The 56,587-nt window shown below is 73.9% G+C and carries 54 protein-coding genes and 3 pseudogenes (2 of these 57 only partly in view); 26 read left to right on the top strand and 31 right to left on the bottom strand.

All coding sequences use genetic code 11. The annotated features are described in order from the left end of the window. Both ACU610_RS26045 and clpS read right to left on the bottom strand, forming a co-directional pair. A protein-coding gene (locus ACU610_RS26045; RefSeq protein WP_446770583.1) for a DUF2017 family protein crosses the window boundary here: on the bottom strand, positions 1-360 show its 5' portion. It extends 138 nt beyond the left edge of the window; only the first 360 of its 498 coding nucleotides appear in the window; its start codon is at positions 358-360; its stop codon lies beyond the left edge, outside the window. Then, the gene (gene clpS, locus ACU610_RS26040; protein ID WP_446770582.1) at positions 357-653 is read right to left on the bottom strand and encodes an ATP-dependent Clp protease adapter ClpS; all 297 of its coding nucleotides are present in this window, start codon (positions 651-653) and stop codon (positions 357-359) included. Before clpS ends, ACU610_RS26045 begins: the two co-directional genes overlap by 4 nt. Before the next feature lie 64 nt (positions 654-717). Between clpS and ACU610_RS26035 the strand changes: the two genes are divergently transcribed. Both ACU610_RS26035 and ACU610_RS26030 read left to right on the top strand, forming a co-directional pair. Further along, positions 718-2,001, top strand: a complete 1,284-nt coding sequence (locus ACU610_RS26035; RefSeq protein WP_446770581.1) for a nicotinate phosphoribosyltransferase — start codon at positions 718-720, stop codon at positions 1,999-2,001. Positions 2,002-2,019: 18 nt separating this feature from the next. Beyond that, the gene (locus ACU610_RS26030) at positions 2,020-2,619 is read left to right on the top strand and encodes an isochorismatase family protein (protein ID WP_446770580.1); all 600 of its coding nucleotides are present in this window, start codon (positions 2,020-2,022) and stop codon (positions 2,617-2,619) included. Here ACU610_RS26030 and serB read toward each other — a convergent pair. From serB to ACU610_RS25995, 7 genes are all read right to left on the bottom strand, one after another. After that, positions 2,616-3,893, bottom strand: a complete 1,278-nt coding sequence (gene serB / locus ACU610_RS26025) for a phosphoserine phosphatase SerB (protein WP_446770579.1) — start codon at positions 3,891-3,893, stop codon at positions 2,616-2,618. The genes ACU610_RS26030 and serB overlap by 4 nt on opposite strands. Positions 3,894-4,119: 226 nt before the next feature. After that, positions 4,120-5,877, bottom strand: coding sequence for an aa3-type cytochrome oxidase subunit I (ctaD, locus tag ACU610_RS26020; protein WP_446770578.1), 1,758 nt, complete (start codon positions 5,875-5,877; stop codon positions 4,120-4,122). Positions 5,878-5,993: 116 nt separating this feature from the next. After that, on the bottom strand, positions 5,994-6,860 hold the full coding sequence (locus ACU610_RS26015) for a putative RNA methyltransferase (RefSeq protein ID WP_446770577.1): 867 nt from the start codon (positions 6,858-6,860) through the stop codon (positions 5,994-5,996). Beyond that, positions 6,857-8,101, bottom strand: coding sequence for an MFS transporter (locus ACU610_RS26010; protein WP_446770576.1), 1,245 nt, complete (start codon positions 8,099-8,101; stop codon positions 6,857-6,859). Before ACU610_RS26010 ends, ACU610_RS26015 begins: the two co-directional genes overlap by 4 nt. Continuing rightward, entirely contained in the window at positions 8,098-8,610 is a 513-nt protein-coding gene (locus tag ACU610_RS26005) for a metallophosphoesterase family protein (protein WP_446770575.1), read from the bottom strand. The genes ACU610_RS26010 and ACU610_RS26005 overlap by 4 nt, the downstream gene beginning before the upstream one ends. 182 nt (positions 8,611-8,792) lie before the next feature. Then, positions 8,793-9,752: a cytochrome c oxidase assembly protein gene (locus tag ACU610_RS26000; protein ID WP_446770574.1), complete on the bottom strand. Its 960-nt coding sequence runs from the start codon at positions 9,750-9,752 to the stop codon at positions 8,793-8,795. A gap of 215 nt (positions 9,753-9,967) precedes the next feature. Then, positions 9,968-10,924, bottom strand: a complete 957-nt coding sequence (locus ACU610_RS25995; protein ID WP_446770573.1) for a M23 family metallopeptidase — start codon at positions 10,922-10,924, stop codon at positions 9,968-9,970. A 291-nt stretch (positions 10,925-11,215) separates the two neighbouring features. Between ACU610_RS25995 and ACU610_RS25990 the strand changes: the two genes are divergently transcribed. The 4 genes and pseudogenes from ACU610_RS25990 to ACU610_RS25975 all read left to right on the top strand — a co-directional run bounded on the left by ACU610_RS25990 (position 11,216) and on the right by ACU610_RS25975 (position 14,793). Next, complete coding sequence (locus ACU610_RS25990; protein WP_446770572.1) at positions 11,216-12,397, top strand: alcohol dehydrogenase catalytic domain-containing protein; 1,182 nt, start codon at positions 11,216-11,218, stop codon at positions 12,395-12,397. A gap of 272 nt (positions 12,398-12,669) precedes the next feature. Beyond that, positions 12,670-13,872, top strand: coding sequence for an MFS transporter (locus ACU610_RS25985; protein WP_446770571.1), 1,203 nt, complete (start codon positions 12,670-12,672; stop codon positions 13,870-13,872). A gap of 29 nt (positions 13,873-13,901) precedes the next feature. Continuing rightward, positions 13,902-14,057, top strand: a pseudogene (locus ACU610_RS25980) (oxidoreductase); the annotation flags it as partial. A 73-nt stretch (positions 14,058-14,130) separates the two neighbouring features. Beyond that, a complete protein-coding gene (locus ACU610_RS25975) occupies positions 14,131-14,793 on the top strand; it encodes an oxidoreductase (protein WP_446770761.1) in 663 nt (220 codons plus the stop codon). A 132-nt stretch (positions 14,794-14,925) separates the two neighbouring features. Here the strand turns inward: ACU610_RS25975 and ACU610_RS25970 are convergent, their stop codons facing one another. Then, positions 14,926-15,324 (bottom strand): hypothetical protein, encoded by a 399-nt coding sequence (locus ACU610_RS25970; protein WP_446770570.1) that lies wholly within the window; start codon positions 15,322-15,324, stop codon positions 14,926-14,928. A gap of 176 nt (positions 15,325-15,500) precedes the next feature. Next, complete coding sequence (locus ACU610_RS25965; protein WP_446770569.1) at positions 15,501-17,120, bottom strand: ABC-F family ATP-binding cassette domain-containing protein; 1,620 nt, start codon at positions 17,118-17,120, stop codon at positions 15,501-15,503. A 134-nt stretch (positions 17,121-17,254) separates the two neighbouring features. On the opposite strand from ACU610_RS25965, the gene ACU610_RS25960 reads away from it, so the two are divergent. After that, complete coding sequence (locus ACU610_RS25960; RefSeq protein ID WP_446770568.1) at positions 17,255-17,722, top strand: hypothetical protein; 468 nt, start codon at positions 17,255-17,257, stop codon at positions 17,720-17,722. Between the two features lie 64 nt (positions 17,723-17,786). Here ACU610_RS25960 and ACU610_RS25955 read toward each other — a convergent pair whose 3' ends face one another. Continuing rightward, positions 17,787-17,981, bottom strand: coding sequence for a three-helix bundle dimerization domain-containing protein (locus ACU610_RS25955; protein ID WP_446770567.1), 195 nt, complete (start codon positions 17,979-17,981; stop codon positions 17,787-17,789). Positions 17,982-18,161: 180 nt separating this feature from the next. Between ACU610_RS25955 and ACU610_RS25950 the strand changes: the two genes are divergently transcribed. After that, on the top strand, positions 18,162-19,508 hold the full coding sequence (locus tag ACU610_RS25950) for a phosphoribosyltransferase family protein (RefSeq protein WP_446770566.1): 1,347 nt from the start codon (positions 18,162-18,164) through the stop codon (positions 19,506-19,508). A 59-nt stretch (positions 19,509-19,567) separates the two neighbouring features. Here ACU610_RS25950 and ACU610_RS25945 read toward each other — a convergent pair whose 3' ends face one another. From ACU610_RS25945 to ACU610_RS25935, 3 genes are read right to left on the bottom strand one after another with little or no spacing between them, the layout of a single operon-like run. Continuing rightward, entirely contained in the window at positions 19,568-19,693 is a 126-nt protein-coding gene (locus ACU610_RS25945) for a hypothetical protein (RefSeq protein ID WP_446770565.1), read from the bottom strand. A 10-nt stretch (positions 19,694-19,703) separates the two neighbouring features. Next, positions 19,704-20,303, bottom strand: coding sequence for a class I SAM-dependent methyltransferase (locus ACU610_RS25940; RefSeq protein ID WP_446770564.1), 600 nt, complete (start codon positions 20,301-20,303; stop codon positions 19,704-19,706). Between the two features lie 12 nt (positions 20,304-20,315). Further along, complete coding sequence (locus tag ACU610_RS25935; RefSeq protein ID WP_446770563.1) at positions 20,316-21,065, bottom strand: SDR family NAD(P)-dependent oxidoreductase; 750 nt, start codon at positions 21,063-21,065, stop codon at positions 20,316-20,318. A 266-nt stretch (positions 21,066-21,331) separates the two neighbouring features. Between ACU610_RS25935 and ACU610_RS25930 the strand changes: the two genes are divergently transcribed. Then, entirely contained in the window at positions 21,332-22,393 is a 1,062-nt protein-coding gene (locus ACU610_RS25930; protein WP_446770562.1) for a winged helix DNA-binding domain-containing protein, read from the top strand. Here the strand turns inward: ACU610_RS25930 and ACU610_RS25925 are convergent. Beyond that, a complete protein-coding gene (locus ACU610_RS25925; RefSeq protein WP_446770561.1) occupies positions 22,332-22,844 on the bottom strand; it encodes a DUF2127 domain-containing protein in 513 nt (170 codons plus the stop codon). The two genes, ACU610_RS25930 and ACU610_RS25925, sit on opposite strands and share 62 nt — an antisense overlap. A gap of 69 nt (positions 22,845-22,913) precedes the next feature. Here ACU610_RS25925 and ACU610_RS25920 point away from each other — a divergent pair, with 69 nt between their 5' ends. Continuing rightward, positions 22,914-24,437, top strand: a complete 1,524-nt coding sequence (locus tag ACU610_RS25920) for an FUSC family protein (RefSeq protein ID WP_446770560.1) — start codon at positions 22,914-22,916, stop codon at positions 24,435-24,437. 7 nt (positions 24,438-24,444) lie between these two features. On the opposite strand, the gene ACU610_RS25915 is transcribed toward ACU610_RS25920, so the two are convergent. From ACU610_RS25915 to ACU610_RS25900, 4 genes are all read right to left on the bottom strand, one after another. Further along, positions 24,445-25,407: an ABC transporter substrate-binding protein gene (locus ACU610_RS25915; protein ID WP_446770559.1), complete on the bottom strand. Its 963-nt coding sequence runs from the start codon at positions 25,405-25,407 to the stop codon at positions 24,445-24,447. A 60-nt stretch (positions 25,408-25,467) separates the two neighbouring features. Then, on the bottom strand, positions 25,468-25,929 hold the full coding sequence (locus ACU610_RS25910) for a nitroreductase family deazaflavin-dependent oxidoreductase (RefSeq protein ID WP_446770558.1): 462 nt from the start codon (positions 25,927-25,929) through the stop codon (positions 25,468-25,470). A gap of 18 nt (positions 25,930-25,947) precedes the next feature. Beyond that, positions 25,948-27,192, bottom strand: a complete 1,245-nt coding sequence (locus ACU610_RS25905; RefSeq protein WP_446770557.1) for a glutathionylspermidine synthase family protein — start codon at positions 27,190-27,192, stop codon at positions 25,948-25,950. 97 nt (positions 27,193-27,289) lie between these two features. Continuing rightward, the gene (locus ACU610_RS25900; protein WP_446770556.1) at positions 27,290-27,700 is read right to left on the bottom strand and encodes a hypothetical protein; all 411 of its coding nucleotides are present in this window, start codon (positions 27,698-27,700) and stop codon (positions 27,290-27,292) included. Between the two features lie 140 nt (positions 27,701-27,840). Here ACU610_RS25900 and ACU610_RS25895 point away from each other — a divergent pair, with 140 nt between their 5' ends. Further along, entirely contained in the window at positions 27,841-28,698 is an 858-nt protein-coding gene (locus tag ACU610_RS25895; RefSeq protein ID WP_446770555.1) for a formate/nitrite transporter family protein, read from the top strand. 76 nt (positions 28,699-28,774) lie between these two features. Continuing rightward, a complete protein-coding gene (gene ypfJ, locus ACU610_RS25890) occupies positions 28,775-29,704 on the top strand; it encodes a KPN_02809 family neutral zinc metallopeptidase (protein ID WP_446770554.1) in 930 nt (309 codons plus the stop codon). Positions 29,705-29,824: 120 nt separating this feature from the next. Here the strand turns inward: ypfJ and ACU610_RS25885 are convergent, their stop codons facing one another. Beyond that, a complete protein-coding gene (locus ACU610_RS25885) occupies positions 29,825-30,670 on the bottom strand; it encodes a siderophore-interacting protein (RefSeq protein WP_446770553.1) in 846 nt (281 codons plus the stop codon). Between the two features lie 363 nt (positions 30,671-31,033). Between ACU610_RS25885 and ACU610_RS25880 the strand changes: the two genes are divergently transcribed. The 5 genes from ACU610_RS25880 to ACU610_RS25860 all read left to right on the top strand — a co-directional run bounded on the left by ACU610_RS25880 (position 31,034) and on the right by ACU610_RS25860 (position 35,262). Further along, positions 31,034-31,747, top strand: a complete 714-nt coding sequence (locus ACU610_RS25880) for a hypothetical protein (RefSeq protein WP_446770552.1) — start codon at positions 31,034-31,036, stop codon at positions 31,745-31,747. A gap of 2 nt (positions 31,748-31,749) precedes the next feature. Next, complete coding sequence (locus tag ACU610_RS25875) at positions 31,750-32,286, top strand: phage holin family protein (protein WP_446770551.1); 537 nt, start codon at positions 31,750-31,752, stop codon at positions 32,284-32,286. Between the two features lie 40 nt (positions 32,287-32,326). Continuing rightward, a complete protein-coding gene (locus ACU610_RS25870; RefSeq protein ID WP_446770550.1) occupies positions 32,327-32,995 on the top strand; it encodes a DUF3618 domain-containing protein in 669 nt (222 codons plus the stop codon). 249 nt (positions 32,996-33,244) lie between these two features. Next, positions 33,245-34,471, top strand: coding sequence for a sensor histidine kinase (locus tag ACU610_RS25865; RefSeq protein ID WP_446770549.1), 1,227 nt, complete (start codon positions 33,245-33,247; stop codon positions 34,469-34,471). Between the two features lie 128 nt (positions 34,472-34,599). Further along, positions 34,600-35,262: a response regulator gene (locus tag ACU610_RS25860; protein WP_446770548.1), complete on the top strand. Its 663-nt coding sequence runs from the start codon at positions 34,600-34,602 to the stop codon at positions 35,260-35,262. Between the two features lie 20 nt (positions 35,263-35,282). Here ACU610_RS25860 and ACU610_RS25855 read toward each other — a convergent pair whose 3' ends face one another. Both ACU610_RS25855 and ACU610_RS25850 read right to left on the bottom strand, forming a co-directional pair. Then, the gene (locus ACU610_RS25855; RefSeq protein ID WP_446770547.1) at positions 35,283-35,981 is read right to left on the bottom strand and encodes a response regulator; all 699 of its coding nucleotides are present in this window, start codon (positions 35,979-35,981) and stop codon (positions 35,283-35,285) included. Positions 35,982-36,271: 290 nt separating this feature from the next. Then, positions 36,272-36,598: pseudogene (locus tag ACU610_RS25850) on the bottom strand (class I SAM-dependent methyltransferase); the annotation flags it as partial. A 180-nt stretch (positions 36,599-36,778) separates the two neighbouring features. Between ACU610_RS25850 and ACU610_RS25845 the strand changes: the two are divergent. Together ACU610_RS25845 and ACU610_RS25840 are read left to right on the top strand one after the other, a co-directional pair. Beyond that, positions 36,779-37,072 carry a flagellar FlbD family protein gene (locus tag ACU610_RS25845; RefSeq protein WP_446770546.1) on the top strand — a complete coding sequence of 98 codons (294 nt, stop codon included), beginning with the start codon at positions 36,779-36,781 and terminating at the stop codon, positions 37,070-37,072. Between the two features lie 126 nt (positions 37,073-37,198). Then, positions 37,199-37,525 carry a hypothetical protein gene (locus tag ACU610_RS25840; RefSeq protein WP_446770545.1) on the top strand — a complete coding sequence of 109 codons (327 nt, stop codon included), beginning with the start codon at positions 37,199-37,201 and terminating at the stop codon, positions 37,523-37,525. Positions 37,526-37,844: 319 nt separating this feature from the next. Here ACU610_RS25840 and ACU610_RS25835 read toward each other — a convergent pair whose 3' ends face one another. The 5 genes from ACU610_RS25835 to ACU610_RS25815 all read right to left on the bottom strand — a co-directional run bounded on the left by ACU610_RS25835 (position 37,845) and on the right by ACU610_RS25815 (position 43,471). Further along, the gene (locus tag ACU610_RS25835; protein ID WP_446770544.1) at positions 37,845-38,843 is read right to left on the bottom strand and encodes an ABC transporter permease subunit; all 999 of its coding nucleotides are present in this window, start codon (positions 38,841-38,843) and stop codon (positions 37,845-37,847) included. Beyond that, a complete protein-coding gene (locus ACU610_RS25830; RefSeq protein ID WP_446770543.1) occupies positions 38,840-40,399 on the bottom strand; it encodes a sugar ABC transporter ATP-binding protein in 1,560 nt (519 codons plus the stop codon). Before ACU610_RS25830 ends, ACU610_RS25835 begins: the two co-directional genes overlap by 4 nt. A gap of 33 nt (positions 40,400-40,432) precedes the next feature. Further along, entirely contained in the window at positions 40,433-41,398 is a 966-nt protein-coding gene (locus tag ACU610_RS25825; RefSeq protein WP_446770542.1) for an ABC transporter substrate-binding protein, read from the bottom strand. 474 nt (positions 41,399-41,872) lie between these two features. Continuing rightward, on the bottom strand, positions 41,873-42,367 hold the full coding sequence (locus tag ACU610_RS25820) for a hypothetical protein (protein WP_446770541.1): 495 nt from the start codon (positions 42,365-42,367) through the stop codon (positions 41,873-41,875). A 402-nt stretch (positions 42,368-42,769) separates the two neighbouring features. Next, positions 42,770-43,471 (bottom strand): acetate uptake transporter, encoded by a 702-nt coding sequence (locus ACU610_RS25815; protein ID WP_446770540.1) that lies wholly within the window; start codon positions 43,469-43,471, stop codon positions 42,770-42,772. An 861-nt stretch (positions 43,472-44,332) separates the two neighbouring features. Here ACU610_RS25815 and ACU610_RS25810 point away from each other — a divergent pair. Next, the gene (locus ACU610_RS25810) at positions 44,333-44,695 is read left to right on the top strand and encodes a cupin domain-containing protein (protein WP_446770539.1); all 363 of its coding nucleotides are present in this window, start codon (positions 44,333-44,335) and stop codon (positions 44,693-44,695) included. A gap of 21 nt (positions 44,696-44,716) precedes the next feature. Here the strand turns inward: ACU610_RS25810 and ACU610_RS25805 are convergent. Beyond that, a pseudogene (locus ACU610_RS25805) lies at positions 44,717-45,007 on the bottom strand (IS5/IS1182 family transposase); the annotation flags it as partial. A gap of 28 nt (positions 45,008-45,035) precedes the next feature. Here ACU610_RS25805 and katG point away from each other — a divergent pair. From katG to ACU610_RS25780, 5 genes are all read left to right on the top strand, one after another. Continuing rightward, the gene (gene katG, locus ACU610_RS25800; protein WP_446770538.1) at positions 45,036-47,375 is read left to right on the top strand and encodes a catalase/peroxidase HPI; all 2,340 of its coding nucleotides are present in this window, start codon (positions 45,036-45,038) and stop codon (positions 47,373-47,375) included. 134 nt (positions 47,376-47,509) lie between these two features. After that, the gene (locus ACU610_RS25795; protein ID WP_446770537.1) at positions 47,510-47,788 is read left to right on the top strand and encodes a hypothetical protein; all 279 of its coding nucleotides are present in this window, start codon (positions 47,510-47,512) and stop codon (positions 47,786-47,788) included. 509 nt (positions 47,789-48,297) lie between these two features. Beyond that, positions 48,298-48,663 (top strand): hypothetical protein, encoded by a 366-nt coding sequence (locus tag ACU610_RS25790; protein ID WP_446770536.1) that lies wholly within the window; start codon positions 48,298-48,300, stop codon positions 48,661-48,663. A gap of 362 nt (positions 48,664-49,025) precedes the next feature. Further along, a complete protein-coding gene (fxsT, locus tag ACU610_RS25785; protein WP_446770535.1) occupies positions 49,026-51,668 on the top strand; it encodes an FxSxx-COOH system tetratricopeptide repeat protein in 2,643 nt (880 codons plus the stop codon). A gap of 47 nt (positions 51,669-51,715) precedes the next feature. Continuing rightward, the gene (locus tag ACU610_RS25780; RefSeq protein WP_446770760.1) at positions 51,716-52,039 is read left to right on the top strand and encodes a tyrosine-type recombinase/integrase; all 324 of its coding nucleotides are present in this window, start codon (positions 51,716-51,718) and stop codon (positions 52,037-52,039) included. A gap of 1,953 nt (positions 52,040-53,992) precedes the next feature. On the opposite strand, the gene ACU610_RS25775 is transcribed toward ACU610_RS25780, so the two are convergent. Then, positions 53,993-54,505, bottom strand: coding sequence for a hypothetical protein (locus ACU610_RS25775; RefSeq protein ID WP_446770534.1), 513 nt, complete (start codon positions 54,503-54,505; stop codon positions 53,993-53,995). 570 nt (positions 54,506-55,075) lie between these two features. On the opposite strand from ACU610_RS25775, the gene ACU610_RS25770 reads away from it, so the two are divergent. Then, the gene (locus ACU610_RS25770; RefSeq protein ID WP_446770533.1) at positions 55,076-55,432 is read left to right on the top strand and encodes a VOC family protein; all 357 of its coding nucleotides are present in this window, start codon (positions 55,076-55,078) and stop codon (positions 55,430-55,432) included. Positions 55,433-55,506: 74 nt separating this feature from the next. Here the strand turns inward: ACU610_RS25770 and ACU610_RS25765 are convergent, their stop codons facing one another. Next, positions 55,507-56,587, bottom strand: the 3' portion of a protein-coding gene (locus ACU610_RS25765; RefSeq protein ID WP_446770532.1) for an alanine racemase. Its footprint extends 2 nt past the window's final position; only the last 1,081 of its 1,083 coding nucleotides appear in the window; the start codon is cut by the window's right edge — 1 of its three bases falls inside, at position 56,587; its stop codon occupies positions 55,507-55,509.

Genomic DNA, 56,587 nt, shown 5'->3' with positions numbered 1-56,587 from the left:
GAGCCGGGTGCCGAGCGCCAGGCGCAGGTCGTTGCTGGTGCGCAGCCACGCGGTCGCCTGCTCGGGGTCCAGTCGCACGGTCCCGCCGTCCGGCGGCAGGCTGGCGCGGACCGTGGCCAGGTCGTCGGCCTTGCCCGCGCGCAGCGAGGACTCGGTCAGCTCGCGGTAGTCGGCGGCCAGCTCCGGGTCGCTGCGGTGGCCGGCGGGCAGCAGCCGGTCGAGCACCGGGTCGCCGGCGACGTCCTCGGCGTCGGCGGTGAGCAGTTGCTCGAGCTGGTCGAGCAGGAGCGCGAGGATGTGGGCCTCGGCCGGCTCGAACCGGGCCACCAGCTCCTCCCCCTTGCGGCGGAACGGCCTCATGCGTCCTGCTGGTAGCTGGCCCACAGGCCGTAGGCGTGCAGCCGACTGGTGTCGTGCTCCATCTTCTCCCGCGGGCCGGAGCTCACGACCGCCCGGCCCTCCTCGTGCACCTGCAGCATGAGCGTGGTCGCCGTCGGCTCGTCGTAGCCGAACAGCTCCTGCAGCACGTAGGTCACGTAGGTCATGAGGTTGACCGGGTCGTTCCAGACGATGGTGACCCAGGGCCGGTCGAGGTCGCCGTGCTCCTCGACGGTCTCCTCCGGCGTCCGTGTCGGCGCGAGTGGTCCGGCCACGGCTCCACTGTAGGAGACCCGCTCGGGCGGTGGACCTGCGCGGCCCCGCCTAGGCTCCGGGACCATGCCGACGGGTCCCGCCCTGCTCACCGACCGGTACGAGCTGACCATGGTCGCCGCAGCCCTGGCCGACGGCACCGCCGACCGCGACTGCGTGTTCGAGGTCTTCGCCCGGCGGCTCCCGCACGGGCGGCGGTACGGCGTGCTGGCCGGCACCAACCGGCTGCTCCAGGCGCTGCCGGACTTCCGGTTCACCGACGAGGACCTCGCCGCGCTGCGCGACCAGGGGCTCACCGACTCCCGGCTCCTGGACTGGCTGGCCGGGTTCCGGTTCAGCGGGGACGTCGACGGCTACGCCGAGGGCGAGCTGTTCTTCCCCGGCTCCCCCGTGCTGACCGTCCGCGCGCCGTTCGCCGAGGGAGTGGTGCTGGAGACGCTGGTGCTCTCGGTGCTCAACCACGACAGCGCGATCGCCTCCGCCGCGGCCCGGATGGTCACCGCGGCCTGCGAGCGGCCGTGCATCGAGATGGGCTCGCGGCGCACGCACGAGCAGGCCGCGGTCGCCGCCGCCCGGGCCGCGTACCTCGTGGGCTTTAGCGCGACCTCCAACCTCGAGGCCGGCCACCGGTACGGGATCCCGACGACCGGCACCAGCGCGCACGCCTTCACGCTGCTGCACGACGACGAGGAGTCGGCCTTCCGCGCCCAGGTCGCCACGCTCGGCGCCGGCACGACGCTGCTGGTGGACACCTACGACGTCGACCAGGGCATCCGCACCGCGGTGAAGGTCGCCGGCCCGGAGCTCGGCGCCATCCGGCTGGACTCCGGCGACCTGCCCACGCTCGCCGCCCACGCCCGCGAGCTGCTCGACGAGCTCGGCGCGACCGGCACGAAGATCATCGTCACCAGCGACCTCGACGAGTACGCGATCGCCGGACTGATGGCCGCGCCGGTCGACGGCTACGGCGTCGGGACGGCCCTGGTCACCGGCTCCGGCGCACCGACGATGGGCATGGTCTACAAGCTGGTGGAGCGCGACGGCGTCCCGGTGGCCAAGCGGTCCCTGGGCAAGCCGTCGGTGGGCGGCCGGAAGTCCGCCGTCCGCCGGCACGACGCCTCGGGGACCGCGACGGCCGAGGTGGTGACCAGCGAACCGGTGCTGCCCCGGGAGGGTGACCGGTCGCTGATCGTGGAGCTGGTGCGCGGCGGGGAGCTGTGCGTGCCGACCACCCCGCGGGAGGCCCTGACCGCCGCCCGTGCGCACCACCAGCAGGCACGCGAGGCGATGCCCGCGGAGGCGTTCGCGCTGTCCCGTGGGGACTGCGCCATCGAGACAATGACGGCCTGAGCGACAGGAGGTCGAGCGATGAGCCGCGCGCTGCTGGTGGTCGACGTGCAGAACGACTTCACCGAGGGCGGGAGCCTGGCGGTCGACGGCGGCGCCGAGGTCGCCGCCAAGATCGGTGAGCACATGCGGGCGACGGCCGGGCGGTACGCGCACGTGGTCGCGACCCGGGACCACCACGTCGACCCGGGACGCCACTTCGCCGAGGAGCCCGACTACGTGGACACCTGGCCCCGGCACTGCGTCGTGGGCACCGGCGGTGAGGAACTGCACCCGAGCCTGGACCGGAGGCCGATCGAGGCGGTGTTCGACAAGGGCGAGTACGCCGCCGCCTACTCCGGGTTCGAGGGACGGGCCGGCGGCCTGCTCCTCGCCGACTGGCTGCGGGCCCGGGGGGTCGACAGCGTGGACATCGCGGGGCTGACCACCGACCACTGCGTGCAGGCCACCGCGCTGGACGCGCTCCGGGAGGGGTTCGGCGTGCGGGTGCTGCTCCACCTCACCGCGGGGGTGACCGAGGCCACCACCGAGGCGGCCCTGGAGCGGCTGCGGGCCGCCGGGGTGGAGCTGTCCGGCTCGGTGCACCGGCCGGTGCGCCACCTGGACCAGCAGAGCGGCTAGCGGACCAGCGCCTCCGGGGTCGCGTCGAGCACCTCGTCGCGGGTGAAGCCGAGCACCTGCAGGACGGCGTCGAGGTAGGGCTGGTTGAGCGAGGTGTGCGCCTGCTCGCGCACGTAGGGCTTGGCGTTGAACGCGATGCCGAGCCCGGCGGCGTTGAGCATGTCGAGGTCGTTGGCGCCGTCGCCGACGGCCACGGTCTGGTCCAGCGGGATGCCGTACCGGTCGGCGAAGCGGGCCAGCGCGCGGGCCTTGCCGGCGCGGTCGACGATCTCCCCCACCAGGCCGCCGGTCAGCCGCCCGTCGGCCACCTCGAGGGTGTTGGCGGCGGCGAAGTCCAGCCCGAGCTGCTCCGCGAGCGGATCGGTGATCTGGGTGAAGCCGCCGCTGACGATCCCGCAGCGGAACCCGAGTCGCTTGAGCGTGCGGATCAGCGTGCGTGCACCCGGGGTGAGCACCAGCGCCTCGCGGACCTCGTCGAGCACCTCGACCGGCAGGCCCTCGAGCACGGCCACACGGGCCCGCAGCGACTGGGCGAAGTCCAGCTCCCCGTTCATGGCGGCGGCGGTGATCCTCGCGACCTCGGCGGCCCGCCCCGCGCGCCTGGCGAGCTCGTCGATCACCTCGCCGCGGACCAGCGTGGAGTCGACGTCGAGCACGATCAGCCGCTTGCTGCGGCGGGCCAGGCCGACCTGCTCGACGGCGATGTCGGCGTCGCTGGTCGAGGCGACGGTGGCCAGGGCGGTGCGCAGCTCGGTGGCCTCCGCACCGGAGACGGTCAGCTCGAAGCTGGTCACCGGGTAGTCCGAGAGCCTTCGGATGGCCTCGATGTTGCCGCCGAGGCCCGCGATGGCCGCCGCGGCGCCGGCCACGGCCTCCGGCGGGACCGGGCGACCGAGGAGGATGACGTGGTGGGGGCGGCCCTCCGGGGCCGCGTCGAGGCCGGCGTCCGCGGCCGACTCCACCTGGATCCGCACCCCGGTGGCCTCCGCGACCTCGGCGGCGAGCCGTTCGAGTGCGGCGAGGAACCGGTCCCCCGCCACCGGCCCGCCCTCGGCGGGCAGCGCGCCGACGACGACGCCCAGCACGAGCTGCCCGTGGACGACGACCTGCTCGATGTCCACGACCTCGACCGGCGGGAGTTCTCCCCCCGGCGCGGCGAGGGCGGCGAACAGCCGTGCGGTGACCCCCCGCCGGTCGCCTCCCGAGACGGTCAGCAGCGCCCGCGGGGTGGAGACGGCGGTCGGTGACGTGCGAGGAGCGGGGTCGGGCGGCACGACCGCCATCCTCCCGCACCGCGCTCCGGCGTCCTGGCACCGGTCCGGGCCGGGACCCGCCCCCGGACGCAGCGACGCCCCGCCGGCCGGGGCCGACGGGGCGTCGCGAGGTGACGAACTGGAACGGCCACCCTCCAGGGCCCCGTCCCGGGTCCCACCCCGAGCGCGCGAGGGGTGGGGAGGACGGGGCCCTTCGACGAGGGGTGGGGAAGAGGGTGGTCCTCCCTCAGGTGGGGTCGGGGTCGTTCGGTCCCTGCCGGCGACCGCCGGTCCCACCGAGTTCGCTGACGCCGGCGTAGGGCTCGTGCCGCTTGCCGGAGTGTGCCTCCCGCTGCAGGCGCTCCATGAGGTGCGGGTAGTGCGCCTCGAACGCCGGCCGCTCGGAGCGGATCTTCGGGATCTCCACGAAGTTGTGCCGCGGCGGCGGGGACGACGTCGCCCACTCCAGCGAGTTCCCGTGGCCCCAGGGGTCGTCCCGCAGCGCCAGCCGGCCGTACCGCCACGACTTCGCCACGTTGTAGAAGAACGGGATCGTGGAGGCGCCGAGGATGAACGAGAAGATCGTCGACACCGTGTTCAGGGTGGTGAACCCGTCGCTGGCCAGGTAGTTGGCGTACCGGCGCGGCATGCCCTCGCCACCGAGCCAGTGCTGCACCAGGAAGGTGCCGTGGAACCCGATGAACGTCAGCCAGAAGTGCAGCTTGCCCAGCCGCTCGTCCATCATCCGGCCGCACATCTTCGGGAACCAGAAGTACACGCCGGCGTAGGCGGCGAACACGACGGTCCCGAAGACCACGTAGTGGAAGTGGGCGACCACGAAGTAGCTGTCGTTGACGTGCCAGTCCAGCGGCGGGCTGGCCAGCAGGACGCCGGTCAGGCCACCGAGCAGGAAGGTCACCAGGAAGCCGATCGAGAACAGCATCGGCGTCTCGAAGGTCAGCTGGCCGCGCCACATGGTGCCGATCCAGTTGAAGAATTTGATGCCGGTCGGCACGGCGATCAGGTAGGTCAGGAACGCGAAGAACGGCAGCAGCACCGCGCCGGTGGCGTACATGTGGTGTGCCCACACCGTCAGCGACAGACCACCGATGGCGATGGTCGCGAAGACCATGCCCTTGTAGCCGAACAGCGGCTTGCGGCTGAACACCGGGATGATCTCGGTGATGATCCCGAAGAACGGCAGCGCGATGATGTAGACCTCGGGGTGGCCGAAGAACCAGAACAGGTGCTGCCACAGCATGGGCCCACCGTTCTCCTCCGAGTACACCAGCGCGCCCACCTGCCGGTCCGCCAGGAGGGCGAAGAGGGCGGCGGTGAGGATCGGGAAGGCGAAGAGCACCAGCAGGCTGGTGACCAGCGTGTTCCAGGTGAAGATCGGCATCCGGAACAGCGTCATGCCCGGCGCCCGCAGGCAGGCGATCGTGGTGATGAAGTTGACCGCGCCGAGGATGGTGCCCAGACCGGACACCGCCAGCCCGGCGATCCACAGGTCTGCGCCGGCGCCGGGGCTGTGGGTCGCCAGCGACAGCGGCGTGTAGGCGTACCAGCCGAAGTCGGCGGCGCCGCCCGGCGTGAGGAAGCCCGACACCGCGATCGCCGCGCCGAAGAAGTACAGCCAGTAGGAGAAGGCGTTCAGCCGCGGGAACGCGACGTCGGGCGCCCCGATCTGCAGCGGCATGATCAGGTTCGAGAAGGCGAAGAACAGCGGCGTCGCGAAGAACAGCAGCATCACGGTGCCGTGCATCGTGACCAGCTGGTTGTACTGCTCCGGCGACAAGAACTGCAGCCCGGGCCGGGCCAGCTCCCCGCGCATCAGCAATGCCATCAGTCCGCCGATGACGAACCAGGCGAAGGAGGTGGCCAGGTACATGAGGCCGATGGTCTTGTGGTCGGTGGTCCGCAGCAGGTTCGAGAGCCGCGAGCCCTTCTCCGCCTGGTGAACCGGGCTCGGCCGGCTCACGATCGGCGCCGGTGCGATCGTCACGGCCGCAGCTTAGACGGTTCCTGCAGCGCGCCTCAGGGCGACGCCGGAGGCGCGCCGGTCCCTGCGGCCCGACGACCCCGAGACCGTTACCCAACCGTGACCTGGTGGGCGTCCGGTCAGCCGGCCCGGATCCAGGTCGTCACGTCGACCGACACGGTGACCGGCGTCCGCTCGGGCAGCCCGGCCACGGCCGCCGACAGTCTCTCGGGCGTCAGGTGCCGGGCGTGCGGCCCCATGCCGACCAGCGTCGTGACCGCCGCGCGGTCCAGCTCGAGCCGCTCCCGGTGCCCGGCCGCGGCGACCGGGCGCAGGTGCGGCTCGAGGGTCGCCGACAGCCGGCGGGCCTTGTCGGGATCGACCCGCAGCAACCCCAGCGGGTCGACCAGCTCGGCCAGGTGGTCGGCGGCCGGGGTGACGACGACCAGCCGCCCGCCCGGCCGCAGCACCCGCGCGGTCTCCGGGCCGTTGCGCGGGGCGAACACCACCAGCACCCGGTCGACGGCGGCGTCGCGCACCGGCAACCGGGCCCAGGCGTCCCCCACGACCGCCAGGGCCCGGGGGTGGGCACCGGCGGCGCGGCGAGCGGCGTACCGGGAGGAGTCGAGGACCACCCCGACCGCGCCGGGCGACCGGTCGAGGACGCCGGCCAGGTGGTGCCCGGTGCCCCCGCCGAGGTCGAGCAGCGCGCGAGGCGGGCCGTCGTCCCCGGCAGTGACGGCGTCCGCCAGCGCACGGGTCACACCGGCGTAGTGGCCGGCGGCGAGGAAGGCGACCCGGTCGGCGACCATCGCCGCGGAGTCGCCGGACGGTGGGACGTGCCCGGGCGGCAGCAGCGTGACGTGCCCGTGCCGCGCCCGGTCGAAGGAGTGTCCGGTCGGGCAGACCAGCCCGGCGTCGTCGGCCCGCACGGCCAGGGGCGCCCCGCAGACCGGACAGGCGAGCAGTTCGACCGTTCCCGGGGGCCACGGTCGGCGGGGGCTCACCGGCTGGTCGCCGGGTCGGCCACCCGTGGGGCGCCGCGCGCGGACGCCTCGGCCGCCCGGCCCGGCACCACACCGACCGCCAGGGCCGCCGCCACGGCGCCGGCCGCGAACGCCGCCGGGTAGCCGGGCCCGCTGTCGACGAGCAGCGCGACCAGCGGCACGGTCAGGGAGGCCGAGAGGTTCTGCACGGTGTTGTGCACGCCCAGCGCCCGCCCGGCCCAGGCGCTGCCGGCCTGCTCGGCCACCGAGGTGAACGCGATCCCGTTCGGGCTCACCGTGACGACGGCGGAGCAGACCACGCCCACGCCGACGGCGGCCGGGGCCAGGACGTCCGGGGTGAGGACGGCGACGGCGGCCAGCACCCCCACGGCGGCGGCCACCGCCACCGCGACCAGGCGCAGCGGCCCCACCCGGCTGCCGGCGCGGTCCGACCACGCGCCCGCACCGAGGCGCGCAGCCGCCCCGCCGAACTGGGTGACCGCGAGCAGCGTGCCCGCCCCGGCGGTCGACCAGCCGGCCTCCTGCACCAGGAAGTCGAAGCTGAAGGCCGCCACCACGAACTGCGGGACGACGAGCAGCGTGCTGGCCGCGTGCACCCGCCACAGCACCGGCGAGCGGTACGGCGAGGCCGCCCGGGGTGCACCCGGGCCCCGCTCGGGCCGCGCCGGGTCGCGCACCAGCACCCCGACGAGGACGGCGGTGACCGCGCAGGCCGCGGCGAGCGCGGCGAACGCCGTCCCCGGGCCGTCCTCGGCCAGCCGCGGCAGGGCGAAGGCAGCCATCCCCACACCGATCGGCTGCCCCGCCTGGCGCACCCCCATGGCCAGGCCCCGCTGCGAGGCGGGGAACCAGCCGAGCACCAGCCGCCCGCTGGCCGCGTGCACCGACGCGCTGCCGGCGCCGGCGAGCAGCAGCCACAGCCCCGTGGCCGCCGGGGTGCCGGCCACGGCGGCGCCGGTCATGGCGACCGCGGCGACGCCGAGCCCGGCGCTCAGCACCAGCCGCTCGCCGTACCGGTCGGCCGCCGCACCCCAGGCGAGCAGGCTGAGCACCAGGCCGGCCGTGGGCGCGCTGACCAGCAGGCCGATCGCGGCGAGGGAGAGCCCCTCCTCGCGCAGCGCGACGGTGAGGAACGGCAGCCCGTTCTGGACGGCGCACGCCGCGACCAGCCCGACCAGGCTGACCCCGAGGTGGCGCCAGCGCGCCGTGCCTCCCGTGCTGGCGCCGGTGGCCGCCGTCACCTCACGACCGGGTGGAAGACCACGTCGCGCAGCACGCCGTCGTCGGCCACCGCGGTGACGAAGGTGCCGTGCGGCTGCCGGCGCCGGTCGGTGGGCGAGCCGGGGTTGACCAGCCGCAGGCCGGTGTCGGCCGTGGTGTCCCACGGGATGTGGCTGTGCCCGAACACCAGCAGGTCGGCGTCGGGGAAGCGGGCGGCACAGCGGGCCTCGCGCCCCTTCTTGTCGCCGGTCTCGTGGACGACGGCCAGCCGGATGCCGCCGACCGCGGCGCGGGCCACCTCCGGCAGCCGCTCCCGCAGGGCGCCGTGGTCGTTGTTGCCGTGGACGGCGACCAGCCGGCGGGCGCGGTCCTCGAACCGGTCGAGCAGCGCGACGTCGACCCAGTCGCCGGCGTGCACGACGACGTCCGCCGCGTCGATCGCGGCCCACAGGGCACGAGGTAGGTCACGTGCCCGCTTCGGGACGTGCGTGTCCGCGGTGAACACGAGGGATACCGGCACGTGGGACATGGTTGCAGGCGGCCACCTTCCCCCGGGCCCCGCTGTGCAGCCGGTCCACGTGGGCTGACCCACGGCTCCCCCGCGTTCGATCATGGGGTCGTCGTCGGCGGCACCGGTGTGTCCTGCCGTGTCACCTGCGACAACGCCCTGACCACCGCGGAGGTCGGGCGAGGGGGCCAGGGACGACGGTGTCACCGCCCGCGCGCGGCGAGGGCCTTCAAGCGTTCGTTGTAGGCGACGAGCTCGGCGTCCTCGGTGCGCTCGGCGACCCGGTCGAGACGGCGGGCCGTCCGCTGCTCGGACCCCATCCAGGCGAACAGCACCAGCGCCATGACGAAGACCGTCGGGACCTCGCCGAAGGACCACGCGATGCTCCCGGCGGTCTTCTGGTCCGCCAGCGCGTCGACGCCCCAGCCCGCGGGGGGGCTGGCGAACGTCTCCACGACCAGCGAGCCGGCCATGAGGATCGCGACGCCGAAGAAGGCGTGGAACGGCATCGGGATGAGCAGCTCGAGCATCCGGGCGCCGTGACCCGCCGTCCGGGGCCAGGGGTCCTGGGCCAGGATCGGACCGAAGAACAGCAGCCCGGTCACCGTGAAGTGGGCCAGCATGAACTGGTGGCCGACCGGGTTGGCCATGAGCGCGTCGAACAGCGGCGTGAAGTAGACCGCGTAGAGGCTGGCCACGAACAGCGGCAGCGTGAACGCCGGGTGCGACAGGACGCGGGCGACCCGGCTGTGCAGCGCGTCGAGCAGGAGCGCCCGCGGGACACCGGCCAGCCGCTTGCCGCGCGGCAGGGTCCGCAGCGCGAGGGTCACCGGAGCGCCGAGCAGCAGCAGGATGGGCACCACCATGGACAGCGCCATGTGCTGGGCCATGTGCACGCTGAACAGCACCATGCTGTAGCCGTTCAGCCAGGTGCCGGTCACTGCGAACAAGGCGACGCAACCGGCCACCCAGGACGCCGTCCGCCACCACGGCCAGGCCACGCCCGCGCGGCGGAGCACCACCACCGCGACGAGGTAGCCGACGACCCCGACGAGGCTCAGCACCGCCAGCCACGACCAGCCGTCGAGGTGCGGCAGGAACATCCGCCCCCAGCTCGGCGGCTCCGCGGGCACCCACATGCCCGAGTGATGACCGTGGTCCACCGCTGCCTCCTGCCCTGCCGTGCGCTGCGACCCCACTGTCCCACCGGGACCCGACCAGGCGCCCCGCCGAGCACCTCGAGGTGTGCGCCGCGGACGGCGAGGGACGCGCAGCGACCGGAGTGCAGCAGCGCCAGGCCGGCCGGTTGGCGGCGGCGCCGAGGATCTCCGCGCGCCGCCAGCCGGAGGTGCGCCCGAGGACGGGCCGGTCGGCCGGCTCAGATCGGGACGCCGCGCTCCCGCAGGTAGGGCACCGGGTCGATCTTCTCGCCGTTGAGGCCGCCGAGGCGCACCTCGAAGTGCAGGTGCGGGCCGGTGGACCGGCCGCGGTTGCCGAGCAGCGCGATGGTGTCGCCCGCGCGGACGACCTGGCCGGGCGACACGAGGATCTGCTCCATGTGTCCGTAGACGGTGACGTCGCCGTTGTCGTGCTGGACGAAGACCGCCAGGCCGTAGCCGCTGGCCGGGCCTGCCTCGAGCACGACGCCGTCCATCGCGGCCTTCTCCGGCGTGCCGATGGGCGCGGCGAAGTCGAGGCCGGCGTGCACCCTGCCCCAGCGGGACCCGAACCCACTGCTCAGCCGGGCGCCGTCGACGGGCAGCACCGCCTTGGGGCGGGCGGCCTCGGCGAGGGCCTGGGCGGCGAGCCGGTCGGCCTCGGCCTGCGCCTGCGCGGCGGCGGCCTGCTCGGCCTCCCGGGCGGCGCGGCTGGCGGCCAGCTCACCGAGCCGGGCGGCGGCGTCGGCCTCGGGGACCGCCGCCTGCGCCCCCGCGTGGAGCCCCAGCTCGTCGGCGACGCTGATCGAGGAGCTCTCGGCCACGTCGGTCCCGGCGGAGGCGGAGCCGCCTGCCCCGAGCAGGCCCAGACCGGTGGCCCCGACGAGCGCCGCGGCCAGGTAGAGGGCCGGACGGCGGGTCGGCGCCGGGATCCCGCGACCGCGGCGGCGGCCCCGCCGTACGGCGGTGACGACGGCAACCGGACGGACGTCCTCGATGCCGGCGCGGGCGGCGGCCTCGGCCTGCTGGGTGAGGTCGGCGAGGTCGGTGACCTCGGTGAGCCGCGGCTGCTGGGGAGTGGTGTCCGACGGTGGCGCGTCCCCCGGGCGCTGCGTCGGGACGGTGTGCTCGGCCGTCTCGTTCTCATGGGCGGGACGGTCGTGGTGGAGCTGGCTCATACACCTGACTTCCGGAGGGGACGGGGTCGTCGTGCGGTGTCCGGGGGAAGGCGGACGGGAGCCATGTAAACACGTCGTGACCGAATCGTGATCTGAATGGGTGGGAATACGAGCACGGTCAGTGACCGAGCTCACGAAATCCCACGGCAGTCGTTCGACGCAGCGTCCCACCGACCTGGCGCACCGTGAAGTACACGCCGCATGGAGCCCGAAACAGGGGCGATGGACATCACGTCGGGGCAGAAGGCCCTTGTCCGAGTCCGACGACGTCGATCCGAGGAGCCCTCTCCCATGCGCGCAGTGACCTGGCACGGCCGAGCCGACGTCCGGGTGGACACCGTCCCGGACCCGACGATCCAGGAACCCACCGACGTCGTCGTCGAGGTGACCTCGAGCGGCATCTGCGGGTCCGATCTGCACCTCATCGAGGTGATGGCGCCGTTCATGACGGTCGGCGACGTGATGGGCCACGAGCCGATGGGGATCGTCCGCGAGGTCGGCTCCGAGGTCACCGCGGTCGCGCCCGGCGACCGGGTCGTCGTCCCCTTCAACATCTCCTGCGGCACCTGCTGGATGTGCTCGCAGGGCCTGCAGTCCCAGTGCGAGACCACGCAGAACCGCGAGCAGGGCTTCGGCGCCTCGCTGTTCGGCTACACCAAGCTCTACGGCCAGGTGCCCGGCGGTCAGGCCGAGTACCTCCGGGTCCCGTTCGGCAACACGCTGCCGATCAAGGTCCCCGAGGGGCTGCCGGACGACCGGTTCGTCTACCTCTCCGACGTGCTGCCGACCTCCTGGCAGGCGGTGCAGTACGCGGCGACGCCGCCCGGCGGCACGCTGCTGGTCCTGGGGCTGGGCCCGATCGGTGACATGTGCACCCGCGTCGCCCACCACCTGGGCATCGAGAACGTGTACGCCTCCGACGTCGTCCCGGAGCGGATCGCGCGGGCCGCCGCGCGGGGCACTCACGTCATCCGCTCGACGGACAGGGACGACGTCGTGCAGCAGATCCAGGACGCGACGGCCGGCCGCGGCGCCGACGCCGTGATCGACGCCGTCGGCATGGAGGCGCACGGCTCCCCACTGGCGAGCATCGCGCAGAAGGCCACCGCGGTCGTGCCCGACGCCATCATGGAGCGGGTCATGCAGGTGGTCGGCGTCGACCGGCTGGCCGCCTTCACCACCGCCATCGACGCGGTGCGCCGCGGCGGGACGATCTCGCTGTCGGGCGTCTACGGCGGGGCGACCGACCCCGTGCCGCTCATGCGGATGTTCGACAAGCAGATCCAGCTGCGCATGGGCCAGGCCAACGTGTGGCGCTGGGTGCCCGACATCCTGCCGATCCTCACCGAGGGCGACCCGCTGGGCGTCGACGACTTCGCCACCCACCACGTCCCGCTCGAGCAGGCTCCGCAGGCCTACGCGGACTTCCGCGAGAAGAAGGACGGCACGGTCAAGGTCCTCCTCAAGCCCTGACCCGACACGACAGGGGCCGGTCACCGCGACCGGCCCCTGTCGCGCGCCCGGGTCAGCCGGGGACGTCCGGCGGCGCCAGGTCCACGTCCTGGGTCCACGTCGCGGGTCCACGTCCTGGAGCCGGTGGCCGCCTGACCGGCGTGTGACCGGTTGCACCTCGGCCTGCCGGGGCACGGGACCAAGGACCCTGGCAGGGTCGAGGGGGAACACCCTCGGCAGGACGACGCAGTCCGGCCCCGCCGTCCGGAACCGCACCGTCCTGGAGTCGCCCCGTGCCCCGCGCCCTGCTCGCCCTCGCCATCGGCGCCTTCGGGATCGGCACCACCGAGTTCGTCGTCATGGGCATGCTGCCCGAGATCGCCGACGGCCTCGGGGTCTCGGTGCCCTCGGTGGGCATGCTCATCTCCGCCTACGCCGTCGGCGTCGTCCTGGGAGCACCCACCCTGACCGCGCTCGGCGTGCGGTTCCCGCCGCGCCGGACCCTCGTCGGTCTCATGGCGCTGTTCGTCGTCGGCAACGCGCTGTCGGCCCTCGCCCCCACCTACGAGACGCTCGCCGCCGCCCGGGTGCTCACCGCGCTGGCACACGGCTCCTTCTTCGGCGTCGGCGCGGTCGCCGCCCGCCGACTGGTCGCCCCCGAGCGGGCCACCAGCGCGATCTCGCTGATGATCACCGGGCTGACCGTGGCCAACGTCATCGGCGTCCCCCTGGGCACGTTCGTCGCACAGCAGGCCAGCTGGCGGCTGGTGCTCGGCGCCATCGCCGTCGTCGGCCTGGTCACCGTCGTCGGGCTGCTGGCGTGGATGCCGGCCGAGCTGGGCGAGCCCAGCGACCTGCGCACCGAGCTGGCCGCCTTCCGCCGCGGCCGGGTGTGGCTGGTGCTCGGCCTCACGATGGTCGGCTTCTCCGCGCTGTTCGCCGTCTACAGCTACGTCAGCCCCATCCTCACCGAGCTGGGCGGCCTGCCCGTGGCGTGGGTGACGCCGGTGCTGGCGCTCTTCGGCATCGGCACCACCGTGGGCACGCTCGTCGGCGGCCGGCTGGGTGACCGCTACGGCTTCTCCCTCGTCGCGGTCGGCCTGCTGGGCACGGCCGTCGTCCTGGCCGCGTTCGCCCTCGGAGCCCGCACCCCGGTCGCCGCCGTCGGACTGCTGGTGCTGTTCGGCACCCTGGCGTTCGGGCTCGGCCCGGTGGTGCAGAATGGCGTCATCGAGGCCGCGCGGGTGCCCGGCGGCAGCCTGGTCTCCGCGGCCAACCAGGGGGCGTTCAACGTGGCCAACGCCCTGGGCGCCGCCCTGGGAGCGGCGGTGCTGTCGGGGGGCCTGGGCTACACCGCACCGATCTGGGTGGGGGCGACCCTGGCGCTGGTCGGCGCCGGGATCGCCGTCGTCGTGCGGGTGGCCGACCGGCGCGACCGGGTGCCGACGACGGCCGACGCGGACGCCGTCCCCGTGGAGTGCGGCACCGCCGCCTGACCGGACGACGGCCGGGGTAGGGCCCCGTCATGACGACCCCGCGCCCGACCCCCACCGCGGACCGCTCCGGACAGTTCCCCCTCGGCGACCGCGCGGTCAACCGGATCGGCTACGGCGCGATGCAGTTGGCCGGCCCGCACGTCGTGGGCCCGCCGGCCGACCGGGCCGCTGCCGTCGCCGTCCTGCGCCGGGCGGTGGAGCTCGGCGTCGACCACATCGACACCAGCGACTACTACGGCCCACACGTGACCAACGAGAATCCGCGAGGCTCTGCACCCCTACCCCGAGGACCTGACCATCGTCACGAAGGTCGGGGCCGAGCGGACCCCGGCCGGCGAGTGTCCCCGGGCGCTGGCCCCCGAGCAGCTGCGCACGGCGGTCGAGGACAACCTGCGCCACCTCGGCGTCGACGTCATGGACGTCGTGAACCTGCGCATGCCCGGCTTCGCCGATCCGGTCGAACGGTCGCTGGCCGAGCCGTTCGAGGCGCTCGCCGCCATGCAGGCCGACGGGCTGATCCGGCACCTCGGGGTCAGCAACGTCACGACCCAGCAGCTGGCCGAGGCGCAGTCGATCGCCCGCGTCGTGTGCGTGCAGAACCACTACAACGTGGTGCACCGGCACGACGACCCGGTGATCGACGCGCTGGCCCGCGAGGGGATCCCCTACGTGCCCTTCTTCCCGCTCGGCGGGTTCACCCCGCTGCAGTCCGCGGCGCTGGAGACGGTCGCCCGGCGGCTGGAGGCCTCGCCGATGCAGGTCGCGCTGGCCTGGCTGCTGGCCCGCAGCCCCAACCTGCTGCTCATCCCGGGCACCTCGTCGGTGGCCCACCTGGAGGAGAACCTGGCCGCCGGGATGCTCGTGCTGGGCCCGCGGGAGCTCGACGAGCTCGACGACATCGGCGGCACCCCGACTCCCTGAGCGCGCTCCCACTCGGGCCCCCTCGCGGGTCGATCCTGGGGTTGTCGCCGACAACACGGCAGGACACGCCGCGGCGGACGGCGACGATCCCGTGATCGACCCCGCGGTGGGCCGGCGGGCGGTCGATGTCGGTCAGCGCGGGCGGTCGCCGGCCAGGGCGCGGGCGGCCGCGGCGTCGTGCTCGTCGAAGCCGATCGCGCCCACGGTGCCGCGCTGGGCGGCCTGTCCGTCGATCCAGCGGCGGTGGGCCTCCCACGCCGACTGGCGGGTGGTGCCGAGGGCCTGCCCGATCTCGGCCCACGAGGCCCCGGTCCCGCGGGCCGTCCGGACGGTCAGCTGTCGTCCCTGTCCGGCCTTGCGGGCGATCACCTCGCCGAGGGCGAGCAGCTCCAGCGCCTCCGCCCGGCTCAGCGGCCGGGGACCGTCCGGGGCGTCCGGGTCGGCCAGCGAGTCCCGCCTGCGCAGCTCGTCGAAGCGCTGGACGGCGGTGGCGAGCGTGTGCTCCCGGTCGAGGGCGTCGATGTCGACCATGCCCCAGCGTCCGTCAGGCCAACCTGACTGTCAAGACGGCCTGACGCCGCTCATCCAGTTGATCATGGGGTCGTTGCCAGCGACACGGACGGACACGCCGCCGGGATGCGCAACAAGCCCATGCTCAACTCGAGGAGGAGCCGACGCTCCGCCGACGACGCCCCGCTGGCGGTCCCTCAGCGAGCGCGCTGCACCCGCGTCTCGTCGAACACCGGCTCGGTCGACTCGTATACCCGGCCGTCCGCGCCGAAGACCAGGAAGCGGTCGAACGAGCGGGCGAACCAGCGGTCGTGGGTGACGGCGAGCACCGTGCCCTCGAACGCGGCGAGCGCCTCCTCCAGCGACTCGGCCGACAGCACGTCGAGGTTGTCGGTCGGCTCGTCGAGCAGCAGCAGGGTGGCGCCGGACAGCTCCAGCAGCAGCACCTGGAAGCGCGCCTGCTGCCCGCCGGAGAGGGTGCCGAAGGTCTGGTCGCCGGACGTGGCCAGCCCGTAGCGGCGCAGCGCGGCCATCGCCCGGCCGCGGTCGACGCCCGGCCGACCCGGCTCCCCGTGCCACAGCAGGTCGACCAGGGTCCGGTCGAGCCACTCCGGGTGCGCGTGGGTCTGCGCGAAGAACCCCGGGACGACGCGGGCACCCAGCCGCCACCCGCCGGTGTGGGCGACGTCCTGGCCGGCCAGCAGCCGCAGGAAGTGCGACTTGCCCGCGCCGTTGGCCCCGAGGACGGCGACCCGGTCGCCGTACCAGACCTCCAGGTCGAACGGCCGCATCAGGCCGCTGAGCTCCAGCTGCTCGGCCATGACCGCGCGCACGCCGGTTCTCCCACCGCGCAACCGCATCGCGACCTGCTGCGCCGGCGGCCGCTCCGGCGGCGGCCCCTCCGCCTCGAACCTCGCCAGCCGGGTCTGCGCGGCCCGGTACCGGGAGGCCATGTCCGGCGAGTTGGCCGCCTGCTGCTGCAGCGTGCGCACCAGCTCGACGAGCCGGGCGTGCTCCTCGTCCCAGCGCCGGCGCAGCTCGGCCATCCGCTCGTGCCGGGCCGTCCGCGCCTGCGCGTAGTCGCCGAACCCGCCCCCGTGCACCCACGCCGTGCCGCCCTCGACGGTCACCACCCGGTCGGCGACGCGCGCCAGCAGCTCCCGGTCGTGGCTGACGAACAGCACCGTCTTGCGGGTCTCCAGCAGCCGCTCCTCGAGCCAGCGCTTGCCGGGGACGTCGAGGTAGTTGTCCGGCTCGTCGAGCAGCAGGACCTGGTCCGGCCCGCGCAGCAGCGCCTCCAGCGCCAGCCGCTTCTGCTCCCCGCCGGAGAGGGTCGAGAGCTCGCGGTACTTGCACCGCTCGTACGGGAGGCCGAGCGCGGCGACGGTCACGGTGTCCCAGGTGACCTCGGCGTCGTAGCCGCCGGCGTCACCCCACTGCGCCAGCGCGTCGGCGTAGGCCAGCTGCGCCGCGTCGTCGTCGGTCTCCATCAGGGTGAGCTCGGCGGCCTCGACCGCGTCCCACGCGGCACGCACGGCCGGCGGCGCGAGGTCGACGAGGAACCGCTGGACCGTCGAGTCGTCGCGGACCGAGCCGATGAACTGGCGCATCACCCCGAGGCCGCCGCTGCGGGCCACCGTCCCGGCCTCGGGGACCAGGTCCCCGGCGACGATCCGCAGCAGCGTCGTCTTGCCGGCGCCGTTCTCGCCGACCAGCGCGGCACGGGCACCCTCACCGACCCGGAAGGAGACGCCGTCGAGCAGTACCCGCCCATCCGGGAGCGTGTGCCGCACCCCGGTCACGTCGACTGAGCCCACCCGGTCATCGTCCGGACGGGGGCAACCGGGTTTCGCGGCGGCCGGCTGCGCCGGCCCGTCGTCCCGCGGCGAGCGGCCGCCGGGGCTGCTGAGACAGCCTCGAGGCGGACCTGGACAGTGCACAGGCGGACGTCGTGGCTCCCGAGCTCGCCGAGCCCGTGACCGAGGGAGCCCCCGGGCCGGGGGCCGACGTCGTCCCCCTCGGGGTCCCGGCGCAGGTGGACGACTACCAGGCCACCGTCGATGCGGTCCAGCTCGACGGCGACGCTGCCGTGGCCGCCGCCAACGAGTCCAACGAGGCACCGACCGGGCAGTACGTGACCGCCCAGCTGACCGTCACCTACACCGGGACCGATGAGGGCACGCTGGGCTGGGACCTGTCCGCCGTCTTCCACGGCAATGACGCCCGCCAGTACAGCGACGCGGACTGCATGGCCGTGCTCGCCGACGACGCGATGGACGCGCCGACCCTCAACCCGGGTGGCACGGACACCTTCCAGTTCTGCACGGACGTCCCGCCAGCGGCGATCCCCGGCGGGCAGCTCTCCGTCGAGCCGACGATGAGCATCGACGACGAGCGGGTCTACTACGCCGTCCAGTGACCCCCGCGGCCCCGTCTACGGCCCCACCCTGAGCCTGCGAAGGGTGGGGAGGACGGGTCCTGTTTCAGGCGACGGACTGCAGGCGCTCGCGGGCCAGCCGCTCGACCAGCTCGGGCAGCGCGGTGGCCGGCACCCCGCTGAGGTCCTGACGGCAGGTGCGCACCACGGTGCCGATGACCTGCGGGCGCAACCGCGTCTGGAACTCGTCGGCGAGTCGGGCCACGGCCTGCTCGACGGCGGGGTCTTCGGTCAGCGTCATGCGGGGGCGCCTCCGTGCGCGCGGGATCAGGTCCATCCGGACGTCAGCGGCGCCGGCCTCCCCACCCTGAACGGCGCGGGCGGCACGCACCAGGGACCAAGGTCATACGCGCAACGCAGGGTTGCGGATCGCGACCGGGCGGGACGAGGGTGAGCATGGGTCCGACGCGAGGAGGCTCGGGTGCCTTTCCAGGACCGCAGGGACGCGGGTCAGCAGCTGGGGCGCCGGATGGCGTCGCTCGCCGGTCGGGACGTCGTCGTGCTCGGGCTGCCGCGCGGCGGAGTGCCGGTGGCCGCCGAGGTCGCGCGCGCTCTGGGCGCCCCGCTGGACGTCGTCCTCGTCCGCAAGCTCGGCCTGCCACGGCGCCCGGAGCTGGCGATGGGCGCGGTCGGCGAGGACGGCGTGATCGTCCTGAACGAGGACGTGCTGCACGCCGGCCGGGTCGACGAGGCGACCCTCGACGACGTCGTACGGCGCGAGCGAGCCGAGCTCGAGCGGCGGGCCCGGCAGCTGCGCGGCGACCGGACACGGCTGTCCCTCGAGGGCCGGACGGCGGTGGTGGTGGACGACGGCATCGCGACCGGCGCCACCGCCCGGGCCGCCTGCGCGGTGGTCCGGGCGCACGGCGCGGCGCGCGTGGTGCTGGCCGTCCCGGTCGGCTCGCCGCGCGCGCTGGCCGAGATCGCCCCGACGGTGGACGAGGTGGTCTGCCTGGAGAGCCCGCAGCGCTTCGCCGCGGTCGGGCAGGCCTACGCCGACTTCCGGGCGACCGACGAGGAGGAGGTCCTCGCGCTGCTGCACCGTCCGGTCCCGGCGTCCCCGGCGGGGACCCCCGTCCCGCGGGACGACGACGTGGTCGCCGACGCCGGCCCCGGTGGACTGCCCGGGCACCTGACCGTCCCCGAGCACGCCGGGGGGCTGGTCGTCTTCGCCCACGGCAGCGGCAGCGGCCGGCACAGCCCCCGCAACCGCGCCGTCGCCGAGGTGCTGCACTGCGCGGGGATGGCCACGCTGCTGGTCGACCTGCTCACCCCGGCCGAGGAGGCCGCCCGCGGCCCGGTGTTCGACGTCGAGCTGCTGGCCGGGCGGCTGGCCGAGGTGGCCCGCTGGGCGACGGCCGAGCCGTCCTGCGCCGGCTTGCCCCTGGGGTACTTCGGCGCGAGCACCGGCGCGGCGGCGGCCCTGGTCGCGGCGGCGCGGGACGAGACCGTGCGGGCGGTGGTCAGCCGCGGCGGCCGCCCCGACCTGGCCGGCCCGGCGCTGGCCGAGGTGCGGGCGCCGACGCTGCTGGTCGTGGGCGGCCGCGACCAGCAGGTGCTCGAGCTCAACCGGGAGGCGCAGGCCCGGCTGCGGTGTCCCAACCGGCTGGCCGTCGTGCCCGGTGCCTCGCACCTGTTCGAGGAGCCCGGCACGCTGCGGTCGGCCGCGGAGCTCGCCCGCGACTGGTTCGCCACCCATCTCGTCGGCGCGGCTCCCGCCGAGCGACCCGTCGGGCAGCAGGCCGACCAGCCGGCGGCCCCGTCCTGAGCCTCCCCGCGAACTCGCGGGGTCCCGTCACGAGCCGGCGAGCGGCGGGGAGGTCCTCCTCAGGCGAGCGCGATCGACAGCACCGTCGCCGCGACGGTGAGCAGCATCGCGAGCACCACCACCGCGGCGACGAGCCGCCGGCGCCGTTGCGCGTCCGGGCCACCGGCCCCGCCCATCCCCATCACGGGCCGCACGCTACCGCCGGCGGTGGACGGGTCCGCAGGGGCGGCGGCCCAGCAGCAGGGTGTCCAGCGCGGTACCGGCCGGTGTCTGCCGGCGCACCTGCTCCAGCCGGTCGACGTCGAGCAGCTCGGCCACCGGCGCCAGCCGCCGGACGCTGTACAGGATCGCCGGATCCTGCGGGCCGCCGACCCCGCGCGCGACGTTGTCGGCGTCGTGGCCGAGGACGAGCAGCCGCCCGCCCGGCCGCAGCCAGCCGACCGAGCGGCGCAGGAGGGCGGTGGTCTCCGCCTCCGGCAGGTGCAGGTAGGCGACGAGCACGAGGTCGAGGGACCCGGGCGGTGCGTCCCAACTCAGCACGTCGGCGGTCACCCACGTGACGCGGTCGGCACCGGGCCGGCCGCGGCCCCGGGCCAGGCCGGTGGCGGAGAAGTCGACCGCCGTCACCCGCCAGCCGCGCCCGGCCAGCCACAGCGCGTGCCGCCCCTCCCCCGCCGCCAGGTCGACCGCCGCGCCGGGCGGCACGTCCCGCAGCAGCTCGGCCACCAGCGCGTTCGGCTCGGCCGACCACTGTTGCTGCGCGGCGTAGCGCGCGTCCCAGTCCGCTGCCTGCACGCGCGCAGTGTGTCAGTGCAGGACCATGCCTCCGGCGACGTTCAGCGCGTCGCCGGTCAGGTAGTCCGCATCGCTCGAGGCCAGGAACATCGCGGCGCGGGCGACGTCGTCGGGCTCGCCGAGCCGGCCGAGTGGTGAGAGCGCCGACCAGGTGGCGACCTCGGGACGGCTGTGTGCACCCGGGTCGCTGGGTTGCACCACGTAGCCCGGGCACAGGCAGTTGACGGTGATGCCGTGCGGGCCCAGCTCGTGCGCAGCAGCCCGGGTGAGCGCCATCACCGCCGCCTTGCAGGCCGCGTAGTGGGCCTGCCCACCTGCAGCGGTGCCCCCGGCGCTGGCCACGTTGATCACCTTGCCGGGGCAGTCGTCGCCGGGTGCCCGGAAGGCGATCATGGCGCAGGCCGCGGCCTGGATGGCGATGAGCATGGACTGAGCGGGCATGGCGAAGGGTTCGCCCAGCTCCGCCGGGTCCATCTCGAGCAGCGGTGCGAAGCGCTGCACACCGGCGTAGTTCACCAGGACGTCGATCCCGCCGAGCCCGGCGATCGCCTTCTCGATCGCCTCCCTCGTGTCGGTGACGTCGGACAGGTCGACCCGGTAGGCGCGCCCGCCGACCTCGTCGGCCAGCCGCGTCGCCTCCTCGACGCGCGGGTCCAGGACGGCCACGGTGGCGCCCTCGGCGACGAAGCCGCGGACGATCGCGGCGCCGATGTCCCGCGCGCCGCCGGTGACGACGACGCGGCGTCCGGAGAGCCGGCTCACGCGGGCACCGTCCCGGTGCGTGCGCGGCCGGGGTGCTGCGGGGGATGGAGCATGGATCGTCCTCGTCCGGGTTCGGGTCGCGGCGCGCCGTACCCACTCCGGGGCCGCACCCACACCCCCGGCCGGCAGCCGGATCTGTACCGTTTCGCTGACGCCGGGGTGGACCAGGCGAGTGAGCTGCCGGACGGCAGGCCGCCACGCCCCTGACGGAGCACCCAGCAGCGGATGTCCCGCTGGATGTCGTACCGCCCTGCGAGGCTCCCGGCATGACCTCCGCGCGCGACCTGGCGCTGCTCCGGCTGGTGGCGCAGCGGGTCGCCGGGCCGCCTCCGGCGACGGCGACCGAGGCGGTCCGGCTGCTGACCTGCGTGCAGGGGCAGGACCTGCCCGGCGCGCTGACCTCGGTGGCCCTGCGGACGGCGGCGCGCACGCGGGCCGGGGTGGAGGCGGCGCTGGACGCCGGGGAGGTGGTCCGCTCCTGGCCGATGCGCGGCACGCTGCACCTGCTGCCCGCCGAGGACCTGCCCTGGATGCTGGACCTCCTGGGCCCACGGGTGCTGGCCGGCGCCGCGCAGCGGCGGGCCCGGCTGGGGTTGACCGAGGCCGACACCGAGCGGGCCCGCGAGCTGGTCACCGCGGCGCTGACCGGCGGCCGGCGCTGCGGACGCAAGGAGCTGCTCGCCGCGGTGGCCGACGGCGGCGTCGCCGTCACCGGGCAGCGCGGCTACCACCTGCTCTGGTACCTGGCGCAGACCGGCACCCTCTGCCTGGGGCCGATGGCGGGCGGCGAGCAGGCCTTCGTGCTGCTCGACGAGTGGGTGACCGCGCCCCGGCGGCTGGACCGGGACGCCGGCCTGGCCGAGCTCGCGCTGCGCTACTTCCGGGGCCACGGCCCGGCGACGGTCGCCGACCTCGCGCGCTGGGCCGGGCTGCCGGTGACCGAGGTCCGCGCCGGGGTGGCCGCCGTCCGCGACCGGCTGGCCACCGTGGAGGTCGACGGCCGCGAGCACCTGCTGGCGCCGGAGACCGCCGACCTGCTGGCCGCGCACCGCGCCGAGGCCGCCGCGCTCTCCCTGCTGCCCGGCTTCGACGAGTTCGTCCTCGGCTACGCCGACCGCAGCTGCGCCGTCCCGCCCGAGTTCGCCGACCGCATCGTGCCTGGTGGCAACGGCGTCTTCCGGCCGACCGTCGTCCACCGCGGGCAGGTGGTCGGCACGTGGGCCTGGACGGGGCGCGGGGCGAAGCGGACGGTGACCGCCACCCCGTTCACCACGTTCCCCGACGAGGTCGCCGCGGCGATCCCCACGGTGGCGGCCGCCCTGCCGTGAGCCGCCGGTACTCACGGACGACCAGGACCATGATCAGGAGGTCCAGCGCGGCGGCGGCCCCGAGCGCCCACGACCCGGTCCGCGCGGCCCGGTACGCCTCGTAGCCGATGAAGCCCGTGAGGACGGCGATCGCCACCGGGTACGCGGGGCGCAGCTCGCGCAGCAGGGCCACGACCAGGCCGAGCTTCAGCAGGCCGTGCAGGGTGAGGTAGACGACGGCGAAGGTCCGGTCACCACCGCTCAGCGCGGCCTCCCCCGCCGTGAACCGCTCGGCCAGGGCGCCGCGCGGGCTGCCCAGCAGGTGGTGCGCGACCACCCGCCGGGTCAGCTCGCCGAGCTCCCGGGGGCCCACCAGCGCCAGGGCGGCGCCGGAGAGCAGCTCGACCGCGCCGTCCAGTCCCTTGAGGAGCAGGGCGGCGCGCAGCAGCCGGTCGGTGGTCGTGCCCGGCATGCTCCTCGGGGAGGACCTGCAGCGTCCAGGCCCGCGGAGCCGCGCCCGGGCAGCGGAGAGGATGGGGTCGTGTCCGCTGCTCCACGGTCGACCCCGCTGCTCGGCCCGCCGCTGCCCGCCCTGTCGGCGCTGTGGCGGACCGGCGGCCGGCGCGGGGTCACCGCGGCGGTGTGCACGACACTGCCACTGGCCTGCGGCGTCGCACTGGGCCGGGCCGACCTCGGCTCGGCGGCGGCGCTGGCGGCCTTCACCTCCGTCTACGGGCACGCGCTGCCGTACCGGCGCCGGGCCGTCGTCGTCGCGGGCGTCGGCGTCGCGCTGACGGTCGCGAGCACGCTCGGGGCGCTGGCCGGCGGGCACCCGGTCGTCCTCGCGCTGCTGTGCGGCACGCTGGCCGCCGCGGCCGCCGCGGCGACGGTGCACTGGCGGATCGGCCCGCCCGGACCGCTGGGCCTCGTGCTGGTCGCCGGTGGGTCGAGCGCGCTGGGCACCGGCCCGGCCGACCTCGGCGCGCACGCGCTGGCCGCCGCGGCCGGGGCGACGCTGGCCTGGGTGGGCTGCCTGCTGCCGTGGCTGTGGGACCCGACCGGCCCCGAGCGGCGGGCGCTGGACGCCGCCGACTCCGCGGTCACCGCCGCCGAGCGCGGCGGACCGGGAGCGCCGCTGCCCGGCGTGGTCGCGCACGCGGTGCGGGTGGCCGACGTCGCCGTCGGCACCGGCAGCCGACGGGGCGACGGCAGCCTGGGGAACCGCCTGGACGACGTCGAGCAGCGCTTCCTGCGGGCGCTGCCGGTGGTCGGACCCGACGTGGCCCTGCCTCCGGTCACCGGTGCTCCCGGGACCCGCTGGTGGCACGCCCCCGGGACGGCGACCGCGGTGCGGACCGGCACCGGGACCGCGGCCGCGGGCCTCTCCGCCGCGGCGCTGGGCCTGTCGAGCCCCTACTGGGCGGCGAGCACCGCGGTGAGCGTCCAGCTGGGCACCGACGCGCGGGCGACCCGGGCGCGGGCGCTGCAGCGGGCGGTCGGCACCGCGCTGGGCGTGCTGGTCGCCGGCGCGCTGGTGTGGGCCGACCTCCCGGTGGCGGTGGAGGTGCTGCTCGTCGCGGTGCTGCAGCTGGCCGTCGAGCTGCTCATCGCCCACCAGTACGTGCTGGCGGTCACCTGCATCACGCCGCTGGTGCTGCTGCTCGTGCACATCGGCGCACCGGGCCGCTCCGGCGCCGCCCTGGTGGTCGAGCGGCTCGCCGAGACCGGGGTCGGCGTCGTCCTCGCCCTCGTCGTGGGGCTCTCGCTGCTGCCCCGCGCGGCCAGCCGGCGGCTGCCCGGCGCCGTCCGCGCCACCACCGAGGCCGCCCGCGCCGCGGCCGCGGCGGCGCCGGGCGGCCCGGCCGACGACCGGCTGCGCGAGGCGCTGGTGCAGCAGGGCGAGGTGGCCGCCGCCGCCCGCGCCGAGCTGCTCCCCGGCCCGGCCGCGACGGCCTGGACGACCCGCGCCCGCACGGTCGCCGACCTCGGCTGGGGCCTGCTCGGCGCCCGGGCCCGGGGGGACGACGACCTGGCGGCGTCCCTCGGGCGGCGCCTGCCCGGCTGACCGCGGCTCAGCCCTGCAGCTGCTGCGCGAACCGCTCCAGGTCGTCGAGCACCAGCCCGGCGCCGAGCGGGCCGATCGCCAGGAACCAGCGGTCGTCGCTCACCTCGAGCGCCCGGCCCTGCTGGACCGCGGTCAGCCCCTGCCACAGCCCACCAGAGGTGATCTCCCCCGCGGCGGTCCGCCCCTCGTCGCCGTAGGAGGCGTGGAAGAGCACGTCACCATCGGCCTGGCCGATCTGCTCCGGGCTCACCTCGACGAAGGTCTCGGTGGTGCGCTGCACCTCGGGCCGGGCGAAGCCGACGTCGCCGAGGACGTCGCCGATGAACGAGCCCTCCCCGTAGAGCCGGACCGCCGAGCCGTCGAGGAACCGCACCACGCTCACCTCGGTGGCCGCCGGGTCGCCGTACAGGGCGCCCACCTCGGCGGCGCGCTCCTCGTAGTCGGCCAGCAGCTGCTCCGCCTCGTCCGACATGTCCAGCGCCTCCCCGGCCAGCCGCAGGTTGTCCTCCCAGGTCTCCCCGATCGCCTCGGCGAAGACGGTGGGCGCGATGCCGCTCAGCTGGTCGTAGATGGCCTCGTGCCGCACGGAGTTGGACAGGATGAGGTCGGGCTCCAGCGCGGCGATCTCCTCGAGGGCCGGCTCGGCGATCGTGCCGACGTTGGCGATCTCGGCCGGGTCGACGCCGGCCTCCTCGATGTAGGCCGGCAGCTCGTCGCTGACGCCGGTGCGCACGGCGCCGACCGGGGTGACGCCCAGCGCCAGCACCGCGTCCAGCTCACCGGTGTCGAGGACGACGACCCGCTCCGGGGTGCCGGTGATCTCCGTGGCGCCCGCCGCGTGCTCGACCGTGCGCACCTGCTCGGCCGCGGGGGACGGCGCCGTTACCGTCGTCCCCTCGTCCGCCGAGCCGCACCCGGCCAGCACCAGCCCCGACGCCATCGTGACCGCGCCCCACACCCTCGTGCGCACAGCCGCCCTCCTCCCGGCGCCGGTCCCTCCGACGCCGGGCTCAACTTAGGGCAGCCTTGCCTATGCTGGGTTCACCGGGTCGGCGCGCTCGACGACGAACACCGGGATCTCCCGCTCGGTCCGCTGCTGGTACTCCGCGTACGGCGGGTAGACGGCCACGGCCCGCTCCCACCACTGGCGCTTCTCCTCGCCGGCCACCTCGCGGGCCACGCCGTCCCACGGCTCGGGGCCGTCCTGCACGGTCACCTCGTCGGGGTGGGCGCGCAGGTTGGCCACCCACGCCGGGTCCTTCGGGGCACCGCCCTGCGAGCCGACCATCGCGTAGGCGCCCTCGTGCTCGACCCGCATCAGACCGTTCTTGCGGACCTTCCCGGTCTTCGCACCGCGGGTCCAGAAGACGGCGATCGGGATCCCGGTGTCGCGCAGCGTGTTGGCCTCCCGGCCTCCGGTCGCCTCGTAGCGCTCGACCTGCTCGCGCACCCACTCCTCGGGGCTGGGTTCGTACTCACCCTCCAACGGCATGCCCCGACCGTAGGTCGGCTACCGGCGCCCGGCCTGCGGAGCGGTGAAGTCGATGGTGTGCGGCACGAAAAAGCTCAGGTTGTCGGTGACCAGCCCGTCGCTCTCCCGGATGCCCAACCCGGCCGGCTCGCCGTCGACCACCCAGGCGCCGAGCACCGGGTGGTGCGGCCCGTCGACGCCGGCGAAGTCCGGCAGCGGCGCGAACTCCTGCACGATCCAGCCCTCGGTGCCGTACCGGCCGGGCAGCTCCACGGCCACCTGCCCGTCGCGGACGATCTGCACGTTGGCGCCCTCCCGGCCCCACAGCGGCTTGCGCACGTAGGTCCGCCAGGACGACGGCATCTCGTCGACGAAGTAGGCCGGCAGCAGCAGCGGGGACAGCGCCGGGTCGCTGCCGAACAGCTGCCAGAGCACCGGCAGCAGCGCCTTGGTGCTCCACAGCATCTTGTAGGCCGGCTCCACCCAGGTGGTGCCACCCGGACGGGCGGCATCGGCGAGGACAGCGGGGCCGAACTCGTCCTCGATCAGCCACTCCCAGGGGTAGAGCTTGAAGACCACGTCGAGGTGGCGGCCCTGTGGGTCGTAGAAGCGGCCGTCGCCGGAGTCCAGCGCGATGTCCTCGACCAGCAGCTCGATGGCCTGGTACCCGGCCTGGACGACGGTGTCCATGAGGTAGGCGACCGTCATCCGGTCCTCGCCGGAGCGCTCCTCCGACGTCCACGCCAGGTGCACCCGCGGGCGGACGCCGGTACGCCGCTCCCAGCGCAGCAGGTTGCGCTGCCAGGCGGCGACGAGCCTGTCGTGCAGCGCGTTCCACTGGTCGCGGCCCTGGCCGGTGAACAGGTGCCAGTTCCACTGGGTGACGGCGGACTCGACCAGGCCGGTCGGGGTGTCGGCGTTGAACTCCAGGAGCTTGGGCGGGCCCTGCCCGTCGTAGCGCAGGTCGAAGCGGCCGTAGACGCTGGGCGGCTCGGCCTCCCAGGTGCGCCGGATCTCCGGGCGCGCGATCGGCGGGATGCCCATCCGGTCGAACAGGTCGTGCTCGACGATGTGGTCGCCGGCGGCCACGCACATCTCGAACAGCTGGGCGACCCAGCCCTCGAGCCGCTCGACCTCCGCCATCGTGAAGTCGTAGAACGGCCCCTCGCGCCAGTAGCTGCGGACCTCGCCGCCGGGCAGCTCGGTGCGGTTGTAGACCAGTCCCTGGGCCTCGACCTCGGCCTCCCAGCCGGGGCGCACCACCCCCGCCTCGACGCGCCTCACGCCTCGCTCCCTCCCGCGTCCCGCGAGATCTGCACACTCGCGCTCTTCAGGCTGCTGATGACCGCCACTGTGCAGATCTCGCGGACGGTGGGAGCGCTCAGCTGCCCGCGCCGACGCCGGACCGGCTGCCGGAGTCGCTCCCGCCCACCCCCGAGCCGATACCGCCGGTGACCCGCGTGCCCGCGGACACCCGGCCGGTCGGGGGCAGGCCGGCACGCTGCCGGGCCGCGGTGTCGCGCGGGTCGACCCGGGTGCCGCCCCTGGGCAGCACGGTCCCGACCGGCAGCCCGGGACGGAAACCGCCCAGGTAGAGGAAGAACAGCCCCGCACCGGGGCCGCGGTAGTCGTCGTCGCAGTAGTCGTCGTCGACGATCTCGCCGTCCTCGTTCGTGCAGTAGGCGACCTGCTCCTGCTCCTCGTCCGTACCGCAGGCGGCGAGGAAGCCGGTGGCCGCGGTCGCCAGCACCGTCGTCGTCAGCGCGGCGCGGACGCGGTTGGAGACCGCCATGTGCTCTCCCGGTGTCTGAGGTGTGTCAGCCGACCCTAGATCGCCGCGGTCGGCCGGTGTCCTGCGCCGCACCCGGGTGCCGGATCCGGACCGGAGTCGTACGGTTCGGCCCTCAGGCCTATTCCTGCGCGGAGGCGCCGATGTCCGACCGCCAACCCCCCGAGATGGCCCAGGTCGCCAGTGAGACCGGTGCCAAGAAGATCCACCGCACCTGGGACCGCGTCCTGGTCAGTTCCTTCCTCGGCGGGGCCTACATCGCCTTCGGCGCGCTCGTGGCGATCACGGTCTCCTCCGGCCTGGACCCGGCCACGTGGGGCACGCTGCCCACGCTGTTCATGGGCGCGGCCTTCACCCTCGGCCTGATCCTCGTGCTCATCGCCGGCTCCGACCTGGCCACCGGCAACATGATGCTGGTCCCGCTGGGCGCGATGCACGGGCGGCTGAGCCTGGGCGACGTCGGGAAGAACCTCACGCTGGTGCTGGTGGGCAACCTGCTCGGCGCGCTGTTCGTGGCCTACTTCCTCGCCGTGCAGACGGGGGTCATCGGGACGCCGGGCGCTTCGGGCAGCGCGGCCCTCACCCACGACCGGCTGGTCTCGATCGCCGAGGCCAAGGCGCTGCACGAGTCCCCGTGGCAGGTCTTCCTGCGCGGCGTCGGCTGCAACTGGCTGGTCTGCCTGGGGGTGTGGATGTCCCTGGCGGCGTCCGCGGTCTCGGGCAAGGTGCTCGCGGTCTTCCTGCCGATCATGGCGTTCGTCGCCATGGGCTTCGACCACGTGGTGGCCAACATGTTCTTCCTGCCGGCGGCCATCTGGGCCGGTGTCCCCGGGATCGGCTGGGACGACGTGCTGCGCAACTGGCTGCTGGCGGGCGTGGGCAACCTGGTCGGCGCGGTGGTCTTCGTCGCGACGTCCTACTGGTACCTGTTCCTGCGCGACCAGCCGGCCGAGCAGCCCAGCCGGACGCCGGTCGGCGGGGAGGCCGCCGAGCGCGCATGACCCGGCGCCGCCGGGGGCACCGCCGCTGCGGATGGCACCGTCTCGGCGTGCCACACGACCGGGAGGGTGCCCAGCCATGAGGTACAGCGAGGGAGCGGACCTCGACCCGTCGGGCGTGCAGGACCGCCGGGGCGGCGGCCTCAGCGGCGGGCGCGGGCTCGCGGTCGGCGGTGGTGGACTGGGCCTGGTCGGCGTCCTCGTGCTCGTGCTGTTCCAGGTCCTCGGCGGGGGTGCGGGCGGCGGGACCGGCGCGGCGCCGAGCCAGCTCGGTGGCCAGCTCGGTGGCCTCGGTGAGGGACAGACCGCCGACAACACCCAGCTCGAGCAGCAGTGCCAGACGGGCGCGGACGCCAACGAGTCGGTCGACTGCGCCGTCGTGGCCGACATCGAGTCGATCCAGGACTACTGGTCCGGCGTGCTCGGCCCGGACTACCGGCCGACCGACACGGTCTTCTTCAACGGCTCGGTGCAGACCGACTGCGGCGGGGCGACCAGCGGCTCGGGACCCTTCTACTGCCCGGGCGACCAGCTGGTCTACATCGACCTGTCCTTCTTCGACACGCTGCAGCAGCAGTTCGGCGCGGAGGGCGGGCTGTTCGTCAACGCCTACGTGATCGCCCACGAGTACGGCCACCACGTGCAGAACCTGCTCGGGATCAACCAGCAGGTCACGCCGGGCGAGACCGGCCCGGCCAGCGGCACGGTGCGCCTGGAGCTGCAGGCCGATTGCTTCGCCGGCACGTGGGCCGACCACGCCGAGACCGTCCCGGACGAGTCCGGCCAGCCGCTGATCGCCGAGATCACCCAGGACGACGTGGACCGGGCCCTGGACGCCGCCGCCCGCATCGGCGACGACTTCATCCAGCAGAACCTGGGCGGCGGCACCGTCGACCAGGACGCCTTCACCCACGGCTCCTCCGAGCAGCGGCAGCGCTGGTTCACCACCGGCTACGAGACCGGCGACCCGGCGCAGTGCGACACGTTCGCCACCGACGACCTGGGCTGAGGGGAGGCCGCCGCCCGGCCACGGTGATCAGCTCAGTTGATCGTCGCGGCTCCTGGCTCGCGACTGGCGGTGAGCCAGGACCCCCGACGATCAGCTCACCTGATCGTCGGGGACGACGGCTCAGGCGACCTGGCCGACCGTCTGCTCGTCGGCCTCGACCGCGGCGTTCCACTCCGCCTTCTCGGCCCGCCAGCCCTCGTCGGTGCGGCCCAGGCGCCAGTAGCCCGACGCCGAGAGCCGCTCACGGGGCACCGCGCGCTCCACCCGCAGGTAGCGGCGCAGCTCCCGCACGAACCCCGCCTCGCCGTGCACGAAGGCGTGCACCGAGCCGGCGGGCAGCGCGGCCCCGCGGACGGCGGTGGCGAGCGCCTCGCCCGGCAGTCCGGCGCGGTGCACCCAGGTCAGCTCCGCACCGGCCGGCAGCGGCAGGGGCTGCTCCTCGGCGGCGTCGGCGACCTCGACGAACACCCGGGCCGGGGCGCCCGCGGGCAGCCGCTCGAGCGAGGCGGCGATCGCCGGCAGCGCGGTCTCGTCGCCGGCCAGCAGGTGCCAGTCGACCTCGCCGCTGGGCGCGTAGGCGCCGCCGGGGCCGAGCAGCTGCACCGGGTCGCCCGGCCGGGCGGCGGCGGCCCACGGGCCGGCCAGCCCCTCGTCGCCGTGGACGACGACGTCGAGGACGAGCTCGCCGGTGGCCGGGTCCCAGGCCCGCACGGTGTAGGTGCGCAGGCACGGCCACAGCTCGCGCGGGTGGTCCCGCTGCACGGCGTCCATGTCGAACGGCGCGGCGTAGGGCGCGCCGGCCGGCGGGAGCACCAGCTTCACGTAGGCGTCGGTGTACTCGGGCGCGAACCCGGCGAGGCCCTCCCCACCGAGCACCACGCGGACCAGGTGCGGGGTCGGGCGCGAGGTCCGGAGCACGGTGGCCAGCCGGGGCGTGCGTGGGCGGCGCGGGGCCTTGTCGGCCATGGGGCTCCCTCAGGTCGAACGTGGATAGGCAAGGCTCACCTTAGTCTCCGTTCCGGGGACGGAGAGCCGCGTCCGGGGAGGGGGCCGCGTCCGGGGTGCCCAGGCCGGTCCGTCACCCGCACGTCCCGCGCACGGATGGTGACGGTAGTCGACAGGGCATGTGTGGGTGATCGTTTGAGGGGTATCGCCTCGGCTGACCACGACGTTTGCCGAGGAGGAACGATGACTCACTCGATCGATGCCCCGTTCCCGCCGCCGCCCTCCCCCGGCACGGGTGCAACCAGTGCCACTGCGGGCACGGGTGCCACGAGCGGGACCACGACCACGAGCACGACGTCCACGGGCACCACGTCCACCACTGACGTGGCCAAGGACGAGGCTCGCAACGTGGGCCAGACCGCCGCCCAGGCCGGCAGCCAGGTCGCCTCGACCGCCGCCGACCAGGCCAGGGAGGTCGCCCACGAGACCCAGCGGCAGGCGCAGGACCTGCTGCACCAGGGCCGCCAGCAGCTGCGCCAGCAGACCGTGGCCCAGCAGCAGAAGGCCGCCTCCGGCCTGTCCTCGCTGGCCCAGGAGCTGCGCGGCCTGGCCGACGGCAGCAGCCAGGGCGCCCCCGGCCCGGCGCGCGACCTGCTCCAGCAGGCCTCGGGCTACGTCGAGCAGTTCGCCGACCGGCTGCAGAACCGCGAGCCCGGCGACCTGCTCGAGGACGTCCGCGCCTTCGCCCGCCGCAAGCCCGGCACCTTCCTGCTCGGCGCCGCGCTCGCCGGCGTCCTCGCCGGCCGGCTCACCAGCGGCGTGAAGGCCGCGCACAGCGACAGCTCGTCGACCACAGGCGGGCAGCAGTACCGCACCGGCTACGCGCAGACCAACTACGTCGACCCGGCGCCGGCCTACTCCGGCTACGGCGAGACGACCACGTACGAGACGACCACCGGCTACAGCGGTGCGCCGGCCACCGGCACGCCGGTCCCGCCGCCGCCGTACGGCACGGTGCCGCCCGAGGGTGCCGCCGTCCCGCCGACCACGCCGGCCGGCTGGGACGACCCGACCCGCCGTCCCGGTCAGGGGGTCTGACCATGAGCTCTCCCTACTCCGGCGCGACGCCGGTGGGTGCGTCCCAGGGCCAGGACCCGTACGGCCAGGGCGGCCAGGGCAACTACGCCGTCTCCCCCGAGGACGCCTACGGCGCCCACAGCGGCGCCGTGGGCACGCCGACGACGGCCCAGGGCCGGCCCGACGTCGAGGGCACCTCGGTCGGGCAGCTGTTCGGCGAGCTGGCCAAGGACCTGTCCACGCTGATGCGGCAGGAGGTGGCCCTCGCCAAGGCCGAGGTCCAGGCCGAGGCCAAGAAGGCGGGCAAGGGCGCGGGGATGATGGCCGCCGCCGGGGTCGCCGGGTTCCTGACGGTGCTCTTCCTCTCCAACGCCCTGTGGTGGGCGCTGGAGAACGTGATGGACGCCGGCCTGGCCGCGCTCATCGTCGCCGTCCTCTGGGGCGTCATCGGCGCGATCGCCTTCTCCATGGGCAAGAAGAAGCTGCAGCAGGTGAACCCCAAGCCCGAGCGCACCGCGGAGACGCTGTCCGAGGTCCCCAGCGCTCTGAAGCCCAACTGACCCGCGGCCCCAGGCCCTCTCAGACATCGGAGTACGGAACATGACCACGAGCAACGACCCCGAAGCCATCCGGCGGCAGATCGAGCAGACCCAGCGCGAGCTGAGCTATGACGTCGACGCCCTCAACGAGAAGGTGAACCCCTCCCGCGTCATGGACCGCCGGGTCAGCGCGGCCAAGGGCCGGATCAGCCGCGTCCGGGAGCGGGTCATGGGCAGCGCCCACGACACCCGGGCGGCGGCCCAGTACCGCACGCAGAGCGCCGCGGGCACGGTGCAGGACAAGACGCAGGGCGCCGCCGAGACCGTGCAGGGTGCCGCGCAGCAGGCCGCGCACGCGGTGCAGCAGGCCCCGGACACCATCGTCCGCCAGGCCCAGGGCAACCCGCTGGCCGCGGGCCTCATCGCCTTCGGTGTCGGCTGGCTGGTCTCCAGCCTGCTGCCGGCCTCGGAGAAGGAGCGCCAGCTGGCCCAGCAGGCCGAGTCCACGGTGCGCGAGCACAAGGACACGCTGCTGCAGCCGGCGAGGGAGGCCGCGCAGGAGATCCGCGAGGAGCTCCAGCCCGCCGCCCAGCAGGCGGTCCAGGAGGTCAAGTCCACCGCGCAGGACGCCGCGCAGACCGTCAAGCAGGAGGGCCAGTCCGCCGCGCAGGACGTCCAGGGCCAGGCCCAGCAGTCCCGCCAGACGGTGCAGAGCCAGACGCGCAGCTGAAGAAGGACCTCCTCGTAGGGAGGCCGCGACACCCTCCAGCGCGCCCCGCCGGGTCCCCCGGCGGGGCGCGCTGCCGTTCGCGGCCGGTCCCCTGTTGGGGTGAGGTCGCGGCGGGTGCGCTGCAGTCCGCCCTCGGGGGCGCCGACGTCGACCGGGACGACACCGCCCGAGCGAGGAGCCCCCCGTGCCCACCGCAGCGCCGCGCGTCCTGGTCGCGCGGGTGCCCGAGCCGACCTCCGGGGTGACCGGGTGACCGTCCTCGGGCCCTCGCCGGTCGAGGAGCTGACCCGGCTGCGCGCGGAGAACGCCGCGCTGCGGGCGCAGATGCAGCACCGCGACGACGAACTCGACACCGCCACCCGGATGCTGCAGGCCCGGGCGCGGACGATGACCAGCGTCATCGACGCGATCACCGAGCAGTCGATCATCGGCACCGACGTGGACGGCGTGATCCGGGTGTGGAACCCCGGCGCCGAGCGGATGCTGGGCCTCCCCCGCGCCGACGTCGTCCGCCGCCGGTCGATCACCGAGTTCCACCTGCCCGAGGAGCTCGAGGACGCCGGCGGCGGCCTGGCCGCCCTGGTGCGCACCGCACATGAGGAGGGCAGGGACGTGCGGGACTGGACCTACGTCGCCGCGGACGGCACCGAGCGCACCGTCTCGGTGGCGGTCACCCCGCGCACCGACGACCGCGGCGTGCACGCCGGGTGGAACTTCGTCGGCACGGACATGACCGAGGCCCGGGCGACCGAGCGCATGAAGGACCAGTTCGTGGGCCTGGTCAGCCACGAGCTGCGCACGCCACTGACCTCCATCCTCGGCTACCTGGAGCTGCTCCTCGACGACCCCGAGCTGGGCGAGGAGTCGCGGGCGTACCTGGGCACGGTCGAGCGCAACGCCCAGCGGCTGCTCCGGCTGGTCGGCGACCTGCTGTTCACCGCGCAGGTGGACGCCGGCCGGTTCAGCCTGCAACCCGAGGACGTCGACCTGGCGGGCGTCGTGCGGGCGGCGGAGGAGACCGTGCGGGTCACCGCCGCAGCGGCCGGTGTCGAGGTCGTCGTCGACGTGCCCGACGGCGGCCTGGTGGTGCGCGGCGACGCCGTCCGGCTGGGACAGGCCTGCGACAACCTGGTCTCCAACGCGGTCAAGTTCACCCCGGCCGGCGGCCGGGTCACCCTCACGCTGCGGCCGGCCTGGCGGACGGCCGACGGCGCGGTCGTCGACGCCCCGCACGACGACGCGGTGCCCGTCGCCCGGCTGGCGGTCGGCGACACCGGCAACGGGATCCCCGCCGGCGAGCAGGGCCGGCTCTTCGCCCGCTTCTTCCGGGCCTCGACCGCCCGGCGGCACGCGGTGCCCGGTGTCGGGCTGGGCCTGGCCATCACCCGGGCCATCGCCGCCGCGCACGACGGCACCCTGGAGCTCAGCAGCGTCGAGGGGCAGGGCACCACCTCCACCCTCGTCCTCCCCCGCTGAGGGCCGCCGTTCCTTGCGGATCCCTTGCGGTCGGCGAGCGAGGACCCTGCGGTCGGGCGGTCAGGCTCGGACCCGTCGGCCGGGTCACCCTGTCCCCGCCCATGCAGGGAAGACGAGGAGGCCGAGTCGTGAGCGCCGTCCCGACCGCCCTCGTCGTGGGTGCCGACGCAGCCGGCCGCGCACCGCTCGCCGCACTGCTGCAGCTGACCGGGTGGGACGTGCGCGAGGCCGCCGGCACCCGCGAGGCGCTCGGACTGGCCCGCCGCCTGGAGCCGGACCTGGTCGTCGTCGACCTGGACGGCCCGGCCGGCGAGGCGCCGGCCCTGCTGCGCCGGCTGCGGCTGGTCGGCTGCCGGGCCCGCCTGCTCGCCGTGACCGCCGCGGCCGGTGCTGCGGACCGGGCCGCCGCCCTCGAGGCCGGTGCCCTGGCCTGCCTGCCCCGGCCGGTGGACGCGCGCCTGCTGACCGGCCGGCTCGCCCGCCGGGCGCCCGGACCCCAGGCCCCCGCTGCCGGGGACACCTCCGGCGCGGACGTCGACGCGGACCTCATGGACCGGCTGCAGCAGGTGTACGCCGCCGCACTGCCCGGTCGGCTGACCGCCATCGCCGACAGCGCCCGGAGCGGGGACGCCGCGGCACTCGCCAGCGCCTCGGCCACGCTCGCCGGCACCAGCGCCCAGCTGGGCCATCCGGAGGTCGCCGCGGTCTGCCGGGCCATCGCGCGGGACGCCCGCCGCGGGGTCCTGGCCCACGAGCTCGTCGTCGAGCTGCACAGCGTCGCGCGCGGCTGACCGCACGCCGGGGTCCTCCCTCAGGCGACGAGCCGGTAGCCGACGCCGCGCACGGTGCGGATCGCCGGCGAGGACAGGCCGGCGGCCTGCAGCTTGCGGCGCAGGTTGGACATGTGCGCCTCGACCAGGCGGACGCTGCCCTCCCAGTCGGTCTGCCAGACCTCGCGCAGCAGCGTCTCGCGCTGCAGCACCCGGCCCGGGCGCGAGGCCAGCGCAGCGAGCAGGTCGAACTCGGTGCGGGTGAGGTCGACGACGACGCCGTCCACCCGGACCTCGCGGCTGTCCTCGTCGACCTCCAGCTCGGCGACCCGGAGCACCGACTCCTCGACCGGCGCGGGGCGCGGGGCGGGGACGCGCGGGCGGCGGAGCATCGCCTGCACCCGGGCGACCAGCTCACGCGGCGAGAACGGCTTGGCCATGTACCCGTCGGCGCCGACCGCCAGCCCGATGAGCAGGTCGACCTCTTCGGCGCGGGCGGTGAGCATCAGGACGTAGCACTCGCTCTCGGCGCGGATCTGCCGGCAGACCTCGGTGCCCTCGGCGTCCGGGAGGCCCAGGTCGAGGACGACGACGTCGGGCGCCGCACGGCGGACCTCGGCCAGCGCCTCGGCACCGGACGCGACCGCGCGGACGTCCATCCCCGCCCGGCGCAGGACCGTGCAGACCAGCTCCCTGATCTCCTCGGTGTCCTCGACGACGAGCACGGAGTGCTCGGACACGACGTCTCCTCCTGTTGCCTGGGCGACCGACACCGGGCCGTGGGGGCCGGTGTCACCTGAGCGGGTGATCGGCGGGGGCCCGGGCCGCCTTGAGCGCGGTGGCCCGGCCTCACCCGGAGGGAGGAAGGTGTGGCCGCGGCAGCACGGCGCAGCTCGACGGCTGCCGACCCGATGCCCGCGGCCGCTGTGCGGCGGTGCACCGCGGCGAGGCCGAGACCGCGGGCCCCGGCCAGCCGGGTGACGGTCGCGACGACGTCGTCCTCCGTGCCCGGCGTCATCACCGAGAAGGCGACGACGACCCGACCGGCGGGTGCCAGGACCCGCTCGACGACGTCCCACGTGGACGCCTGCGCGGGGTCGGTGAGCGCCCGCACGTCGAAGCAGACGACGACGTCGAAGGGGACCGACCCCAGGTCGGCCTCGGACAGCGCGGTCGCCTGGAGCCGCACCCGGCCCGCCTGGACCGCCGCGCGGTTCCGGCGACCGGCCGCGGCGACCATCGTCGGGGAGCGGTCCACGCCGAGCACCTCTCCCGCCCGCTCGGCCAGCAGGGCCACGAGGACGCCGTGGCCGCAGCCCACCTCGAGCACCCGCTCCCCCGGCCGGACCGCGGCCACCCCGGCGGCCCAGGTCTGTCGAGCCGATGCCGCCACGGCGCCCACCGTAGGACCCTCACCCGGACGGGGCGGACCGTGCGGCGCGGGCTCAACCGGCGGCGCCGAGGGGTCGAAGGGACCGGCACCTCACTCCCGAGGGAGCCGCCGGGGCCCGATGCCCCGCCCAGCCGGAGGACCGCGATGATCGGCCTCACCCGCCGCACCGGCGAGCACTGCCGCCTGGACCCCGACCACATCGAACGGGTCGAAGCCGGGTCGGACACCGTCGTGATCACGACCGATGGCGGTCGCCACTGCATCCGCGAGACGATCGACCAGGTCATCGCGCGCATCGTGGAGTACCGCGCCAGCGACATCGCCGCCTGCTACGTACTCGACCGCGGTGAGGACGCCGACCCGCTGGGGCTCGGCGTCTCCGGCCTCCCGCCGCAGGCGCACGCCCCCGGCCCGGTGGTGCCGATCCGGCTGACCTGACCGCGCCCACCCCCTCGGAAGGGGGGGTCGCGCCGGCTCGCGTGGACCACCGGCCGCCCACGGCCGAACTCCAGGCCGGAACACCGACCCGAGGAGACGACCTCGTTGAGAATCACCGCCCGAGGGGTGCCCGCCACGGACGCGCAGGTCCACAGCGAGGTCGCCCGGCTGCTCGACCGACGGGCGGCGATGAAGCACCCACCGCTCAGCCTCACCGTGTCCGACTCGGTGGCACTGGGCATCGCGCGGCTGTTCCGCAGCCCGTCGCTGTCCGGCGAGGTGCTGGACCGCTTCGCCGCCGGCGGGAGCGTCGACAGCCACGAGCTGGTCCAGGCCGCTCGCTTCGAGCAGGGTTACGCCTCTCCCGAGGGCTACGCCGCGCTGCGCTGCCTGGTGCTGTGGGTGCACCACCAGGAGCACCGTCGCGAGCAGCGCCGGTCGCAGGCCGGCTGACCCGCGCCCCCCGAGCTCCTCCTCGTCGGACGCCGGCCGGCGGGTTCCCGCCCGTCGGCGAGTCAGGCGCCAGGCGGACACGTCGTGCCAGACCCCACCGGGGTGCTCGGGGGCGACGACCCCGGCGCCGGTACTGACCCGGCCACCACACGGGCTGCCCCGCCGCGTCCGCCAGGGCGAGAGCCCGCTCCCTGGACGGCGCCCAGTGGCCCACCGAGGTGGGGAGCCCGAGTCGGCGGGGTGGGTGTCGAGGGGCCGGCACCCCGCACCGCCGGTCGACTCAGGCCACGCCTCCGACCCGGGCGGCAGCAGCCGCAGGTCAGCTCCCTCCGCGACCGAATCGCTTCAGGCTGTCGAGGGCGATGGCGATGATGATGACGAGGCCCTTGATGATCAGCTGGTAGAAGAACTGCACGTTCATGAGGACCAGGCCGTTGGACAGCACGCCGATGATGACGGCGCCGACCAGCGTGCCGAGGATCCGCCCGCGGCCGCCGGCCAGGGACGTCCCGCCGAGGACGACGGCGGCGATGGCGTCCAGCTCGTACCCGGTGCCCGCGGTGGGCTGCGCGGAGAGCACCCGGGCGGAGAAGATGACCCCGGCCACGCCGGCGGTTGCGCCGCCCAGCATGTAGACCGTCAGCAGGACGCGCTTGACGTTGATGCCGGCCAGTCGGGCGGCCTCCATGTTCCCGCCCACGGCGTACACGTGGCGGCCGAACCTGGTGCGCTCCAGCAGGAACCAGGTGACCGCGTAGACCACGACCATGATGGCGACCGGCTGCGGGATGCCTGCGATGCTGCCGTTGCCCAGTCCCCGGTAGCCCAGCTCGCTGGCCACCAGAGGTTGGCCGTTGAGCATGGAGTACGCCAGTCCCCGAAGGGCCGTCAGCGAACCGAGGGTCACGATGAACGCGGGAAGGGCGAGCCACGCCACCAGGGCCCCGTTCACCATGCCGGCCAGGGCGCCGATCGCCACCCCACCGAGCACGGCCAGCGGTGTCGGGGTGCCGCTGCTCCACAGCAGCACCGCACCGACCCCGGAGACCGCGACGATGGAGCCGACGGAGAGGTCGATCCCGCCCGTCAGGATGATCATCGTCAACCCGGCGGCGAGGATCGCATTGATGGACACCGCGCGAGCGACGTTGAGCGCGTTGTCCACGGTCAGGAAGTTCGGCGCCAGGAGGGCCATGAGCAGGATGAGCAGGAGGAGCACGAGGCCGATGCCGACGCGATCCCACCAGTAGCCGAACGCGGCTCCCTTGCCGGGAGGCTTCGTGCCGACAGCGACGTCCGCAGCAGCAGCGGCGCTCATGCTGTCGGCCCCGCTGCGTCGACCGATGGGGCGTCCTCTGCGTAGACACCCGTCGCGTGTTCCATGACGGACTCCTCGGTGGCGTTCTCCGCGTCGAGCTCGGCCACCAGATGGCCGCGCCGCATGACCAGGAGGCGGTCGCTGATGCCCAGGGCCTCGGGGAGGTCCGAGGAGATGACCAGCACTGCCGCGCCGGTTCCGGCGATGTCGTTGATGATCCGGTAGATCTCGCTCTTGGCGCCGATGTCGACGCCGCGTGTGGGCTCGTCCAGGATCAGGACCTTGGGCTTCTGCAGCAGCAGCCGGCCGAGCACCAGTTTCTGCTGGTTCCCGCCCGACAGGGCCCGCGACTCCAGGTCCAGGGCGTTCGCGCGGACCTTCAACTGCTCCATGACACCGCGGACGGCCTTGAGCAGGGCGCCACCCCGGATCACGCCGGCGCTGCTGAACCCGCCCAGCGTGGACATGCTGATGTTGTCCTTGACCGTCAGGTCCAGGAACAGCGCCTGGTCCTTGCGGCTCTCGGGCAGCAGGCCCACCCCGGCCCGCAGCCCGTCGATCGGGTTGGCCACCTGCAGCGCCTCGCCGTCGAGCGTGACCGTGCCGCCGGTCCTGCGGTCGGCGCCGTAGATCAGCCGGGCCACCTCGGTGCGGCCGGCCCCGATCAGGCCGACCATCCCGACGACCTCACCGGCTCGCACGTCGAAGGAGACGGGCCCTATCCCACCGGGTCCCGTCAGGTCGCGCACAGACAGCCGCACGTCGCCGGCCCGACGGTGGGTGTGCACGTACAGGTCGTTGATCTCTCGACCGACCATCATCCGGACGATGTCACTGGGGGTCACCTTCTCCGGCCCCTCGGCCCGCATGTCCCGGGTCCCGATGAGGTGCCCGTCGCGGAAGACGGTGACGCGGTCGGCGAGCTCCCACACCTCCTCCATCCGATGGCTGATGTAGATCAGGCCCATCCCGCGGGTGCGCATGGAGCGGATGAGTGCGAACAACTGGTCGGACTCCGTGCGGGACAGCGCCGCCGTCGGTTCGTCCAGAACGAGGACCTTGGCATCCTCGGCGACCGCCCGCGCGATCTCGACCATCTGCTGCATCCCGACGCTGAGCCGACCGATCGGACGCCTCGGGTCGATGTCGGCGCCGACTCGGGCCAGCTTCTCCCGCGCTTGCTGGTTCATCGCTGCACGGTCGAGCACCCCGAACTTCAGCGGCTCGTTCCCGATGGCCAGGTTCTCGGCCACGGTCATCTCGGGGATGGTGTTGAGTTCCTGGTGGATGATCGCCACACCTGCGGCGATGGCATCGTGGGGCGACGCCATGGTGACCGGAGTCCCGTTGATCATGATCCGGCCTGCGTCCGGGTGGTAGATCCCCGAGATGATCTTCATCAACGTCGACTTGCCGGCGCCGTTCTCGCCCATGAGGGCGTGGACCTCGCCCGGTCGCACGTCGAAGCTGACGTCGGACAGGGCGAGGGTCGCACCGAACCGCTTGCTGATGCCGTGGACCTCGAGCAGCGGGACCGTCGTGCCCGTCTCGCTCACCGGTACCTCCTCCTGCCGGTCGGTACGGCGCTCTCACCAGCCCTGGTAGGACCCCACGGTGTCGCGGGTGACCAACTCCGGTGCCAGCAGCGTGATCCGCTCGGCCGGCGGGTTGCCGGCCACGATCCCGCGCCCGACCTCCAGCGCCTTCAACACCATGCCGCCCGGGTCCTGCGCCGGGGTGGCGTAGAAGTTGGAGTTCGGGTCCTGCAGCGCCTTGACCGCCTCCGGAGAACCGTCGACACCGGTGATCACGATCCCGCTGCGGCCCGCCTGCCGCACCGCGAGATCGGCACCGAGCGCCTCGGGGTCGTTGATCGCGAAGATGCCCTGCACGTCCTGGTTGGCCGTCAGCATGTCGGTTGCCAGCTGCAGGCCGCTGTCGCGGTCGTTCTTGCCGGCCTGCCGACCCACGACCTGGACCCCGGGGTTGGCGGCGAGGACCTCCTCGCAGCCCTTCACGCGGTCCTGGGGGGCCGAGGTGGGCGTGCCCTCGATGATGAGGATGTTGCCGCTGCCGCCGATCCGGTCGACGAGGGCCTGGCAGGACTGTCGTCCGGCCTCCACGTTGTCGGTGGTCACGGCAGCGTCCGCGCCCTGGGCGTCCACGTCCACAGCGACGACGGGGATGCCGGCCGCTTGAGCACGCGCGACGGCCGAGGCGATGCCGGCGCTGTCCACCGCGTTCAGCAGGATCAGGTCGGCACCCTGCTGGATGAGGGCGTCGACCTGGTCGTTCTGCTGGCCGAGATCCTGGCGCCCGTCCTGCACGTTGACCTGGAAGCCGTCCTGCTCTGCAGCCTGCTGCATGCTGTCCTGCATCACGGCGAAGAAGGGGTTCGAGATGTCCTGGAGCATCAGCCCCACCACCTCGACCTCGCCCCCGCCGCCGCCCCCGCCGGCCGCTGGGGCGTCTCCGGTCGTGCAGCTGGTCAGTGCCAGAGCGCCCGTCATGATGAGAGCTGCGGGCATCACCCGCGGCCGCGAGGTGGACAGCATCGTCTTCCTCCGTTGCCAACGTCGCCTCGGTCGCGAACTCGGGCGTCGGCGTCCGAGCCCCATCCGGCGATCAGGGTAGGACCGGCAGGCAGCTGATGACACCGGAACCGCGGACGTCCTGCGCTGGGGGAAGCCGGGCGGGGCGACCAAGGCGCCAGCGAGAGCCTCCTGACGCTGCCGCCAGCGGACGTCCGAGGAAGCCGCGGACCCGGTGCGGACGGCGCACCGAGGCTGACGTGGCCCCGACGGCTACCACGGCGGCACCGGGACGACCCGAGGCGTCCACCCCGCGAGAGGACGCCCCGGTCATCGGGGTGGAGTCGAGGGGACTCGAACCTGGACCTCACACCGCCAGGCGTCTCACTCCCGCCGAGGTACCGGTTCCCGAGCAAGGCGCCGCCGAGATGAGTCACGCCGTCGCAGCCGGGGGCCCGGACCTCACCTCCCGTGGGACGTCTCCCGGGGCCAGGCCTGTCAGCTGCAGTCGGACACCGGATCGGGTTCCGTGCTCCGCGCGGCGTACCGGAGGCCGACCGGGCGCTCGCCGGCCAGCTGCAGCGCGTCGACCGCACCGACGTCGTCCAGCCCGTCCCGGCCGGTGAGCTCGAAGAGCTCGACCTGCTCCTCGATCCACCGCTGGTGGCTGTTCCACGCGGTCAGCGGCGTCGTGCCGAGCACCGCACCGATCCGCTCCCACGAGGCCCCGGCACGCAGTGCGGCGCGGATGCCGCCGTGCTGCGCGTCATAGGCCTGGCGGGCGACGACGACGCCGAGGCCGAGCAGCTCCAAGGACTCCTCGAGGTCCAGCGGTTCGACCTGCCCGCGCAGGTGCTCGGTCCAGGAGTGCGAGGGTCGGACGACCGGGCGCCGGACCGCCGCCGCACTGTCTCGCCGGCTCAGGAAGTCCAGCCGGGTCACCGCCGTGACGATCGGGATCACGCCCTCGAGGAATCCGCGCCTGCCTGTCATGGCGACCGAGAATCCGCGACCGGACCGCCAGCCCCCGTCACGACCCTGCGTGTCGCCGACCCGGGTTCGGGACACGCGGCCGGGCATCACCCTCCCCACCGGCGAGAGCACCCAACGAGACGGGATCGGCACCCGGAGCACGGCGGCCGGTGTTCCCACGGAGCGGTCGGCGGCGGAAGAGCCGGACTGCACGCCGGGCTCGTCGAAGGGTGCTCGGCTGTCCATCCTCCGGGTCCGTCGCTCGACCTGCGGTCGAGCCGTCGAGGCCCGACGGCGCGCGCGTGGTCGTGGCGTTGCCCGGTTCCAGTCCGACGAGGGGTCACGCCTCCCACTGCCGACTGCCCGCCGACGATCAGCAGGCCGGCCCAGCCAGTCGCACGGTCAGACGACCGCCGGACTGGATCACAGCTTGTACAGCGGCGGATTGGGCAGAACCGTGCGTCCGAAGGTGGAGGCACTGACCCCCGCGAGGCATGCGTACCAGGCGACGGCAGCGGTCACGAGGCCCAGATAGCCGCCCAGCGTGACCAGGGCCTCGTTCTGCGCCACGTCGCCGATGCCCAGCAGGAAGAACGTCGCCGCGAGGAGCGTGAAGAGCAGGGCCAGCACCGCGGTGGTACGCAAGGAGGCGACCCACATGATCACCGTGAAGATGCCCCAGCCGATGAGGTACCAGCCGACCACGGTCGCCCGGTCACCGGCATCCGGGATGTCGGCCGCGTAGAACGTGACGAACGCCCAGAACGACAGCCAGAAGGCGCCGTAGGAGGTGAACGCGGTCGCGCCGAAGACATTGCCCTTCCGGAACTCCCACATGCCGGCGAGCACCTGGATCGCGCCCCCGTAGGCCAGTGCGACGCCGAAGACGATCGGCTCGCCGGCCGCCGGCAACAGACCTGCGTTGAACAGGCTCAACAGGAACGTCGTCAGCGCGAAGCAGCCCAGACCGAGCGGCGCCGGGTCGGCGATCATCCGCACGTTCTCCGAGGCGAGCTCCCTCGCCATGGCCACCCGGCCGGCGGTCGGGTCGCTCAGGTCGGCGAGGAACTCGCTGCCCCCTGGTGCGGTTCTCGTACCGGTGCCCGGTGTTGCGTTGACTGCCACTGCAAGACCCCCTCCTGATCGACGCGGGGAGCGGCACTACCGGCAGGTGCGCCGTGAGCGGTCCCGCACAGCGGGACGAGAGGCCCGTGGTCTGCGGATCCATGACCTCCGTGGCCACCCTCGGGGTCCAGGCTGTCGTCCTGCCCCCACCGTTGAGGTGCGCCGGCTCCTCCCCTGCCGTCCGGCGGGGAGCCGGTCCCGGTCGTCTCGCCCTGATCGGTCCACCCGGCTCCGGGTGGCCGCTCGCGTCGGCCCCACCCTCCCCCCACGACAGTGAGGTGGGCCACAGCGGGCCGTCAAGACGGCTCCGGCGTGTCTCGGCTGCGCCGGCCGGGGTCGGACCGGCTCCCTCCGGTCGCGAGGTCGCAGTACTCGAGGCGCTCGACACGTGGTCCCGGTCCCAGGGTGGCCTGGGGGCGGCTCCGGACACGGGTCGGTCCTCGGCGGAAGCCACTGGACCGCATCCCCCACTGTTCGCTCGCTCGTTGCGGAGGCACGACAGCTGTCTCCGGCGGCGTGGGCGACATGAGGTGCATGCGCGCCCGGGCCAGTGCCCGGCGCCCTCACCGCACGCCTCTACCGCGCCGAGCCACCTGCAAGGGGGACACCGGATGCGCATTTCATCTCATCGATTACCATTCTATGGACGTCTATTTTGTCGTTTCCTATCGCATCGACCGTTGAAACAGGCGCGGCGGCCTGGTCGCGGCAGGAATCATTGACCTCCCAGCGTTGCGCGACGACAGTTGTCTGGACCGGACAATCCTGCCCAGCGCACCAGGGCATCCCGACCGGCCGTCGCTGTGCGGGACGCGGCCCGGTCATCTCAGGTCCTTGGAGTTCACCAGAGGAGGACCGGCGATGGCCCGCATCGAGATCAAGAACATGGACCACCCCGATGAGACCCGCACGCCGGAGAAGACCAGCATGAGCGTCGTCCACCTGGGCGACGCCACCGTGGGCCGCTACACCCTCCAACCGGGCTGGAAGTGGTCGGACTGCATCAGGCCGGTGGTCGGCGGAGACAGTTGCCAGGCGGCGCACCTGGGGTTCCTCGTGTCGGGCAAGATCCACATCGCCGCCACCGACGGCACTGAGGCCGACGTCAGCGCGGGTGACGTCTACCGCCTCGAACCGGGCCACGACGCCTGGGTCGTAGGTGATGAACCGGTCGTGGCGTTGGAGTTCGAGAGCAAGACGGCCGAGACGTACGCCAGGGGCTGACACGGCTCGTCCCGGAACGACTCGAAGCCGGCGGTGGCAGATGGGGGCGCAAGCCGGCTCGAGAAGTCCGAGGTCGAGGTCGGCGCGGTGCCCATACCGGGAGCAGCGCTCACCCGGCGCTGCCGACCGAGGCCGGAGCCGTGCCCGACGCCGCGGCGCGCGATGCGCAGGGTGATGCCGCGTTTGCGGGAGCGGGCGGCGGTAGGTGTCGGTGTCGTAGCCGCGGTCGGCGATGGCCCTACCAGACGGCCTTCGCCGGCCCGGGCTACGGAGTTGGGGAGCCGAGGTCACCGACGGGCCGATGGCCTGAGTGTGTCGGGCCTGAGTGTGTCGGGCCTGAGTGTGTCGCGGCACGTCGTCCGGCGTCCGGCGACTGGTCGCAGACACGGCCGCCGTCCGCACCGGTGGAGAAAAGCGTTGGGTCTCGAGCCACCGACGTCGAGACCGAACAGCTGTCTCAAGGAAACAGCGAGACGGAGAGAAGAACGACGTGACCGACAGCGTCAGCGAGAGCGAGAACCCGGTAATCCCCTCCCCCACTCCGAAGCCGCACCGGCCCAGGACGAACCGGGACTGGTGGCCCAACCAACCGGACCTGACGGTTCTCCGCCGCCCCTCACCCAGTCCGATGGGCGAGGACTTCGACTACCGGGAGGAGTTCGAGAACCTCGACGTCGACGCGCTGAAGCGCGACCTCTTCGAGGTGATGACGACGTCGCAGGAGTGGTGGCCGGCCGACTACGGCCACTACGGGCCGCTGTTCATCCGCATGAGCTGGCACGCGGCGGGCACGTACCGCATCGCCGACGGGCGGGGCGGCGGCGGCAGCGGCGCCCAGCGCTTCGCCCCCCTCAACAGCTGGCCCGACAACGCGGGCCTGGACAAGGCGCGCCGGCTGCTCTGGCCGATCAAGAAGAAGTACGGCCGCACGATCTCCTGGGCCGACCTGCTCGTCTTCGCCGGCAACTGCGCCTACGAGTCGATGGGGTTCAGGACGTTCGGCTTCGGCTTCGGGCGCGAGGACATCTGGGAGCCGGAGGAGATGTTCTGGGGGCCCGAGGACACGTGGCTCGGCGACGAGCGCTACAGCGGCGACCGACAGCTCGCCGGTCCGCTCGCTGCCGTGCAGATGGGCCTGATCTACGTGAACCCGGAGGGGCCCAACGGCAGGCCGGATCCGCTGGCCGCCGCCCGGGACATCCGGGAGACCTTCGGTCGCATGGCCATGAACGACGAGGAGACGGTCGCGCTCATCGTCGGTGGTCACACCGTCGGCAAGACCCATGGTGCGGTCGACCCCGCGTACATCGGTCCCGAGCCCGAGGCCGCCCCCATCGAGCAGCAGGGCCTCGGCTGGAAGAACACCTCCGGCAGTGGCGTGGGCCCCGACGCGCTCACCAGCGGGCTCGAGGGCGCGTGGACGCCCACCCCGATCACGTGGGACATCAGCTTCCTCGAGACCCTGTACGGCCACGAGTGGGAGCTGACCGAGAGCCCCGCCGGTGCCAAGCAGTGGAGGCCGAGGGACGGTGCCGCGGCGGACACCGTTCCCGACGCCCACGACCCGTCACGACGGCACGCGCCGATGATGCTGACGACGGACCTCGCGCTGCGCGTCGACCCGGTCTACGGGCAGATCACCCGGCGGTTCCTGGAGCACCCGGACCAGCTCGAGGAAGCGTTCGCCAAGGCCTGGTACAAGCTGCTGCACCGGGACATGGGACCCCTCTCGCGCTACCTGGGCCCCTGGGTCGCGGAGCCGCAGCTGTGGCAGGACCCGGTCCCCCCGGTCGACCACGACCTGATCGAGGACGAGGACGTCGCCGCCCTCAAGGCCACGATCCTCGGATCGGGCCTGTCCATCTCCCAGCTGGTCGCCACCGCGTGGGCGGCGGCGGCGAGCTTCCGCGGCACCGACAAGCGCGGCGGCGCCAACGGGGCCCGGATCCGCCTCGAGCCGCAGCGGAGCTGGGAGGTCAACGACCCGGCCGAGCTGGCCGGGGTGTTGCCGGTCCTCGAGCAGATCCGGGACGACTTCGACCGCGCGCAGTCCGGCGGGAAACGGGTCTCGCTCGCCGACCTGGTCGTCCTGGGCGGGTGCGCGGCCGTCGAGCAGGCGGCGAGGAACGCCGGGCACGACGTCACGGTGCCGTTCGCTGCCGGTCGCACGGACGCCTCGCAGGAGCAGACCGACGTGGAGTCCTTCGCCGTGCTGGAGCCGACCGCGGACGGGTTCCGCAACTACCTGCGCGCCGGGGAGAAGCTCGCGCCGGAGACCCTGCTGGTGGACCGGGCGTTCATGCTGGACCTGACCGCTCCGGAGATGACGGTTCTCATCGGCGGCATGCGGGCCCTGAACGCCAACCGCGGACGATCGCCGCACGGCGTCTTCACCGACCGGCCCGAGACGTTGACCAACGACTTCTTCGTCAACCTGCTCGACATGGGCACGGAGTGGAGGACGTCCGCCTCGGCCGAGAACGTGTACGAGGGTCGGGATCGCGCCACTGGCGAGGTCAGGTGGACCGCCACCGCCGCCGACCTGGTCCTCGGTTCGAACTCGCAGCTCCGAGCCATCGCGGAGGTCTACGCGTGCGACGACGCGGAGGAGAAGTTCGTGCGTGACTTCGTGGCTGCGTGGGACAAGGTCATGAACCTCGACCGGTTCGACCTCGCCTGATCCCGACGTCGAGGCCGGCCGCCCATCCGCCGACCTCGACGTCCCCGGTCCGGGGTTCCTCCCCTGCCCCCCAGTCACCGGAGCGAACCCCCGGGGCAGGCGCCTGACCGTCCGGCTGGGGGCGTCGGCCGGCGGTGCGAGCCGGCCCGCGTCGGCGCCCCGTCCGGGAGCAGCGGCGCACGCCGCAACTCCGCCGGCCGGACCGTCACGCTCGCGCTGCCGATGCCCTCGTCGCCGAGCTGCACCGGCACAAGGCCGCCCAGCTCGGCGCGCGGATGCTGGCCGGGTCGGAATGGCAGGACGAGGACCTGATCTCGGCTCTGCCCAGCGGCCGACCCATCGACGAGACCGCCCACGACGACTGGACGGTCCTGCTCCAGTGGGCCGTGAAGGCCACGACGTCACCCAGCTGATCCTGGGGATGGACGTGCCGCCGCAGATCCCGGCCGCGTGGACCGCCCCGCCAGCGACACGGGGAGCGGTTCGTCGATCGCCGCCACGACCATGGTTCCTACCGCCGACTGCTGCGCGCCCGGGGGATCACACCGCCGCGGGATCCTGCACGGCTCCGGGCGGGGACCGGGGCCACCGGCGCTGGGGTGGTGAGCGGTGCTCGGCCTGGCTGCACGTCTTCGCCGCGGCGCTCCGGCCCGGGGCACAGCGCTCGGCGCCGCAGCCGGCAGTGGCGTCACCATCGACTCCTCGGGCGGGACTCCCGCGATGCGCCGAGGTATCTGTCGCCTCGGCCGGGGACTCCTTCCCTCCAGACGCGGGAGGTCGGACGACCCGGGCGGGCGGTGACCGGCTCGGCCTCGGTTGGACCGTTCTCCCCCGTCGATCCAGCCGGTCTGCGACGCAGGTCTCGCCGAGGTCGTTCACCGAGGCAGCGGACGGGCCGGCCGACATCCGGAGGAGTACGTCGATGCGCCTGCTCAGCCTGTGGGTCTCCCGGTTCCGCCGCACCCTGCGTGCCGCCGGGATGGCGGTCGATCCCGGCGAGGACGACGACCCTGGTGCGAACGGGGAGGCCCGGTCGCCGCAGTGCACGCCAGATCCGGCCGCTCGGGTCGTGCTCGCCCACGACGACCTGCTGTGGTTCAAGACCAGCCAGGACGCCGAGGGGCGGATCACCCTCGGCCTGCTCGAGTGCTCTCCGAACAGCATCGGCGTGCTGGTCGACGACAACGGCGAGGCGCTCGGCCTGCGGCTGTCTCGAGCCGAGGCCCAGGACCTGCACCGGTCGCTGGTCACCTGGCTGGCCCACACCGGCCGGACGGTGCCCACCTGAACCCCCGCCGGCACGACCCGCCCCGGCGACCCCGTGCCGCGTGTTACGGACAGCCGGGCAAGCTGCATCCGTCTCGTCGGTCGATCGTGACCGACGAGGCCGAGCCGGCCCGCGCCCTGGGCGCGGACACCCCTGCAGCACTGCCGGCGGGTGTTGGGACCGGAACACCCGATGACGCGCTACCTGACCCAGGCCACTCGCACCAGCCATCCCCGACCGGCCGGCGATGCCGTGACCCACGGCCCGGAGCCTCCGCTGTCAACGTGGACCAACCTCGTGCGCCTCGTCGTGAGAACGGTCAGTCCTCGCATCAGAGCGGCTGGCGCGACGCCCATCTCCTGAGGTGCGAGCAAGGGGAAGCCGTGACCGAGGGTGGGCCAGCAGGCGCTGCAGCTGACGGCGCGAGCCCCTGGCGCGTCAGCGGTGAGCGGACCGACTTCTTCATCAGCCACGCCGGTCGCGACACCGCGTGGGCGGAGTGGCTGGCCTGGCAGCTGCAGCAGGCCGGCTACACCGTCGAGCTGGCCGTGTGGGACTGGGCACCGGGTGAGGACTTCGTCGCCCGCATGCAGACGGCGATGGAGCGCGCGGACCGGCTGCTGGCGGTGTGCACCGAGGCCTACTTCTCCAGCACGTTCGGCGGCGCGGAGCTGCGCGCCGCCTTCGCCGAGCAGTCGGCGGGGCGGATCGTGCCGGTCCTGGTCGAGCCGGTCACCCTGCCGTCGCTGTACTCCAGCCTGGTCCACCTGGACCTGACCGGCCTGGACGAGGCCACCGCGGCCGCCCGGCTGCTGAGTGGGCTCATCGGTGGCCGACCCGTGAGCGCGCCACCATTCCCGAGGGTCGGGCCGGCGCCAACCGACAAGCCGGGATTCGCCGGCAGTCCACCGGGGGTCTGGAAGGTGCCGCCGCGCAACCCGCGGTTCACCGGGCGGGACGGCATGCTCACCGAGCTCCGGCGCCGGCTGCGCGCCGGCGAGGGCACGCTGGTGGTGCAGGCGCTCTACGGCCTCGGTGGGGTGGGCAAGACCCATCTGGCCCTGGAGTACGCGCACCGCTTCGCCGCCGACTACGACCTGGTCTGGTGGATCGACGCCGAGCAGCCGGTGCTCATCCCCGAGCAGCTGGCCGGGCTGGCCGCCTGGCTGGGCCTGCCGGCCGGGGCCACGATGGCCGACACGGTGGACCGGCTGCTGGCCGAGCTGCGCGGCCGGGACCGTTGGCTGCTGCTCTTCGACAACGCCGAGCGACCGGCCGACATCGCCGCCTACCGGCCCGGCGGGCCTGGGCACGTGCTGATCACCTCCAGATACCCCGGCTGGGGCGCGCTCGGCGGGCGGCTGGAGGTCGACGTGCTCACCCGGGCTGAGACCGTGGCCTTGCTTCGGGCCCGCATCCCGGGCCTGGGTGATGAGCTGGCGGACCAGCTGGCCGCCGAGCTCGGGGACCTGCCGCTGGCCGCCGCCCAGGCCGCCGGCCACCTGGAACAGACCGACCTGCCGCCGGCGGACTACCTGCGCCGGTTCCGCACCCGCCGCGCCGACCTGCTGGCCCGCGGTGAGGTGGTCGGCTACTCCGGGCGTCTCGACACCACCTGGGCGCTGTCCCTGGAGCGACTCAGTAGCGAGAACCCGGCCGCGGTGCAGCTGCTGGAACTGGCCGCCTTCCTCGCCCCCGAGCCGATCCCGTTGACCCTTTTCACCGGCCACCCGGACATGCTCGACGAGCCGCTGCGCGACGCCGCCGCCGACGCCGACGACCTGGCCGACACCGTCGGCGCGCTGGTCGGCTACTCGCTGGCCCGCCGCTCCCCCGACGGCTTCGAACTGCACCGGCTGGTGCAGGCCGTCGTCCGCCAGCAGCTACCGCCCGACCGGCGGCAGGCCACCGCCGAGCAGGTGCTGGCGCTGCTGGCCGCCGCCCACCCCGGCGACCCGGAGGATCCGGCCCGCTGGCCGGCCTACGCCGCGATCGCCCCGCACGTGCTCGCCACCGCCCCGCTCAGCGACCACTCCCCCGCCGGCAGGCGACTGATCCTGGACACCATCCGCCACCTGCAGGCCCACGGGGACAGCTCCGGCAGCCACGCCGCCCGAGCCGTCGCCGAACAGCTGCTCGACCGCTGCCGGTCCCTCCTCGGCCCCGATCATCCCGACACCCTGACCGCCGCCAGCACCCTCATCCGTGCCCTGGTCTCGCTGGGTAAGGCGGCGGCGGCCCGCGTCCTGGGCGAGGACACGCTGCAGCGCTGCCGTCGGGTGCTCGGCCCCGACCACGCCACCACCCTGTTGGCGGCGACCACGCTCACCGTCGCCCTGATCCAACTCGGCCAGCCCAAGCCGGCCCGGGCTCCGGCCCAGGACACGCTGCAGCGCTGCTGCCGGGGGCTCGGCCCCGACCACCCGATCACTCTGTGGGCGGCCACCGCCCTCAGCCTCACCCTGGACCGGCTGGGCGAGGCTGAGCCGGCCCGCGCCCTGGGACAGGACACCCTGCAGCGCAGCCGCCGGGTGCTCGGCCCCGACCACCCGACCACCCTGCGGGCCGCGGCCACCCTGACCGGCGCCCTGCTCCGGCTGGGCCAGGCGGAGCCGGCCCGCGCCCTGGGACAGGACACCCTGCAGCGCAGCCGCCGGGTGCTCGGCCCCGACCACGCCACCACCCTGTGGGCCGCGGCCACGCTCACCGGCGCCCTGCTCCGGCTGGGCCAGGCCGAGCCGGCCCGCCCCCTGGGCCACGACACGCTGCAGCGCAGCCGCCGGGTGCTCGGCCCCGACCACACCACCACCCTGCGGGCGGCGACCGCCCTCATCCATGCCTTGGTCGAGTTGGGCAGGGCGGAGCCGGCCCGCGCCCTGGGCCACGACACGCTGCAGCGCTGCCACCGGGTGCTCGGCCCGGACCACCCGATCACGCTGTACCTGACTCAGATCGCCCGCGGCGACCATGCCATGCCTGGGGGCGATGCGGCGGCGGAGCGCCCGAGTCGGCCACTGTCGACGTAGACGTACGGAACTCGAGCGCCTCGTGGTGTGAACGGTGAGTCCCCCGTATCAGACGGCTGGTTCAACGCTCGATCTCCTCAGCTCCGGGGAAGGGGGTAAGCCGTGACCGTGGGTGGGCTGGCGGGCGCCGCAAGTTAGACTGGCGCTCGTGGAAGGGTCTCCTGCGCGAGGCGGACGTGCGCGAGGTCCGACTGCACGACGGACGGCACACGGCGGCCACGCGGCTGCTCTCGGAGGGCGTGCACCCCAGGGTCGTCATGGGGGTCCTGGGCCACGCGCAGATGCGAACGACGACGGACACCTACAGCCACGTGATGCCCGCCCTGGGCCGCGACGCGGCGGACCGCATGGCAAGCGCGCTGTGGGACTGACCTGGCACCGGTTGTGCACCAGTGGCCACCACGGTGGCACCACAAACGACTCAGGCCGTTCCCCCGAGGGAGAACGGCCTGGTCATCAGGGTGGAGCTGAGGGGACTCGATCCCTGACCCCCACACCGCCAGGCCGTCATGATCGCGTTCGTGGCGGTTCACTCCCGTTCCGTGAGCCACTTGACGTGCGGGTTCCCACGACGACGGACATCGGGGCACCAGCACGAACGCCGCCAACTGCAACCAGGTCGGCGGAGCGGCGCCCGATGGAGCCATGGCCGACCGACGCCCTGCCGTCTCCGGATGTCTCTGGAGGCCGGATGTCTGAAGGCGGCTCGAGGACGCCCGACGACAAGCCGCATGGCACGTAGCGTCTGGGACCGCCACTGCGCCAGCTCGGGTCCGATTCCGGCTGCGGGTAGCTCTCGCCGGGTGTCCCTGCAGGACTCCCCACGGGGGCGGAGCTTCGCGTCGACTCGGTGCACCCGCTCGGCGGTGACAGAGGGCCCACGGACCCCAGGAGCACCCGCGAGGCGGCCCGACCAGAGGTCGCCCGGGGGGCGGGCGGCGACCGATCGCAGATGCGGGCAGGACCTGGCCGTCGAGCGCGCACACTGGCGCGGTGGCCGAGATGTCGGACCTCCTGAGCGGGTATGCCGCTCGTTCGAGCGCGCTGTGCGACGGGAGCGGGAGGCAAGGACATGGTGCGCCAGCCGCCCGGCCTGTCGAGCCAGCCGCGCCACGTCGACGCGCGGGGCGACGCCGAGCTTCGGCGGCGCCTGGGCGGGCGGTGCCGGCGGCCGCGGTGCGCCGTACACCTCCGGTTCCCCGGCTCCCGCTGTGTCCGGCCAGGCCAGGATGCGCGTTACCGAGATGTCGATGAACACCCGTTCCCAGTAGTAGTCGCGCAACAGCCGGTCCCACAGCGGGCCCCGCTTCACCTCGCCCAGGAAGCGTTCGGCCTGAGGAATGAAGGACTCAAGACGCGTCCGCGACGGCGTGAGGTCGACGGTCGCGCGCCCCTGGACGAGCACGAACCGGGACGAGTCGGCGAACCCGTGCTCTCGGGCGTGGAAGGCCAGGGCCACGCGGGGGTCGCGGATAATCCGCCGCAGCTTCTGCGGAACCCTAGGGACGTGGTGAATCCGACGACCCCCGGGATCGCTCATTCAACCCGCACGGCGCCACGCTGATCACCACGGCACCGCCGGCGGCCGTGACGTAGGCAGCTGCGGCGGTGACATCCCCCCTGATGACGGAATCGACCTCGGCGGTCCAGCGGACGGGCGCGACACTCATTGACGCGGCTTCCGTCTCCATCATCGAGCTCCTCAGCATCCAACCGTCACGTCGTCGGGAATGACGGTCGCGAAGGCCACGGCGCCGCGTGCTCCGGTGAGTGACTCTTCAGGCTCCAGACGGGCGCCGCCTGGCCGGAAGGGTCGAAGGTCTCAGGTCACCGCCGCTGCCCGGACACCGTGACCCAGCGAGTAGCGTCGACGCCGACCCAAGGGGGCACCATCGCCGCACACCGTGGACGCTGCGCAGAAGCTCATCTGGGGTGCCCCTGTCGGGGCGACGAGACGATCCACGAGGAACGTTCCCGCGAGATCACCGAGGCTCGCGCCCGCTCACAGGAGTCCGTCGACTGCCCCGAGTGCGGCGCTCCCACGACGCCGCTGGCCATCGTCACGTGGGGCAACTGCCGGGTCTGCCGCACGGCGCAGTCCCGCCTGACCAACCCCCTCCGCTGGTGACCAGCATCGCCACAGGCCTGACTGCAGCGTCCTCAACAAGGTCTCGTCGAGCCGGCGTTCGGTCAGCTCAGGAGCTCACTAGATGTCGACCTGGTGGCGAAGGTCGGCGACCCCGCGGGCGGTCTGCCTCGTGCACGGTCGAGAAACATGCAACGGCCCGCCTCCCGGGCGACGGGAGGCGGGCCGTAGTACGAGCTCAGAGGAAGGAGTGGCACGGCCCGCCGTCGGCCATCCTGACCTCGACGGGGCTCTCGACGCCGGTGAGCTGACCGTTCTGGTAGTACTCCTTCACGAACCAGACGGGGATCGTCGCGTTGTACGCCGGAATGAAGGCGGCGATCTGTCCGGGGTCGTTAACCCTAATCGGCGATTGGCGCCACTCCCCGCCGAAGATCTCCTGAGGCAGCTGATACATCCAGTTCGGCGTCGTGCCGTCCCAGAAGTAGACGGCGTGGGCCTGCGGCTGGCTGCCGGTCTGGGCGACGACGGTCAGCTTGATCACGGTGCCCGGCGCCAGCTGGACCGTCGGGAAGGTGACCGCAACGCCGGCCTGGCCCGAGTCATCGACGTGGGTGAAGCAGGTGCCGGGCGGCTGGGCCGCCTGGGCGGGAGCGGCCAGGACGGCGAGTGCCGCGGCGGTCGTAGCGGCGAGCACGGCGGTACGCCGAACGATTCGACGGAAGATCCCGTGGGTGCTGCGGTCGCTCATGACGCCCTCCCTCTCCAGTAGGCCCGGGAAGCGACTCCCCGTGTTGGTGCCTCGGAAGAACGATGGCGATCCGGAACTCGCGGGGACATCGGGTAGATCCCCGTTCTCGGGGTCGAGGACCCCCGAAGTGGAGTAGGGGCAGCCCCCGTGTCATCCAGCCCGTACGTCGCACTTCCAGCCTGCGAGGAGCCCCGCGCCACGGCTGTGCCGGAGGCGAGCAGCCGCGCCCGCTCGACGGGGCTGACGTTGACGTTTGTCGCTCGGGTTCCGCTGTGTCGGGCGCTTGACCTCGCCCGCGTCATTTCGCTGTCCGGTCATCGTCGGATGCGCTTGCAGTGGCGGAAACGCACGGGGTCAACGTGTCCCTGAGGCCGCCCTCAGGGACAGGCCGGAGGCAGCAGCCGACGGCACGGAACAGGGATCCCGTGCGGGACGCCGGCAGCGAAACCACAGACAGGCTCGGTGGCGCCTTCAGGGGTTCGACTCCCGGGGCGCCTACCGAGGGGCCGATGACTTCCCAGCTGCGGCTGGGTGCAACCGAGCATGGCGATGACGACGAGAGTGCTGAGCGTGTCGGTTCCGCTGACTGACCAGGACGCTGCGTTGCGGTTCTACACGAAGGTGCTGGGGTGCGAGCTACGCACCGACGTGGAGGGCTGGCCGGATGGGCGGATGGTCGAGGTTGTGCCGCCGGGCTCGAGTGTCTCCCTGGTGCTGCTGCCGCCCAACAGCCAGATCCCGGTGGCGATCCGCCTGGGTACCTCCGATGCTCAGCAGGCCCACGACAAGGTCCGCGAGGCCGGGGTGACCTTGCACAACGGAGAATTGGTCCGGCTGGAGGGGGTCCCGGCGATGTTCTCCTTCACCGACCCCTACGGCAACGGCTTGGTCTACCTCGAGGACACCGACGACAGCGAATCTCGGTGACCCCGAACGGCTGAACTGACTCAGCAGCTACAGGACTCCGATGAGGGATGGGTCAGCGGACGATCGGCGCGCGGTCAGGTGTTGGCACCGCGGGCGGCCACCGGCCAGCGGTCGATGACCTCGCCGGCAGAGACGACGACCATTTCGTCAGCGAGGTTGACTGCGGCGCACACGTGGTTGGGCGCCACTCGAACCACCTCACCGCGGTCGGGCAGCGGGGCGCCGTCAGGGAACAGCGCGGTGGCGTGGTGCTCGGACAGTGCCACGATCCGCGCGTCGAGGTGGTCCAGGAGGCGACCGCTGCCGGTGGCCCAGCCCGGCTGGTCGGCACCGAGGACCTTGCTGCCGGCGTCCAGGACCACCTGGGACCCCCGGGTGCTGACCACGGTCGCCGCGGCCGTCAGCGCGACATCGGACCAGGAGCAGCTGCCCAGTTCCCCCTGCTGAGCGTCGTTGAAGACGTACACCCCCGGGCGCACCTCGGTGAGCACGCCGGGGTCGGCGTTGGCCACCGTCGGCGTCGACCCGCCACTGCGGACCGGCGCCTCCAGACCCTCGCGCTCCAGCGCCTGAGCCGCCTGGTCCAGGGCGGTGGCCTCATCCATCGCGGCTCGGCTGCGCCGGTCGGGCCCGTAGCCGTGGCCGGGAAAGGTGAACACCCCGGCCACCCGCAGCCCGGCGCGAGCAGTGGCCAGCGCCACTCCGGCAGCCTCCGCGGGACGAACTCCGGTCCGGTGGTGTCCGCTGTCGATCTCCACGAGCACCTGCGCGCCCGTGCCGGACAGCGCCCCGGCGAGCATGGCGGCGCCTTCGATGGAGTCGACGCCCACCCGCAGCGAGGCGCGCTCGGCCAGGATGCGGAGGCGGCGTCCTCGCTCCCCTGAGGCCCACACCGGATAGGCGATGAACAGGTCCGAGACGCCGGCTGCGGTGAAGACCTCCGCCTCGGCCACGGTCGCCACCGTCAGCCCGGTGGCGCCAGCGGTGATCTGGCGCTGGGCGATCTGCAGGCACTTGTGGGTCTTGGCGTGCGGGCGCACCGCCAGGCCCCGGGCCCGCATGGCCTCGGCCATGGCGGCCACGTTCCGGTCCAGCAGATCGACGTCGACCACCAAGCAGGGCGTGTCCAGTTCCTCCGGCCCGCGGAACGGGGTC

The sequence above is a fragment of the Geodermatophilus sp. URMC 61 genome, assembly GCF_052931555.1.
This window is presented reverse-complemented; position numbering and strand designations above follow the sequence as displayed.

What these genes read in the sequence shown, in the direction of transcription:
- ACU610_RS26035 (WP_446770581.1), top strand. Translation starts at nt 718, where the DNA reads ATGCCGACGGGTCCCGCCCTGCTCACCGACCGGTACGAGCTGACCATG.
- ACU610_RS26030 (WP_446770580.1), top strand. Translation starts at nt 2,020, where the DNA reads ATGAGCCGCGCGCTGCTGGTGGTCGACGTGCAGAACGACTTCACCGAG.
- ACU610_RS26005 (WP_446770575.1), bottom strand. Translation starts at nt 8,610, where the DNA reads ATGTCCCACGTGCCGGTATCCCTCGTGTTCACCGCGGACACGCACGTC.
- ACU610_RS25995 (WP_446770573.1), bottom strand. Translation starts at nt 10,924, where the DNA reads ATGAGCCAGCTCCACCACGACCGTCCCGCCCATGAGAACGAGACGGCC.
- ACU610_RS25990 (WP_446770572.1), top strand. Translation starts at nt 11,216, where the DNA reads ATGCGCGCAGTGACCTGGCACGGCCGAGCCGACGTCCGGGTGGACACC.
- ACU610_RS25970 (WP_446770570.1), bottom strand. Translation starts at nt 15,324, where the DNA reads ATGGTCGACATCGACGCCCTCGACCGGGAGCACACGCTCGCCACCGCC.
- ACU610_RS25955 (WP_446770567.1), bottom strand. Translation starts at nt 17,981, where the DNA reads ATGACGCTGACCGAAGACCCCGCCGTCGAGCAGGCCGTGGCCCGACTC.
- ACU610_RS25930 (WP_446770562.1), top strand. Translation starts at nt 21,332, where the DNA reads ATGACCTCCGCGCGCGACCTGGCGCTGCTCCGGCTGGTGGCGCAGCGG.
- ACU610_RS25925 (WP_446770561.1), bottom strand. Translation starts at nt 22,844, where the DNA reads ATGCCGGGCACGACCACCGACCGGCTGCTGCGCGCCGCCCTGCTCCTC.
- ACU610_RS25910 (WP_446770558.1), bottom strand. Translation starts at nt 25,929, where the DNA reads ATGCCGTTGGAGGGTGAGTACGAACCCAGCCCCGAGGAGTGGGTGCGC.
- ACU610_RS25900 (WP_446770556.1), bottom strand. Translation starts at nt 27,700, where the DNA reads ATGGCGGTCTCCAACCGCGTCCGCGCCGCGCTGACGACGACGGTGCTG.
- ACU610_RS25895 (WP_446770555.1), top strand. Translation starts at nt 27,841, where the DNA reads ATGTCCGACCGCCAACCCCCCGAGATGGCCCAGGTCGCCAGTGAGACC.
- ypfJ (WP_446770554.1), top strand. Translation starts at nt 28,775, where the DNA reads ATGAGGTACAGCGAGGGAGCGGACCTCGACCCGTCGGGCGTGCAGGAC.
- ACU610_RS25885 (WP_446770553.1), bottom strand. Translation starts at nt 30,670, where the DNA reads ATGGCCGACAAGGCCCCGCGCCGCCCACGCACGCCCCGGCTGGCCACC.
- ACU610_RS25875 (WP_446770551.1), top strand. Translation starts at nt 31,750, where the DNA reads ATGAGCTCTCCCTACTCCGGCGCGACGCCGGTGGGTGCGTCCCAGGGC.
- ACU610_RS25870 (WP_446770550.1), top strand. Translation starts at nt 32,327, where the DNA reads ATGACCACGAGCAACGACCCCGAAGCCATCCGGCGGCAGATCGAGCAG.
- ACU610_RS25845 (WP_446770546.1), top strand. Translation starts at nt 36,779, where the DNA reads ATGATCGGCCTCACCCGCCGCACCGGCGAGCACTGCCGCCTGGACCCC.
- ACU610_RS25835 (WP_446770544.1), bottom strand. Translation starts at nt 38,843, where the DNA reads ATGAGCGCCGCTGCTGCTGCGGACGTCGCTGTCGGCACGAAGCCTCCC.
- ACU610_RS25825 (WP_446770542.1), bottom strand. Translation starts at nt 41,398, where the DNA reads ATGCTGTCCACCTCGCGGCCGCGGGTGATGCCCGCAGCTCTCATCATG.
- ACU610_RS25820 (WP_446770541.1), bottom strand. Translation starts at nt 42,367, where the DNA reads ATGACAGGCAGGCGCGGATTCCTCGAGGGCGTGATCCCGATCGTCACG.
- ACU610_RS25810 (WP_446770539.1), top strand. Translation starts at nt 44,333, where the DNA reads ATGGCCCGCATCGAGATCAAGAACATGGACCACCCCGATGAGACCCGC.
- ACU610_RS25790 (WP_446770536.1), top strand. Translation starts at nt 48,298, where the DNA reads ATGCGCCTGCTCAGCCTGTGGGTCTCCCGGTTCCGCCGCACCCTGCGT.
- ACU610_RS25775 (WP_446770534.1), bottom strand. Translation starts at nt 54,505, where the DNA reads ATGAGCGACCGCAGCACCCACGGGATCTTCCGTCGAATCGTTCGGCGT.